This is a genomic window from Ruegeria sp. BE3 (assembly GCF_056538865.1).
The window spans coordinates 111,301-160,066 of the sequence record NZ_JBQFTW010000008.1 but is presented as its reverse complement, the minus strand read 5'-3'; the positions used below and the strand labels follow the sequence as shown (position 1 = coordinate 160,066).

The following is a 48,766-nucleotide window of genomic DNA, read 5'->3' as shown; positions in this document are numbered from 1 at the left end:
CAGCAGTTTGTCCAGTGGGCTGAGGTGGGACCTGACCAGGAACTGCGACTGGTATTTGGTTTGGTGTTGCGGTGGGCACAAGTGGCGGCACCGCTGTTGGGCCGGTGGGTTGAGGCGGAACCTGGCCAGGGACAGCTATCGGCACTTGATTAGGAGTCGCAGTCGGAACTTGCGGCGGCACATTAGCCAATGGCGGAACCTGATTGGGAACGGCTGTCGGAACCCGGTTTGGTGTCGGATTTGGCACTAAGGGCGGAGCTAAGGTCGGCGCTACGACGGGCGTTGGAACTTGACCCGGAACTGCTATTGGCGTTGCGATAGGAACGCGACCCGGAATTGCATTCGGGACCGCGACCGGCGCAAGGACAGGCACAGCAACGGATGTGGGCGTTTGCGGCGTTCCCCTTGGTGGCAACTGATTTGCCACCGGCTGCGTTGGACCGGTAATTTGATTGCCTACCCCTTGCCCACCGGCCTGCCCACATCCTTGGCTCGACTGGTGCGGATTCCCTACGCCACGGCACCACCCGAAATGATGTCCCTGTGCGACGACCTGCGTAGCGGCCAGTTCTGCAAACAAACAAGCTGCGGCAATTAAAGCAATGCGGTTCCGTTTCATAACATCCTCACCAACTTGTTGTTAGAGCAAGATACGCGCCAGGATCGCCAGAGTCAGTCAACGGACCGTCTCTCAAAGGGACACCGACATATCCGGACAGGAATAAGTTTTGCTTAAACTCAATGTCCAAACCCAGACCTGTCGAGGCCAGTGTAGCATTATCAACTTCAAAACTCGCTGGGTCATTGTTCGAGATGTAGCCCACGTCGAAAAAGACAAAAGGCGTTAAGCGATGAATGCTTTGGGAACTTGGAAAGTAAGAGTGAGACACTTCGAAAATCGCGGAAATCCCGGAATCACCATCCACTTCGTCAAACCGATATCCACGCAAAGCATAACGATCACCAAGGAAGTACTCCTCGACCGAGGGCAGCCGGTCGGTTGTGTACTGCCCCCAAATCTCAGTGCGCCAAGCTGTGTTGGGCGACAAGCTCGTTAGCGGGCTTTCGTACCCGATGCCGCCCCGCAGATGCCAGAACGAAGAGTCTCCGTCGTCAAAATTCGCGTCTGTCGTGTCATTGTCATTGTCGCCAAAAGACAAGGTTAGCCCCGCTTCCAGAGCTTGTCCTTTTGGATAGTTTTGCCCGTAAAGATACGTAAGGCCAACGACACTCGCGTCACTGGACAATGGAACGCCACCACTGACTGAGTCCGCTTCGGAAAGGCGATAATCTAACAGAAGATACCCATAGCGGGCCACGTCGCGGATCACGGGGTAACCCAACGCGACGGTGAAGTTCTCGCCATCAACATCTGTTCTTGCAAAATCACCCGAGAGGTCACGTTTTGCGTTTATGTTCCCGTAGAAAATCTCACCGTACAGACCATTGCTGTTCAGCGGCGTGCGATAGGTAACAGCGCCCCACAATGAGTGTTCGTCGTCTTTGTCCCAATTGTAGTTGCCTGACCCCTCAAATCGCAGCAAATCCCCGACGGTCAGCGTCGAATAAAACTCTTGTACGACATAGAAACTGAGCGCTTCTCCAAGCTCACGCGGAGGGTTGTCGAGTGTCGCACTGCCGGCTTGTTTTCGCAAAGGCTCTCCCAATACCCTCAGCCGAGCACCAGCCTGATCCGGGTAATCAAGTTCGGTCGACACGTCCAAGTCGGGTATGTCCTCGGCTAGCATAACCGCCCGCTCAAATCGTTTGAGAGTTATTGGATATGCGGTGGTGAGGGGCTGAAAAATCTTCTCTAGTGTTTTGAACGTGCGAGTATCTACGCCTTCAATTTCGATGGTTTGAATGCGCCCTTCATCAACAACTATGCTCTGCCCATCGGGACCAGGCCACGCCTCAGCCAAGAAGTAGCCGTCTTCTCGGTAGATCTGAGTGATCGTTGATGCGACCTCCACCGCTGTAATGCGCCCTGATCGATCAAAGGCCAACTGACCGGCAAAAGTTAACAGCTCATCCGCATCATACACCGTTACGCCGCTGACCGAGTGCTGGGATGCGATGTCCCAGGTTTGGGCAATGCTACTTCTTGGAACTGATGCAGTGGCCACAAGAGTGCAAATGATCGCAAAAACAACTGATCTGAATACGCGCATTTTTGACAACCTTAAAGTGACTGAGCATGTTGAAGTCCAATGTTATTATGTGGTTCGCATGTGTGAACCTGACGCTACTCGAATGTATTGATGGGTGATGTTTTTAAGAAACACAGTGAACAGAACGCAGATTTACTTATTACGCCGCACATACGACGGCGCTGAATTACACAAACCGGCTTTTCAACAAGTTAGAGTAGAGAACTAGTAGGACAGTCCTCACAATTCCGGTTGCTCAAAAACATAAAGCCGCGATTTCTTGGCATCGTCTGTTAGGACATAGAGAAGCCCTTTGGTCTCATCGAGAGCGATTCCTTCGGGATGTTTAACTTCCTTTTGTTTGCCATCTTCTGTGAACGTCAAACTGATAGACTTTACGGACTTGGACTCTGGATTGTAGACGAAGATTTGACGGCCTTTGTCACTTACAATCCAAAGAGAACGTGAGGACGGGGACCATGCTAGGCCGCTCAAATCCAGTTCATCATCATCTACACGCTCGGAGATAAAACCTGCATCGCGGGCTAAAGGAATGATCTCAACAATTTCGTCTAGCGCTGGTGATACGACCATTAACAACCTTGGTTGTCCTTCAATGCCAATGAAGACCCGCCCCGATTCCGGGTCAACAGCGATACCTTCGGGTCCCTTGTTTAATGGGTTGCCAACGAGTAATTCAGCGGCGGCCGAGTAACCTTTAAGAGATGTGAGAGGTATTGTTGTCAATTGAATGGGTTCGGTTGGGTGAACGACTAGAATTGATCGGTCAGTTTCCTGAAGCACCAAAACAGACCCATCCTTTCGAGGTGCAACACCCTCCAAATCTGATCCTGCCAATGCTGGCAACTTGAAAGAGTTTCCTAATACCCCGTCGACTCTGAGTAGGTGCAGTTTAGGTTCGGCATCACTTACAGACCACAAGAAGCCTTCAGCGTTAGACATTGCCAAACCGGAAGGCTCTGAAAATCCCTCTGATTTGTCTGCCACCTTGAATTTATCGACCAGAACCAAACCAGCACTTTCGGCGTAGGCAAAATTGGTCCAAGGCAAGAAGGCTGCCGCAACCGAGCTGGCCGTAAAAGCGAGTCGTCTAAGTTTGCAGAAACACCGTGAAATTTCAGCTTTTGACGAAAACACTCTGTTTTCTGTCATTGGATTCTCTCGCGCTTGGACCACATCCCTGTATCAGCGTTCGTATCACAGTCCGGATACGATGTCCGAAGAATGCACTGTAATCTCTTTACCTGATCCCGCCTGTTGCGATTGAATTGAATAGGGCACGATGTGCCTTTGGTTAAGCGTAAGCCTTTGGCGTGAGCAGGGAGGAAGACAAGTTGAATACGACCCTCACATTTGTGACCGTGTTGTTGATGCTGCTGTTGCCAGGTGCTGCGGTGTCACAAGTCGACCCTGCGACGATGCTGGCCGGGGCTTCGGGGTCGGAAATCGTTATCGAACGCCGGTGGACGCAGTTTCGTGGCAAACAGGAACTGTATTTCTTTACTCTCGATGTGATCGTCACGATCATTCTGGCTGGCTTGATCGTATATCATCCGGTGAGACGTAAAGCCCGTAGAAGCGTCCGCGACATAGTTATGCCAAGGCTTTTCTTCCTGTATGCGCTTATCGGCATGGCGGTTGGTTTCCTGGTGGTTCAGCACGGGTCAATGATCGGTTTCGTTATCTTTGGTATCGGAGCGTTGCTCAGGTTCCGCTCCAATCTCGATGATCCGGTGGACACTGTCGAAATGATAATCGTGACTGTTCTTGGTCTTGCGGTCGGTTTGGGCTTGCCGCTGATGGCCACACTAGTGGCGGTTGTTTGTTGGTGTTTCATTTGGCTCGGAGGGCGAAACAAGGGTGTGGAAATTTCGCTCAAAGCTTCGGACGAAGAGCACTCATTGAAAGTCACCGGAGCCATTGAAGCCATGGCCACAGAGGCTGGCTGGAAGCTGGTCAGAAAACACCACGTCCCCGGAAAATCTCGGGTTTCATTGCTTTTCATCACCTCGGGTGGACTGACGGAAGCCCGGATCGAAGAGATGATAAATGATCTGGTCCCTGAAAAAGTCGAACTGAAACTCAACCTCTAGTCATTTCACAAGGTCTAAGCGTTTCAACACCGCATTCGGGGATCTGATCTCTTTCGGGAGCGACTTGAAGTTTACCGACCTTTCGAAGTCAGGGCCTCGATATACGGCTATCTCAAACTCTCCGTTCGGCTGGAACGTAACATGAGTGAAGCTGTGAGGTGATCTGGCGCTATCGCCAATAAGCCGCCGCGGACCACCTCCCAAACAAGCTTGAGAGACATAAGCCACACCGTCTTTCCAACCGGGGTAGAAGGCATGATGGTGGCCTGAAAGATGCAGAACAACACCGCTTTCCAGATAGATTTTTTCAAGTGTTGGGTCACCGATGATTTCGCGTTCGCGCTGGATCGCGAACGGCCAAAGTGGGAGGTGACTGAAAGTGACAATCGGGTCTCCGTCTGCACCCAATTCCTGTAACCGGTCCTGCTGGTCACCGGATAGGGGTCCTAGGGTCGTTGCATCCAAAGACGCAAACGTAATGCCCTGCATCTCAAATGCGTAGAAGAACGGGTAGTCATCTGAAACCAGGAAGTCGACGCCTGGTTTTCTCGGCGTCCATTCCTCTGCGTATATTTTCCTTTCACGCTCGAACCCTCGGTAGGCGGAGGCATCATGGTTTCCAGGTGTGACCGCAAATGGAATGCCGGCAGCCTCTAATGGATCTGATACGACCTCGTGAAACGCATTCCACATATCCCTGACCTGTTTGTCGGACAAGTTGGGAATGCGCTGTCCCGCAACCATATCTCCGGTCGAAATAACCAGATCTGGATCAAACTCGATTATGCGCTCAATCGCCTTGTCGACGCGGGCATCGTATCTTACCGAACCATAGCTTCCATTCAGATCCGATATGACGATGACATCCAATGCCGCCGCTTTGCAGGCGAGCAGAGCGGTCCAAATACACACCGCAATAAGAGCAGAACACCTACGGTACATAACAGTCCACAGCCTCTACCTCGGTGCCGTTTCTCAAAAAGAATGCGACAGGATCCAAGTCGAACATCAAATCGCCATTTGAGCAATTGCTCTGGAGAATGGACGTTGCCAGCGCAGTATTTTTGACAACTTGTGCAATCTGACTGTCTGACAAACCAAAGCTTTGCGATAGCCAGTCATAGACTGGGCCTTGGGATTGAAGGTCACTATTCAATGCAACCAAGCGCCGATACGTGCTTGGAGAGAAGTGGCGAATTTTCTCCAGCATTTGAGTAGATTTCGCGAAGTTGGCGTATTCGACACGCCCACCAGCATCGTTGTCGTTTAGATTGCTGCGACGGATCAATAATGCGTCGTCGGGAACGTCTCCATCGTTTGGCTCATGGTGCTTGGCTTTCTTATGCTTCAGCTTTCCGTCTTCGACCCAATACCAATAGGGTGTGAAGTCTATGTTTCCTACGCGGTCCTGCTGGCTAAAGATGAAATCGAGGAGTACAATCTCGGTAAGTTCTTGCATCCAAAATGCCATCTGTTGGTCGCTGACATCGGGACCGAGATCCTTGTTGATCATCCGGTCTCTTCGACCTTCTCCAACGCCCTCTACAATGGCCTCTGGCAAGGGTTTTGAAGAACGCAAAGCCAAGAAAGCAGGAGTTTCCTGAAAATCGCGGTTCTGACCTTTCCCCCAACCAGATTTACGGGTGCCGTTGATTTCCGAGCCGTATCGATGCCCAGGGCTATCAAGCAGCGCACCGTATATTTGCGTTCGATCTGCGGTGAACAGATCGTCGGTTGGCTGGTACGAGTTCGGGTCGGCATCCGCAGCCGCGAAGACCCGCCAGCCTTCGTGGTTCATGCGCCCACCATGAGAGCCGCCAGAAATCGCAAGGCCGGGCTCTGCGACCTCGGAAAAGTGCGCCTGGGCGTCCATGCTACGCCAAACGGCGACTGGAACTTTTACAGTCGTGTCGAAATATCTGGAGAAATGATAGTAAAGCAGCGACGAGGTGGAAAAGGTTCCACTGGTGCCCTTTTGGTTCATGGTGGATTTGAATTTGGCCACCCTGTCCTTGGCCAGATCTTTCGCCGCCTTCCCCTCTTTGCAAGCGTTTCTCTCGAACTCAGTACGGTTCCCTGTGTAGGGTCCTTCCGAAATATCGTACACGGCCATTCCTGGGCTGGTACTCCAGGTTTTTGGGCAAATAGCAATTTCGGAGGCATAGAAATCGATCTCGCAATAGGCCGTTTCTTCCTCAAGATCGCTTTTCTTATACTCGCCCGTTGAAACTTTTTCGATCCGAATACAGCGTTCAGTAACGCCGTTGGGACTATCAAATGTCGTGGCTTCACCGAGGACATCGTCGTTCGCCCACAAGACGGTGGGTGCAATGAAAGCAAGTGACCCCAGAAGAATGAACTTCATTTGGATAGTTCTCCCAATATCATTTGGGGCAAATCGCTGCCTGTTGTTCGGTAGAGATCTTCAAATTGGGGTCGACACTGAAGTTGGAGAACTTTGAGTCAATCCACTGGTCACACCCGCCTGAACATGGGGCCCCGTTTCGGGCCTCATTCCAATATTCCTTGGCCCTTTCTTCTGTCCAACCGCAAAACTGAACGAGCGCCATCGCCGACAATGCACCTGAGGAATGAACGCCCCACATGCAGTGCACCAGAACAGGGCCCTTTCCAGGGTTTTGAATCACCTCGTGTATGGACGCCATGACAGCACTGGGTCGGGAGGATCTGGCGCTTTGATAGTCGAAAGATCCGTTTCCGCAACTTGTGCGGCCGTATTCGGTGTTCTTGCCGAAGTCTGCGTAAAACCCGGTTGAAAACCCTTCATCGCAAAGGGTCTCGCGTTGAACTTTACTCAGACCCGTTCGATCCTTGTCGCCGCCTTTGAAACCAGAGCGATACAATACTCCGCTTAAGACTGGGCGAAAGAAAGCGACGCCATCAACACCTCCGTCGCCACCCTTTGAAAGCATTTGACTGTTGCTTGGGCCACCGTTTCGACTGGTTACGTCAGAATTCGCCGCGGTTGCCAGAGCACCAATGAATATGAGGGACGTCAAAAACCGCATGCCAGCTCCTTTCTATTTTTCAGCCTGTTATGCTCAAACTCTTCCTACTTGGTAATCTATTGGAGCGGCTCATTCTCAACAGCCGTATCAAGTGCGGGATAGACTTTCCGACCTGAAGCTTTAAATCGGCCACACCAGATTGATGATAAAGACGACCACGAAGTAGGCCAGAAAAACTTTCCAGTTCCATTGGTGTTTGCTTTCTTCGTTGATCACGCCGGACGACTTCAATGCCAGGTTTGTGACAATCAGAGCGACAACGATGACCGCCGCATGTGCCAGATCAAAATGCAAACTTAAGCTCCCTTTTGCAGATGTTTGATTTATGAAAAATGTGTCAGCAGTCACCTGATGGCAGCATAGCTACATCTGAGTACCTTCCCTCAGATGTCGTGATCCGAGCACATGCACCAGTATCCGTGTTAAACCAGTACGAGGTGAGCCCTTCGCTTCGGATGAGTTCAAATCCGAGACTCTGGATGCCCATTTCAGCCTGTCCCGCTCTTGCCCCTTCAAATGACGAAAGATCGCTAGAGCTGCCCACAGTTGGTGCACTTGCATCCACTGATCCGCCACTCTCGTCGCATGCTGCAAGCGCAGTAATACACGTCGTGCCGATCACCAATAGGACCTTGGGATTCATCTGTGTTTCCCTCGCTTTTTTGGACTTGCGTTCCAGGGTTTCTGATTGATCACCTATTCAATTCCGAAAATTACGTTGTAGTCGACGGAAGAGTTGCTGCGATTGATAACTTCCACAACATGATCACCGGATTGCCAAAGCTGTCCTCGATACTCCTTGTCCGCCGACATCAATCCCAACAGTTCAGAACCATCGGGGTTACGAATGACGTAGTCCAAGGAGCCATTTCGCGGAGCAACGCGGACGTAAAGGAACTGTTCGTTCTTTGCACCGAGAAGGTATTGCTGCGACGCTCCGGGCGCGAGTTGGCCGACAAGTTCGGCGCCAGTGGAACCGACATCGAATTTGACACGCTGGCTACCGGTAGAACCGGCGACGCCTGCAATGGCTCCACCGCCATCATCCATCGCCTCGACAACCGACATCTCTCCAATGCTTCCATCCTTGTACGCGATGCAGCGCCAAAGTGTTCCACCTGCATCTCGTAGCATGACGAGCGTACCTGCTTCCGAGAACTCTGAGCTTTCTATCGTACCTGATTGACCGTCTGGTCCTCCAACCTGCCGTAATTGGTCGATACACGCGTCATCGGCTTCTGACATTGCAAAAGCAGCAGTGCCCGCGATTGCGAACATGGGAGTGAGGAGTTTGAGTAAAACGAGTTTCATCAGATGGTTCCCTGTTGGCTTGTCCTTACAGTTTTGTTCCGTACTAAGCGGAACCTCACTTTGCATCCCTCAACTTTGATAGAAACTCATCGCATGCCTGTGCGCTGCCGACGACCTCGTCTGTCGTTTCAATTCCTTGCAGTGATGCCATCTCGGAATTTACGCGATTGAGGATCTGATCCGCTTGCTCGGGGGTGATCAGGTTCTCTGCTTGTGCTCCTTTCAATGTGGTGCAGACACCGGCGGACAAGCCTGTCGCAACGCCGACACCCACTGCGGCCCCGCCACCTAAGGTCATCGCCCCAACCACGCCGAGGACGAGCCCGATCACAATACCCAAGATCACTTTTCCCATGTTTTCCTCCCTTTTGGTGAGAATAAGCGCGGCTTTCACTACCGGCGCAAACCATGTGCCCATCTGCAAATCAAGACCAGCGCTAACAGGTTGAGCACCGGTGCGAGCGCCGCGAACCACGGTTTGGCCGACTCTGAGATCGAGTCCGCTACAAGTATCCAAGGTAGTCCCAACGGCAGAAGGAACACCCCGGACAAAGGGTCTCTTTCCTGTCCCAACCAGCCAAATGTGCCCGTCAAGAATGCAATCAACGCCAACAGGTAAAGGATCGCGAATACAATGATAGTGGTTCTACAAACCAAGTCGAGCCTCAGCAAATCAAGCCAGTGCTACGCAGCCGTTTTCGGCTACGCAGCAGACTGGTCACAATGCGCCTTCGTCGCCCAGGAACTCGATACCAGCTGTCGTGCCATCACTGTAAGCAATGCAATTCCAAGGAGCACTATCCTCGCCAACGCCTACAGTGACCTGTGTCCCCGCCTCGCTAAACGCGGATGAGAGCACCACGACTTGCGAATTGTTCGTTGTGCTGGCTACATCTCGCAAACACGCCTGCTGAGCGGGTGTGAGTTCGGCGGACGCACTGGATGTACTCGTATCGTCGCAGGCCGCAAGCAGTGCGAAACAAGTTGCGCCCGCAATCATCACCATCTTTTTAGACATTTTCTTCTCCCTCTGGTTCCGTTGAAATTGGTGAAATTGGATGGCTTGTTTGAAGTTCTCGCGTCAGAGCAGGCTATGAAACATACTTCGGCCCTGTAACTTCCCTTCCCAACAACTTGTCGCGGGGGGTGGCGGGCGGAGCTATATTACTTTGACAACCGAGACCGCCGACAACGTGTGAAGGCTGAATGACGACAATGGCAGAAGCTCGAGCGAATTCTGGAGGTAGGCCGAGTACACTAAGTATAAGCATCGCGTCCTCCCAACGCTCAATCATTGTAAAGTGCCTTCCGACCGCCAGCACTCACTCCAGCGGCCGGTAGGGCCCGACAAGTCGGGCGACAGCGATCACAACGGAGGTAAAATGAAAGTTGTGTCAAATTCACATGTTTGAATCTAATTTTTAATAAATCAACATTTTTTCCGCGCGTAAACTTCGTTACGCTCTCGTACGATAGGCGTCTGCCCTCAAACAAAAAGGTAGGTGGGAGCACCCATGAGGGCGAATGTGTTCTTTTGGGTCGGCGAGGCGTTCTGAGGTCGCGCAGAAACCAAGAAAGGATTGAAAATGGGTTTTGTTGAATCCGTTAAGACGTGTTTCTCGAAATACTTCCAGTTCTCCGGTCGGGCTATGCGCTCAGAATACTGGTGGTTCTTCTTGTTTGTGGTTCTCGTGAGTGCTGCTTTAGCTGTGGTGGATGCGATCATATTCGGGACCAACCCAGAAACAGGGCAAGGATCTCGAGTTCTGTCCTCTGTTTTCCAACTGGCCGTTATCATCCCTATGCTGGCCGCCGGTTGGCGGAGGTTGCATGATACAGGGCGACCTGGCTGGTACTTGCTGCTGCCGATGGCGCTCAGCATTACAACGCTTTTTGTTATGCTGGGTGGCGTGGCGTTCTTCTCGGCATTGGAGCAAGGGGCCGAAAACCCCGATGCATTGCGAGGACCCGCGGCAGTTTTGGGCGTGACCGGTATTGTTGTTGTCTCAATTCTTCAATTGGTTCTGTCCATCCTGATGATCTGGTGGCTGACGCGACCTTCTCAAGAAGGCGCAAACGAATACGGCGCACCTGTTTCCTGACCTGGTTGCGCAGGCAGCGGGTCAGAATCTCTGCTGAATGACAGTTCGATTCTTAATACCAGGGAGAGAGACAATGAGTTTCAAGCTGATTCCCATTGGAACGCTACTGATGGCTATGGCGACCACAGCATCAGCAGAATGGTCGTTCAGTTCCGGGCCTAATCCTAACGCTTTTATTCAAACCGGAAACATGACGCTGGAACTTCAGTGTAATCGTATCCGGTTTGCTCCGGCTGGATATGAGGATAGCCAGGACATCGTGGAAAAGCAGGGGCTCTCCATTCGATTTTTGAAGAACGGCACCACCGAAGTTGGCGCATTTCAGGTTGGCGCAGAAAACGCAGCTGTGCAGATCGTCGACAATTATCCTGTCGAGGTCAATTTCAATAGTCAGGAGGATTATGGTTTTGTACTGGACCAGCTTGCGGCCAATGCATCGGTTAATCTGTCGATGATTGACCAAGATGTCAGCTACGGAATCTTTGACTTGAAGGGTTCCAGCGCGGCAATTCGGTCCCTTCGTTCCGCCTGCGATTCAGGTGCTAGCCAAGGGGCCTCCTACGAACCCCCAGAAGGTATCGTCTATTGTGGAGGCGGAGCGGTAGAGCGAGTCATCGAACCCGTAATTTTGGATAACCCGGAGGGAGAATGGGACGCGCGAGTAACGGTCAACGGCGAGTCGATCAGAGCCATGACGGCCTACAGTTACTTCGGAAACTATGAGCCGCCGGCCGGATTTGTCGTCGCCCTGCTTGGGGAAGACAGGTCCGAGTTTCTGATTTTTAGCGAAGACTCGTCAAACTGGCTGGAATACGGGGACTACAGGTATGATCAGTGCAATTGATGCCACCCTCCAACCGGCTTCCCAATTAGTGGGCCTGTTGAAAGGGTTGGTTTCCGGGATTGTGCTGGTTTCGAGCCCAGTATGGACCTCACCAGCTGTCGCGGCTGATGTTTCGCAACTTCCAACTGGTTTGCGGGCTAAGGTTGATCTGGCAGAACAAGCCTGCGCAGAGTTCAACGACGGTCAGTTTGACTTAGATTGGGGTGCGGTTGAGAGGGTCGATCTCGACGGAGATCTACAACCCGACTGGGTTCTGAATGAATCTGGATTCGCGTGTTCGAGTGCTGCATCTCTTTATTGCGGAACTGGTGGATGCATGTCGCACTTCTTGATTGAAGAGGAAGTTCACTCCTTGCTCAATCGAGGCTGGACGGTCGTCGAATTCGGGCGTCAACGCATTGTCCTTGCAGATGTCCACGGAACTAATTGTGACGGAATAAACCCGACGCCTTGCGCAACAGCCAGTGTTTGGGATGCGGAAGCAAAGACGTGGCGCTCGTCTGCTGGTGATTGGGAGTAAACTGTAATTGGGCACCGCATATAAGCCTGAGAGCCTGTATGTTCGGGTTCCTCAGTGGCATGCAAACCTGTTGGCAAACTTCCAAGCTTTTCTTTTATGAAATCAATGTCAGAAACGCAGCGTTATGAGCGTACCCACATCCGGTCTCGGAAATTGCAACGTCTTGTTACGAAGGTCCGCTTTGGGCTGCGAGCCGGCACTGCTGAACGTTGCAGAAAACGTCGGCAGCGGGCCCAAGCGGAATAGAATGGATTGTGGTTAAACACTCCGGACAGCTTGCGCTGCGCGTCGGAATAGAACTGCGCGGCATAGTCTTCGAGCGCAGTCAGCTCCTTTTCACCAGCCGCGTCCAGAGCCTCAGCCTCATTTAGTTCGGCAAGTTCGTCATACCGCTCGGCCTGTTCTTCGGTGAACTCCCGGCTCACCATCTCCAGACGGCGCATGCCTTCACTTCCCGAAAGCCCCTGCCCCGGCTCGCAAGAGACGGTTCAGGGGCTATTGGGACAGGGAGATCATGCCGGGGTGTTCTGGGTGGAAGCCGGCATGCCGGCTGAAACCTAGAGCCCGGTCACGAGACGACAGGCTCGGGATTTGCTATGGAAACAAAGAACACACTATCTCCCGGCAGTGATTTTTAACAGGAGACGGAACACTTCCATGGACTTTAAAAAACTGCGTTTCCAGCTGCGCCATTAGGGCGCGCGGCCCTCGGCAACATTCTTACCAACCTGATAGCAGTGCAGAGAGCATGGAAAGTGCCTGATCAACACTCCGTCGATCTCGCTTTCAGCTGTGATCGTCTTCGTTGTCGCGCCAGCAGGGATGCTGGTATCAAAGTTGCGTTTGGCAAATTCGATAAGCCCACGCAGCTCACCTGGTTGATCTGTTGCAAACCTATCGGACCATTTGATTTCATATGCCCATGTGGGTTTGAGGCGCGCCGGGTCTACGCGAACAAGGTCGACTTCCAAGTCTGCCCTGCCCTTTTTCCAGCGCGCATAGTGCAGGTTCCTCATAAGGTCTGAATGGAACCACTGCGAGAAAATCGCCGTTTCAGCCATCGCGCCCATGGCATCGTCTCCGTCTGAGATTTGTGCAAATAAGGCCGAGCGCATTGATGGGTTCGTAAGGTAGACCTTGAAATTGCGCATCCGTTGGAAGGTTTTGCCGGTGTCGTCGACGCGACGGACACGCACGATCAAAAAGGCGGCCTCAAGGTAGTCGAGGTATTTTGTGATCGTGTTCTTGGCGACGCCCGAGCTTTGCGCCAAACCATCGAGACTAACTTCCTGACCAGTATGATAGGCCAAGGTCGTGAAAAGCCGGTTCAACTCCTGAATATCCTGAATGCCATATAGGCTGGGCAGATCGCGCAGAAGAACTTTATCGATGATATCACGCCCAAGGAAGCGCTGCACATCGGCCTGAATTGTTTCGTTCAGAACTGCCTCTGGGTAGCCCCCAAAGTTTAGGTAGTGGATGAATTCCTCGTTCAACCGCACAATGTTCGGCGTGGAAAACCGCAGGGTCGACCCCAGCGGAGCCGCATTGACCAGATCGTCTTCTAATTCCCTAAACGCCAAGAATTCCGCGAAAGTCAGTGGAGGGAGAAAAAAATCTGTAAAACGTCCAGCGCCCGACTCCTCGCTTTTTAACCGCAACGCTGCCGCTGCAGATCCGGACGCGATGAATCTAGTGTTCGGATATTGATCGGTGAGCACCTTTAGGTGAATTTCCCAATCCTTCAGGTACTGAATCTCATCAAAAACAACGATCCGCCGATCTTGCTCCTTGTGGTCGGTTTCCTCTTCGAACAGTTCGATCAGACGAGATAGCGGCATACCGCTGTAAAGCGGCGTATCAATGGAAACAAACAGGATATTTTGACCATCAAAGCCTTCGATGGTCGCCTGCTCAATCAGCTGGCGCAGCATCACTGTCTTGCCAACCCTACGTGGCCCCATCAGGATGGTCGAGCGGCGCACGGACCAATCCAGGGCGAGCGCGGAGAAGGGGCCGAAATAGGCGCGTTTCTTCTCCGTCGGGCTTTGAGAAACCTTGTAAGTAGCGTCCCACCACGGGTTGTCCCGGCGGAGGCTTTTGAGAACGTCTGGTTTTGCAATTTCAAGCATGTCGCGCTAATATCAATCCATTGATACTAAGTCAACGAGGCTGTATATAGTACTGATTAATATATATTTTTCTCGTATCAACAACGACTCAGAGAATGCAAATAGCTGGCTCATTTTGCTTAGAAACGCGTCTTCTCCTTATAAAGTAGACGTACCACATTATAGGTCAGCGTTTGGTTTCGCATCGACATCTACTCTAGCGTTGGATGCTTTCAAGATAGAACAGCAGTCCGGCGAATTCTCATGGCGTCTTGAGCCGACAGGCTCAGGATTTGCCAATGATGCAGAACGTCATAAGCGAGCCCAAGACCGGTAAGTGTACTGTCAGGGTTCGGGTCTCCTGTTGCAGATTATGATTTCAGCTGGATGTGGGACGAGCTCGGTCTGTCAGACTACCGAAAATGAACCAGCTAGCCAATCAAATCAGGTTGCCCAGCGGTCATACAATCTTGCCCTCAGGCATGCCCTACTGCCCGCCCGTGATATTGACCTTGCCCACAACCCTGGCGCCGCTTTCGGTTGCCATCGTCTTGGCCGATACATCAGCCTGAATCTGTGCGCTCGATGCAATCTTCAGATCGTCGCATTTCAGACGACCTTGATGCTTGCCTTCAATAACGATCTTCTTGGCCGACAATGCACCGTCAACCGACCCACCAACCTGAACAGTGATTGTATCAGCGCTGATGTCCCCGACCACCTGGCCTTTGATTTCGACGCCTCCCTCACTTGCGTTGAGATTGCCTTCAATTGTCAGATCTTCTTCGACTATTGAGTTCGCCACATTGAAACCCTCTGGATGAGATGTTGGCGACCTTAGAAGGAAAGTCGCTCCTTGAACACCTTCCAATCCTAACTATCGTCGTGGTGCTCAAGTGTTCATTTGATTGGCGAGTCCCATCTAAAAGTCGAAGGTTTCGGAACGGACGTCGCGACACATGCGATCTTTACCGATCGGCCAATTCTGCCATTCATCAATTGGTCTTACGCTGCGTGCGGCTTCCTCAGAACGGGCTTTCGCGCTCAGCGTATCAATTGGTTAGGTTTTCAGAATGAAACCTGCAATTTGGATACTTTCAGTGGAGCTGAGCGTGAACCAGAAATCCTTCGACTTCATCTTCACCAATAGCGCGCAAAGCCTCAAGCCGGTGATATCCTTCGACAAGAATGTAACCGCCGCCTTTGTCGGCGCGCAGGCGTATGGGCGTGGTTTGGCCGTTTTCCATTATATCGTACGCGATGCGTTCGACTTTGGCGGGATCCAGAGTTTTTCTCCGTTTGACCGGAATGCGAACGTCGGCAATGGCAAATTTTTCTTTTATAGGCATGATCTCAACTTGCGCGAGAGGGCAGCATGTAAGCAAGCATTTCGGCCACGATATCCACCAATTTCTGAATTTGCCTCATGGAGCCGCTAGATAACAGCCTGTGTATAAGCGGCCATGAATTCGTAAATTACCGAGCAATTAGCCAAATCGAGGGCATCTTGGTGAACGGCCGAAGGAGACATTCATCGTAAGTACCGCTGCCGCTATGCGGCTTCACCAAACCGGCCTTTCGCCGCGCTCGCAAGATCGTTCGCCATGCGAATTCACAGATAGCGGGACAAAACCGCCATTGGATCCTAAACAATCAATGACCGCTATCAGCTTAAACCGGACCTTCAAAACTGGACATTGCAACTTCCGGCATGCGGGACAAAGCTGACGTTTGCGGTATGGCTGCCAAAGTCTGCTACTGTTCCGGGCAATCAACAAACGATAACTTTGGATGGTGTTACATTAGTCAAGAAATAGCATTCTCTGAGTTTTAGAGACGTTTTTCAGTAGGCTTGGCTACATTCTCTGACAAATGAAATCCTTTCGCTTGAAAATAAGCGAGCGCGCAGCGCCACCACCACTTGTTGATACAACATCCAAAATCTGCCAGCATATATTTTGAATTCCTGCTTCGAACCTTAAGCATAAGTTTTTGCGAGTTTGATGTGTACAAAAATTCAAAGCGACTTTTGACAATATTGGCAGCAGATGTTGCCGGGTTTACGAAGCTCGTTTCTGAGGATGAAGAGGCCACTCTACATCGTCTCGCAGAGCTTCGTTCGATTATGGATCCGATTATCGAGTCTTACGGAGGCAGGATCGCAAACACGGCTGGCGATAGTGTTCTGGCGTGTTTTGACAATCCCACCGGCGCGGTGGAAGCCGCTATTTCTATTCAAGAACAACATAATGCCAACAACGCTCAGCTAAGAACAAGCGACCGCATGAGGTACCGGATCGGTATCAATATTGGTGAGGTCGTTCAGCAACCCAACGGTGATTTGTTGGGTCACGGAGTGAATATTGCATCCAGGCTTGAGACGATTTCGGAACCTGGCGGTATTTGCTTGGCCGAAAACGTAATTGAGCAAGTCAAAGGAAGCTTAGACTATCGGTTCACAAAGATCGGGGAGCATTTTGTCAAAAACCTTGATCAACCGTTAAAGGTGTACAAGGTGGGTGAGGCTGCCCTTCCAACCTACGAGAAGGCCGCGCGAAAAATTCAGGCATGGGTTCGTGGGCAGTACTTCTTGCCACTCTTGTTCGCGGTTGTCTTAGTATCTATTGGCTTCTCAGCATTTGCCCTTCTGTCAAACAAATCCGACGAAACCAAAAGTTTTGACCCTGAATACCTCGAGGATTTTCTGACCTTAGATCCATCTCCCGAAGAGTTGCTCGAATTTTTTGATTTGGTAACCGCCGGCGAATACGGGGATTCGACTTATTACGTAATCAGAACGTGGGGCGCAGAATTTGAGATTCTTGAAAAGGTTTCCGAAGCCTTGGGTGGACACCTCGTTGCCATCACTGATGAACAAGAAAATGACTTTGTGTATCAACTGACGCTGAAAGATGATGGGCACTGGGCGTTTGAGGGAAACCTCGCTCTGGGGCCATTAATTGGCTTGGTGCAGGACCCTGAAGGCACGGAGCCTAGTGGTGGCTGGAGATGGGCAAATAATGAGCCAATGAAATTCTCCAATTGGAAGCGGGGTAGTCCTGACAATAGCAGCGGCAATCAGGATTTTGGGAATTTTCAAGGCCCTAATGTTCCCAAAACCAGCCCTCTTTGGAACGACACAACAATATGGAAGCGTTCGTTCATAGTTGAGGTTCCCAAACCCTAATTCCGAGATGTACCAGTCACAGTTTTGCGGGAGGTTCATAATTCAAGCGTGGTGCTTGACTGAATCCAGAACACCTCACTAGCATCAGTGAAAAGATATCTAGTGGAGTATTGGTGATATGCGGTCCTTTTTCGTTTTAATTTTAATATTTTGTGTTGGGTTTTTGAACGCAAAACTCGTAATGGCCGATTTCGCAAACGCCCAAAAAAGACTAGAATTCTTCTCCGCGAATAGTTCCTACCGAAATGCCTGGTGCCCGGAACGTAAGCCTTCCAAATTCACAACCGCACCAATCACTCAACCCTTCAAAACAGCATCCGGAAAAGACCGACCTCCCGCTGTTTTCATGAATGAACTCGGCGCGGCAAATTCCCATCTACTCCGCACCGGTTCCAAGGCGGACGCCAGCCAGATCGCCGATCAGCTTGCGGCAGCCGCTCAGGCCAGATCATTCGAAAAACAAGGTTTGTACGATGGCGTGAAGATAGACGCAGCCTGGTGGCAAGCGAACATCCTGCTCAATTTGTCGATGGTGCACAGTTCACTAAGCGCAATTCTGGGGAAAAATGACCCAAGAGTTGTCGCAATTGGGGATTGGGGAGATAGACTGGCAGCAAGTGCAGGCTCAGTTGGCGGTTTCGAGCAGATGTACGGTAAAGAAGGCCATGCCGCCCGTGCGGCTGGACTTTTGGCATGGGGTGCAGAAACAGGTAACCGAAAGGCGTTCAAAAAAGGTGAAAGAGATCTAGCATATCTGGCGCGGCAAATGCGCCCTAACGCCCCTTTGGCCGGTACATTTGACCAAGCTCGCAACAAACGTCCGGCCAAACGGCAACTACACTACACGTTCATCACGTACGGGTACCTCGTGATTGCGATGGATGCGTCGCAGCGTGGCGGTGGAAAAGGCTTTCGACATAAGAGCCGTCAGACAGATATCCATGGAGCATTGGTTTGGCTTGTTCAGGCATCCGCAGCGCCGAATAACCCAGTTGGCTTAAGCGGTCCCCAAGATACATTTTTCTGGACCACGCGAAGCGATAGGTACCACAACCTTGCTTGGGCGGAGGCTTATCTTCGCAACTATCCCAACACCCAAGCAGGATTGCTTCTGAAAAGAAAACTCAAAGGCCAACGTTCGCGCGGCGTGTTTGCCGGGTGGTATGGTGGCAACCTGACCTGTTCTCTTGGCCCGGGCAGTTAGGGCCAACCAAATATCGTGAGTACCGCTTGTTTACTCTTGAATATGGCCGCGACAAAGCGGGGAACCTATCATCACGTGCTATGTTCATTAAATTCATGGTGTAGCGTAGTGTGCAGGAAACACCGCCACCAGTGAGCTTGTGGTGCCAACATCTCGGACAACGCGGTACAATGTTGATTGGTTTATTAGTCGTGGCTGGAAACAAAGCCGACGTTCGTGCACCATGCAGTATCAGGCACTATGGGCTCAGTACTGACCTTGGAGCAGTGGCAGCATAAGCCCCTGCCCCGGTTACCATGACATGCCGAACGGCCCATTCCGGACATTCACCAACTGGTCGACCTGCTGCGGCGCGGCCCGTGGAACCTGCCATTCGCTGCAAATGCAAAATCTCGACGTCTGCGAACCACAGGATGCGGACGAAGTTGACGTTCATACGGAATACTTCAAAGTCCGCTTTAGAATTAGATCAAAGAATAATTTGTCCTCAGTTTTGCCCTCTGCTGCCGATTTCACAGGGTATGCAGGCAAGCAAGGTTATTTCCGTTGCTCAGCTGCGCACGGCAAAGCCGGCTCCGCCAATACCCACTCTAGGTGATATGCAACTCAGAATCTAAGTGACACCCTTTCTCATCCAGAACGAAGCGTGGAGAGAAAACGTGGGCGCCACATCGTCGATAGAAACGGATCATCGCAATGGGCGCTGTGGTAGCGAATCTTCGACCGCGGCTCGATTGTGGGACGTTTCCAAGACGTATTTTGATGCGGCGGGCGATCCTCATGTCGCTTTGGATGGAATCGAGCTTGAGATTCACGAGAACGAGTTTTTCACGCTGCTCGGTCCGTCGGGTTGTGGCAAGACGACGCTCTTGCGTCTGATCGGTGGCTTCGAACAATCCACAACAGGAAGTATTTCGATCTTTGATCAGGAGATGGCTGGCCATCCGCCCGAAGCGCGTCCGGTCAACACTGTCTTTCAGCATTACGCCTTGTTTCCTCACCTCAATGTACGACGCAATGTCGGGTTCAGCCTCGAAATGCTAGGGCGCGATCGGGCCGAAATTGCCGATGTAACCGACCGTATGCTCGGCCTAGTCGGGCTGGATGCAATGGCGGACAGAATGCCGGACCAGCTGTCTGGTGGCCAAAGGCAGCGTGTGGCACTGGCGCGCGCCCTGGCGCCGCAACCCAAGATCCTGTTGCTCGATGAACCCCTGTCTGCACTGGACCTGAAGCTGCGGCAGAAAATGCGGCTGGAGCTCAAGGCGCTACAACGCGAGACAGGTATCACCTTTGTCTTTGTCACCCATGATCAGGAAGAAGCCCTGGCCATGAGCGACCGTATTGCCGTGTTGGCCGATGGCCGCGTTCAGCAATTGGGAACGCCAGAGGACATCTATGATACTCCGGCCAATCGTTTCGTTGCAGATTTCATTGGGGGGTCAAACCTGCTGGAAGCTCGGGTCAGCGCGACAGGCCGCGTCAGAGTTTCAGATCTGGGGGAACTCGATGCTGAGACCGGTCAGCTTGCAAGCGGAAACGCGGTGACGCTATGTATCCGGCCAGAACAGCTGGTGCTCAACCCGTCAGGCGCGGGAGGCATCGGCCCATTCCAGGTGGTCGACCGCACCTATCTGGGGAACGCGGTTGCCTTTCATCTGAAAGCCGAGGACCAATTGGTCACCGCGCATATGCCGCGGGGCGGGGCGCGCGGTCAACTGGATTTCCAGCCCGGCGATCAGGTCTATGCAGATTTCGAACCTGGTGCCCTGCGGGTTTTGACCCGATGAAGGCGCGGGGGCAAAACAGACTCGCGGCGCTGCTTTTGTCACCCACACTGGCGATCATTGCCGTATTCATGATCGTGCCGATCGGCATCACCACGCTCTATTCGTTTCTGGAACCCGCCCGATATGGCGGTGTAATCTGGGAATTCTCGACCGACGCCTATGTCCGCCTGTTGTTCGAACGCGATATTTTCGATGACACGCTCAGTTTCTCTACCGACTACATCCGCATTTTCGTCCGCTCGCTGGTGCAGGCGGGTGTGGCAACAGTTTTGTGTCTGCTCATCGGCATCCCGACAGCCTGGTTCATCGCCACACGCCCGGATCGGCAAAAAACGTTCTGGTTGATGCTGGTCACGGTGCCTTACTGGGTCAACCTTCTGGTGCGCACCATCGCTTTGCTTCTGATTTTGCGCGACGAAGGGCCGATCAACGACAGCTTGCAGGCTATTGGCCTGACTGCTGGCCCGTTGCCGCTGTCATACAACAACTTCGCCGTTGGCGTGGGGCTGGCCTACAGCTTTCTGCCCTTCATGATCCTGCCCCTCTATGCCGCCATCGAACGGTTCGACTTCAGCCTGCTCGAGGCTGCCTATGACCTGCATGCCAACCGATGGAAGGCCTTTGTGGGCGTGGTTCTGCCCATCCTGCGCCCGGGTGTTGTTGCGGGCAGCCTTCTGGTCTTCATCCCCGGCATCGGTGCCTTTCTGGCTCCGGACATCCTGGGCGGTGGCAAGACCATCATGATTGGCAACCTGATTGGCCAGCAATTTCAAGGATCGCGCAACTGGCCCTTTGGGGCAGCACTCTCAACCGTTCTGATGACGCTGACATTGATCGCGCTCATGTGGTCTGCCCGTCGCGCGGCCAAAGCCGGTGCGGAGGTGGTGTAATGGCGCTTCTGGATCGACGCGACAAGGATATCCGCAACCTGCCCGGCTTTGGCACAATGGCGGTTGTTGCGGTGGTGTTTCTCTACGCTCCGATCGCATTTTTGACCCTCTATTCCTTCAATTCGGGCCGCTCGATCAGCCAGCTCGACGGGTTTTCCCTGCGTTGGTACAAAGCCGTTTTTGCCAATGAAGGCATTCAGAATGCCGCTCTGAATTCACTGACCGTGGCCGTCATCGCATCGAGCGTTGCGACCGTGCTGGCAACCGCGGCGGCCGTGGCCACCGTGCGCCTGCGGTTTCGTGGCAAGGAAGTGGCCTATGGCATCATCAACTTCCCCCTGATGGTCCCCGAGATCGTCACGGCCATCGCCACGCTGATCTTCTTCGCGACAATCGGTTTCCGGCTGGGGCTGATGACGGTGATCGTGGCCCATATCGTCTTTTGCATCCCCTTCGCCTATCTGCCGATCCGGGCGCGGTTGGCGTCAATGGATGCCGGGCTGGAACAGGCGGCGCGCGATCTCTTTGCCCGTCCCATGATGGCGTTTCGCCGGATCACATTGCCGATCCTCATGCCCGGTATCATCTCGGGCTGGCTGCTTGCTTTCATCATCTCGCTGGATGACTTCATCATCTCGGCCATGGTTGCCGGGCCCGGGGCGACCACCTTGCCGGTTCACATTTATTCCATGCTGCGCCTCGGCATCACGCCCGAGGTCAACGCCGTATCCAGCCTGATGATCGCTGCCTCATCGATCCTTGTCCTGCTGTCCGCGGTACTCAGCCGCAAAACCAAAACCTAATCTATCGAGGGAGACTAACTATGACTTTGAAAAACCTGACCCGCATGGCCGTTCTGGCTCTGGGAACATCGACACTGGCCTCTGCTGCCACCGCCGAGGGCGATCTCTACATCTACAGCTGGGGTGAATACACGCCGCCTGATCTGGTCGAGAAGTTCGAGGCGGAATTTGGCGTCGATGTGCATATCGACACCTATGACAGCATGGAAACCATGATCTCGAAGCTGCGCGCAGGGGCCGGCGGATATGACATCATCGTGCCGGGAGATGGCACAATGCAGATCCTGATCGCCGAAAACATTGTCGAGCAGATCGACGTGCACGCGATGTCGAACTTTGAACATGTCGATGAGCGGTGGCGTGAAGTCTATTGGGATCCTGCGCGTGAGTTCTCTGCGCCCTGGGCCTGGGGTTCCACGGCGTTTGTTGTTGACACGGATATCGTGAAAGGGGACGTCGATACGCTGGCGGTGTTGTTTGACCCTGCCGATGAGGTGAAGGGCAAGATCAACATGCTGCGCGACATAAATGACGTCATCAACATGGCGTTGCGCTATCTTGATCTGCCGCGATGTAATGACAACCCCGCGGACATGAAGAAAGTGCTGGCACTGCTGGAAAGCCAGAAAGAATGGGTCAAAAGCTTCGATTCCGAGACCAAAGAACCGCTTGTCTCTGGCGAGGCTGTCGTTTCGATGAGCTGGAATGGCTATGCCATGCGGGCCCGCGATGAAAAACCATCGCTGCGCTATGTTTATCCGAAAGAAGGGTTCACGGGATGGATGGACAATCTTGCCGTTCCGAAAGGCGCCCAGAACCTCGAAAACGCCAAGAATTTCATCAACTTCGTGATGGCCCCGGAAAATGCAGCGATGATCACCAATTACGCGCGCTATTCCAATGGCATCAAGGGGTCGGAGGCGTTTGTGGACGTTGATCTGTCCGGCGCGCCGGAAATGACCCCACCTGCAGATGCCCCGGCACCCGAGTTCATCCCGACCTGCAGCCCGGAGTCGACCGAGCTTTATGACCGGGTCTGGACGAAGCTGATGAACTGACCCGATCGCGCGGCGCCTTTTGTGCCGCGCACCCGCTTTCAAATTGAACGACCGGCCGCTTACCAAGGCCAAATGGAGATTGTCATGTCTAATGTCACCATCGCGGCCACCCAGATGGCCTGTTCCTGGGACCAGGACGAAAATATCCAGAAAGCCGAGGATATTGTCACCGCAGCTGCCGAGGATGGCGCGCAAATCATCCTGCTGCAGGAATTGTTCCAGACGCCATATTTTTGTCTCGAGATCTCGGCCAGGCATCTGGCCTTGGCCAGCACGCTGGAGGAAAGCCGGTTGGTGCAGCATTTTCGCGATTTGGCCAGGCGGCTGAACGTGGTTTTGCCGATCTCCTATTTCGAGCGTGCAGGCCTGGCGCACTACAATTCACTGGCCGTAATCGACGCGGATGGCGAAATACTGACCAATTACCGCAAGACCCACATCCCGCAGGCGGCGGGCTATGAAGAGAAATTCTATTTCACGCCGGGTGATACCGGGTTCCAGGTGGTCGCTACGCGCTATGCCAAGCTGGGATGCGGGGTGTGTTGGGATCAGTGGTTTCCGGAAACAGCACGATCTCTGGCGCTGATGGGGGCTGAGGTTCTGATGTTCCCGACTGCCATAGGATCTGAGCCGCACTATCCCGATCTGGACAGCGCCGCTCATTGGCAACGCACGATGCAAGGTCACGCCGCAGCGAATATCATGCCGCTGGTTGCTTCAAATCGTGTTGGATTGGAAAAGGATGGTGAAACCGAAATGACCTTCTATGGCTCGACCTTCATCGCGGATCACACCGGCGCCAAGGTGGCCGAGGCAAACCGCACGGATGAGACTTACATGACCGCCACATTCGATCTTGAAGCGGTGCGCGACTATCGCCTTTCATGGGGTGTGTTTCGGGATCGCCGCCCCGACATGTACACCGCGCTTGGTACGATCGATGGCGTGAATCTTGCTGTCGGCTGAAGGGGGTCACCGGACAAAGGAAAAGGGCGCCGGATGGAATTCCGGCGACCTTCTTCTTTTGCGTGTCAGACTTTCGGCTGCTCGTGGGTTGCACAATGGATGCCGCCACCGACTTCGCCAACCGGGTCGGTGTTGAGCATCACGATTTCACGGCCCGGATAGAGATCCGACAGGATCGCATATGCCTCTTCATCTGCGGGTTTATCGCCGAATTCGGATGCGATGACCGCGCCGTTACAGACATAGTAATTCACGTAAGACGCAACAAAATCATAGCTTTGCACACGAATATCCCAGGGCTCGGGCAGTTTCACCAGCTCTAGCTTTCGCCCCCTCGCATCCTCAGCGTTGCGCAGGATGTCATGGGTTTCAAAGGCCGCGCGGCTCCACGGGTCGTCGGGATCAACCTCGTCACCGATTTGGATCAGCACGGTTCCGGGCTCGGTGAACCGCGCGAGCGCATCGATGTGGTAATCGGTGATATCCGCCCCCTTGATACCCGGTGCCCAGATTACCTTGTCGGCGCCGTAGGTCTCCAGCAGGAGTTCTTCGACCTCCTGTTTCGCGCCCTTGTTGCGATTGGGATTGATCCACGAACTGGCATGCGCGATCAGGGTACCTTCGCCGTCAAATTCTGCCCCGCCGGCCTCACCAACCAGACCTACATCGAGCATCTCTAGGCCTAATCGCTCGGCCACGCGGATGGCGACCATACCGTCTTTGCGGTGCAGCTGCTTGCCGCCCCAGCCATTGAAATTGAAATGGGTCATGGCCAGATCGCCCTGGCTATTGACGACAAAAGACGGCCCGCTGTCGCGCGCCCAAAGGTCTTCGGTCGGGATGTCCCAAATCTCAACCTGCTCGCTCAGCAGACCACGGGCAGATTTGATGTGCTTGGCGGCCATCAGCATAACGACCGGTTCAAACCCGGCAATGGTGTTGGCAATTTCCGCAATCGTTGCCTGCAATTCCTTCAGAAACGCCCCATCGGAATAGACATACCGGCTAGCCGGCCACTGCATGAAGGTACGCTCATGTGGTTGTGCTTCTTCCGGATAGCGGAACCCATAGCTCCGCGCACCGGTCAGAGCGGCGTTTGCGGGCAACGTTCCAGCAGCCGTTAGGGCAGCTGCAGACTTTATGATGTCGCGGCGTGTCATCATTGTTCTTTCCTTTGGTGTCAATAGGCGGGACAGAAATCAGGTGGCAGAAAGTCCAGCGGATCGGTTTCCGCGCCGGGTGGCGTGGCAGATAAGGCCGCCATGAACACGGAAAAGAAACCACCCTGCGAATTCACCCCCAGCTTGGTATAAATACGCTTGCGGTGTACTTTGACCGTTTCCGGACTGTTTCCCAATCGCCGTGCAATGGATTTGTTCGAATGTCCTTTGGCAATCAGATGCGCCACCTCGGCCTCACGTTCGCTCAGAATGGATGTGCCAAAAAGGGCAAAGGCCTGCTCGACATGACCGCCGATACGGCCGATGCCGGATGTTGACGCAGGCGACAGCCCCGGCCAATGACGCCGCGCCAGTGCACCCAGCAGGGGCAGTATGTCAAGCAGATGCACCCGCGCATTTGCGCGCCCGGCACGACCGTGCCGAATGCCAAGCGACAGGACAATGGCCGCGTCACCCCCACACCGCAGGATCACGGCACATTCGTCAGCCAACCCCGTGGCGGCATAAAAGCGATTGAAATAGTCGCTTTGGCGAAAATCATCCGGAGCGAAATCCGACAGCATTTCAACAAGATCGCTGTCGCCTTCGCGATATAGCTCATGCAGCGGATCCAGCAGATATGCCCAATTCAGATAGGGCGTCAGCACCGCGGCACCGTCGGTGCTTGCGAGGTCATCGAAAACCACGATGGGGGCGTGGTCGGGGAAAAACGCACAGGCAAAGACCGATTCAAACCCTGATGCCTCTTTGCAAATCTCTGCAAGCACCTCCGGAAACCTTGGCGTTCCGACGGCAAGAACCGCCTGCGCCAAAAGATCAATGGTGCCTGGGAACGTCGCCCGATTGTCATGCGGATGATCCATCCCCGTCACAAGGCGCAACGCCGGTTCAGAGCGCGCCGAGGTAGCCTGCTGCTGCATCAGGCCGGCTCCTGCTGGGTGATGCAATGAATGCCGCCGCCGCCGACAGCAATGTCCGCGATATCGACCATCGTCACCTCCGAGTTGGGAAACAGATCCTGAAAAGTTTCCCGTGCCTCACCGTCAGTGCTCGTGCCATATCGCGGCATGACCACGCCATCATTGCACAGATAGGCGTTAACGTAGGATCGACAGAAGCGGTCCCCAATCACGCAGCTTTCATCGGCTTCCGGTATTTTCACCAGGCGGATCGGACGTCCCTTGGCATCTGCTACTCCTTCAAGCGCATCAATATTTGCCTGTTTGATCTTCCGCCACGGATCAGACGGGTCATCCGCCCCTTCGATAAGCACAACGCCCGGTGCTGCAAATACCGCGATTCCGTCGACATGACCGTCGGTTTCCGTCTCCTCGACATTTCCGGGCAACCAGATGACCTTGTCGCCGCCCAGCATGGCCATCAATTCGGCTTCGATCTCGTTCAGGCTCCAGCTGGGATTGCGATTTGAATTTGGAAAGCATGATTTCGTCGTCAAAATGGTACCATCACCATCCACGCTCAGACCGCCGCCTTCGGCAATCAGGTGGCTGGTGAAAGTCTGCACGCCAGCATCCTTGGCCATGGCGCGTCCGACCGCGGCATCCTGATCGAACGGTGTGTATTTTTCGCCCCAGGCGTTGAATCCAAACAGTGCCGCGGCCTTGGCACCATCCGCGTCCAAAAGGAAATTCGGGCCGGCGTCCCGCGCCCAGGAATCGTCAATTAGCACCTCGAGCAAGTCAATGTCCGACCCCAGCATATCGGTGGCCTCGGCCCTGTCATCGGGGTGCACGACCATGGTCACCGGCTCAAAACGCCGGATCGCATGGGCCACCGCTTTGAAACTTTTGCGCGTGGCCGCGATGTCCGGCCAGACAACCTGCCGGCACGGCCACATCATCCACGTCCGCGCATGCCGGGTGAATTCACCGGGCATTCGATAGCCAAGATCGCGGGGTGTTGGGGGCCTGTGCAACATGGCGTCATCTTCTACAAAAGGGTTCTACGCCATCTTTTCATGAGACAATAATTATGCAAAATTCCAATTTGTCATAGAATTGGCAAATATTGCTCATGAATAACCCGTATCGATCTCTCCCACCTCTCCCAATGCTCGTGGGATTTGAGGCTGCCGCTCGCCACAGCAGCTTTTCCCGTGCGGCCGGGGAACTGAACATTACGCAATCCGCGATCAGCCATCAGATCCGAACGCTGGAGGACCATCTGGGTCAGCCGCTTTTTCGGCGCATAGGCCGCCGGATCGAACTGAATGACGCCGGCCACGATCTGCTGAGCACCGCGCAGGAGGCACTTGAAACCGTTCGGCATGGCGTGCGCCGCCTGAATGCCTACACCAAACCGGGTTCGGTCATCTTGATGATGTCACCGGCTTTGGCCCAGGGCTGGTTCCTGCCGCGCTTGGCAAAACTGCGCGAAGATCTGCCAGAGGTCGAACCGTGGCTTCATACGACCGATGAAACCTGGGTGCCCGAAGAGGCCGAGATCGACATCGTGATATCAACGACACCATGGCACGACGAAGGCACGGTTACTGTGCCATTGTTGCGCGATCGCCTCTGGCCGATGGCGTCTCCTGAGACCTCTATGGATTTACCCGAACGGACGGACCATAACCGACTGGATTTGGCCCCGCTCTTGCATGACGAAGGCATGGACGACTGGCACAAATGGTTTACCAAAGTGCAGTCGACGCGGCAGGAAACTTCCAGCGGGCTGAACTTCTCTGACCCGGGTATGATGCTGCAGGCGGCAACACTGAACCACGGTGTCTGTCTGGGGTCGGAGATCTTGGCGGAACCCTTACTTGAGCGGGGCGCTCTTGTTCGCGTCGCATCTACCCCCCTGGAATGCTCACACGAATTTCACATGTCAGCTTGGAAACGCACATTTTCCCGCCCAGCAGTTCAAGCGACCTGGCAATGGCTGAGCGAATTTTCATCACTACAGTAGCGGAGAAGTCGTAAGCCGACCTTGGTGCGCCGCGCAGCATGGGTCACGTTGGGCTCGATGCCGACATCGGAGCAGGTGCGGCAAGTCCCTTGCCCCATGTCATACTGCCACCGAGGACGGCCCTTAGCCGACCTTCGCCCATACAGATACTCGCTGCGGTGAAGCCCGTACTGCCGCCGTTCGCTGCGGGTGCAAAGTCGAGAGCTTGATGGGTTAGAAGCGGACCACTGGTCTAAGCTGCACCGCATATGCTCAGAACGAATTCAACGCGTTGTTGCACTGATACCCTTGGCAGCTCCGTTCTCAAGTAGCCAAGGGTATCTAGTGCGCACAAAATACGGTGATACTCCTGAACTGCTGCGCAGAAGTCGTGTCTGCGCTCACCATCCTGCGTGAAAAGCTCTTTCCATGGCGGAGCCACAAAAACTTGCTTCGCATATTGCCGCGTTTTTCCGAGTGTTTCTGATAAGTCCTGTCCGCCGGAACTCGCTAAAGCAACAGCTGCATCGACCAACCCGCGATCAAAAAAGACAGAACCTTCTAACTCACGCGCTGCGTGCAAGTCGCTCATTGCAACCTCAATGGCACGCAATGCGAATGCGTGCATGTTGACCCACGGCAAAGCGTGACCCGATCGGGCCAATTCATCCGCAACAATCCGTCGACCGGGCTCTGTCACCGTGGCGTGTCCGCGCTCGCCGAGGGCCTGAAGTAACGTTGACTTCCCGCCACCAGAACAGCCTGTCAGCAAAATCAACTTTTGTCTCATCTCTGTTTCCGAAAACCAATTCTGCTTCGCGCTAACGTTCGTTTTGAGGGAGTCCGTCTGCGAACTCGTAATAGTCCCCTTTCTCGGACACGAAGATATGCATCGCGAGGGACGTATGCGTTGGACCATCGAATACGCCCATGGCGACAGCCGTCCAGTCATGGTGGATCGGATCCCAGAACAGTGTTGATCCACAGGTGCCGCAAAAGCCCCGTCGCGCCTTTTCAGAAGATTGGTACCAGCGCACTGCATCCTCGCCTTCGATCCGAAGTGCCGTACGGGGAATATCTATGGAGGCCTCAAAATGACCGGAATGCTTGCGACATTGCTGGCAGTGGCACGCGGTGGGGCGCGGCAGGTCACTTTCGACGACGATCTTTACGGCGCCGCAAAGGCAAGATCCTCTATGCATGGCCGACCTCCTCTGCTTTTGGCGTACGGTTTCGGCGCCGCACGTTCAGTGCTTGAATGAGAGCTTTCGCCTCGACTGGCGGCTCCTGTTCGATGCGTCGGTAGTCGGTACCATCGTTTTGACGCGTCAGAAGCCCGGCAGAAATCATTGTTCGCCGCAGGGTTGCTGGATCTTTGAACGCGTGTTCGAGATTCAGACGCTCGTTGACTTCCTGCTCCATCATCAACTGTGCCGGTGGGAGCCTTGCCCAGAGCGCCCAGAGAGCAAGAGTTTGTACGCTGCGTCTTGACGGCCAGCGAAGGAGACATCCGCTGGCGTCGAATTGATGCAAGGCGCGCTCAACGGCTCTCGCATCAACAGTTTGCCCGTTGGTTGCGCGTGCAAGCCTTTGACCAGCGGCATGGACCGAGCGCATGTGTTGGACGTTTTGAAAACCTGCGGCACGCGCAGCCATATTCATGAGCACGAGGTGCGGCGGGCTTGCGTCACCGAGTTGCTTGGCGAGGGATCGCACAAACACGGTCAAGTCGTCCGCGTGTAACGGCAGAGAGATTTTAGGCATGGGGCTTCCACATCAAGCGCCAATGCTGGATCGTCGGTCGCTGGCTTAACGAAGCGGCGCTCTCAACTGTGTTAGTGAATGCATTGCCGTTCGATCTGTTTGGCAGGTTTAGCTCTCCCAGAGGAGCAGCGACGCCTCGGTTTCTGCCGACCGTGCAAAGTAGATAGCAAACGATGCGACCGAGGCCAAGCCCATCGTTGTATTGCCTGCCCAACCAGACAGTTTCCTTCATCCGTCTCTTCCTGGTTCGCTCTGATCGCTGGAGAATAACGCGATCTTGTTGCCTTGAGGATCGCGCAGGTAGCCGACAAAAAAGTTCGGTCCGTAGGCCTCTCTGAAGCCCGGCGCTCCATCGTCTCTTCCACCCGCCTCAAGTGCAGCGGCATGAAGATCACGAACCTGTTGTTGGCTGCGCGCCTCGAACGCGACCATCGTGCCATTTCCTGTTGATGCGGGCTGCCTGTCAAAAGGAGATTTGACATAGAACTCAGGGAGGTTTGGCGCCTGCCCCGGCTTTGTAGGAAGCGCATAGCTCAGGTCACCGTGATAGTGTTCCAGCTGATATCCGAGATCTGGCAGAAACGCGGAGTAGAAGCGTTCAGCGCTCTTCATGTCATCGGCACCTATTGTGATGTAGGCAATCATAGTTAAGCATCCTTGTGATTTGTTCCCATTCGTCGCTTGGCGCGTTTAGTCGCGGCGGTTCGCGCATTTGATCATATAAACCAGTATCGCCGCGCATGTTCGGCCTTAGCCTCTTCGATGGTCATGCGATTTCTACCAAGCGGATCAATTGATGGAAGATCATTGGGTCGTGCTGAAGCGGGCAGAGTGCCGATGGCAAGAACGGCCGCACCGCCGGCAAGCGCCGCAGAAAGGCCAAACATGGCACCCCAGGATATGCCAGCGACGATCCCGGCCAAAACCGCTCCAAACGCGCCTACCCCGTCCAGCAAAGTGAACGCGAAACCCAGCGTCGTACTTTCGTTGCGATCCGAGTGATCAACTGCGGCTGCCAGCATTGTCGCTCGAACTGCGTCCAGCGAGGCAACCCCAAAGGCCATGATTGCAATCATGACCAAGAACGGGGGCTCGAACACCAGTAAACCGATAGCCAGGGCAGCAAACCCGTTTCCAGTCGCGAGTACCGGAAAGCGGCCGAGCTTGTCGGAAATTGATCCAACCAACGGCTGGGCGAGCGCCCCGGCCACAAGCATAGCTGCAAAGATAACCCCAATCTTTCCGGGTGCAAGTGCGTGAACCGTCGCCAAGTAGAGCGGGATCATGCTCATCAGACCAATCAGTGCCATGTTATTGAATGAGACCATGGCAACGAGGCGAACCCCATTTAGACTGCGCCATGTATTCAGAAGCAGCAATAGCTCCTTTCTACTGATACGCGAAGCTTCGGATAAAGGAACCGCCCGCGCGACCCACAAAAAGCAAACGCCAACACAGGCGGTTGGAAGTACCGAAAGCGCCAGAGCAACGCGCCAATCCACAACCGATAACAGCAACCCGATCAACAGTGGCGCGAACACCTCCGCAAAAGACCCTCCAACCGCATGTATTCCCAAAGCGCGGGCGCGCGTTGTCTTGTTGTCGTCGGTCAGTACTCCGGTTGCAATCGGATGCCAGGCCGCGTTGCCCATCCCAGCGAGTGCCAGAAGGATCGCAAGGCTCCAAAATCCTAGCGCCTTTGCTGCGAGCGCATATCCCACGACGACCCAGAAAAAGGTACCGACAAGAAGACGACCCCGGCTCGACACCCGATCTGCGATGAGGCCCGCAGGCAGATAGGCCAAAGCACCACCAACGCTGAGCAGCGTGAACAGTAGACCGACCTCAGCGGGGGAAAGGTCCATGTGGAGGCCAGCGGCCGGCACGATCAACCATAGCGCTGCGATTGGCCAGTCGATGGCGAAGTGTCCTGCGGCAAACCAGGCCATCAGAGATCGTTCTGTCATAGTGCCTAACCCATTGAGTGCGAAACTTCAGGCACGGTGCCCGACTGATTGGCGATTGTTAGCGAAGGGTGATATGTCTGTCTGTCGACAGGGAGACGATTGTTATCGAGGATTCGTCAATGAAGGACAGCAAGCTGACAACATCTGATCGACCCCGCTATCTCGGGGAAACGATTGAGCCAGCGTCAGGCGAATGCTACGACTGGCATTCCCACGATTTTGGTCAACTCATCTCCGCGGCCTCAGGGTCGATGTATGTCGGAACCCCGGACCGGGTCCTGCTGCTCAGTCCGGCTATGGCGATCTGGATTCCCCCGGACAAAGAACATTGGATGCGCTATGGGGCGAACAACGTCATGCACTATGTCGATGTCAATCGCGAAGAGGCAGAGTGGCTTGGGCCAGATTGCCGGGTCGTGGCCATGACACCACTTCTGGATGCATTGTTTGTTGCGGCGATGCCAGAAGCTACAAGTACACGAACAGTTAAGCACAACACAGCGCTGCAGACCTTGCTTCGACACGAGCTACTCGCAGCGAAGGACGTGTCGCTCTCACTTGTTTTGCCGAAAGATGCGCGGCTACTCGGCGTCGCGCGTGATGCCCTCAACGACCCAGGCAGCATTCGCTCAGTCGAAGCTTGGTTGTCAGGCGTCTCCGCGAGCAGAAAGACCGTCGAACGACTGTTCATCGCAGAAACAGGCATGCCACCGTCGAAATGGTTGCGCCATGCACGGGTCTTGCATGCCGTATCACTGCTCGCGGCGGGTAAGAGCGTAACCTCGGTTGCCTTCGATATGGGATACGAATCTATGAGCGCGTTCAGCTATATGTTCCGACAAACTCTAGGCGTTAGTCCGAGGGAGGTTTTAAGGAGCCGGTAGGTTGTACCAGAAGGGTCAGATGTTTTCTGCGGCCCGTAGCGGTCATTGGAATTCGCTCCGATGCTGTGGCACGGCGCGTCAAACACGACATTGGCTACGAGCGCTAAATCGTAGTTATCCCGGACAGAATATGGTCCCAAAAAACCCGCTCTTGCGACACAGCCTTAGATCTGGTGGGGTTTGAATTGGCTAACGTATACGGCGGTGATCTACCTTTCTGCGGTTGTCATCAAATTGAATCCGAACCGTCACAAAACCGCAATGAATCGCGGCCATGCCACTCTCATCAAGTGAGAGAGGATACCAAACGATGTCATTGCGCTTTGCCTGCCTGACATCTGCCCTTGCCCTGACAGCCGGTCAGGCCGTGGCAGAAATGAATTTTAACCGAATTGCGTCTTTCCCCGTCGTCAAGAACATGGCCGAGGGCGCGGACACCGCACGCGAAACCTCGCCCGAGATCATCGCGGCAACCGCAGATGGCATGACACTGGTTTACACCGATAGCCCGCTGGGCGTGATCGGCATGGTCGACATTACCGATCCTGCGAACCCGGCTCCTTTGGGTGCGATGGAGGTGAGTGGCGAGCCGACCTCGGTCGGGATCGTTGGCGCGACCGCCTTTGTGGGTGTCAACACTTCAGAAAGCTATACCGCGCCATCGGGCAAGCTGATTTCAGTCGATATCGCGGGCAAGGCCGAAACCGGTGCCTGTGATCTGGGCGGTCAGCCCGACAGCGTCGCCATCTCGCCCGATGCCAGCTTTGTCGCCGTCGCGATCGAGAATGAGCGGGACGAAGACCTGAACGACGGTATCATCCCGCAGCTGCCCGCCGGGTCGCTGGCGCTGGTGCCGCTAAAAGATGGCGCGCTGGATTGTTCGGGTATGACCATGGCCTCTCTGACCGGTTTGGCCGATGTCGCCCCGACCGACCCCGAGCCTGAATTCGTTGACATAAACGCTCTGGGCGAAACCGTCGTCACTCTGCAGGAAAACAACCACATCGCTGTTGTTGGCAAGGACGGCACCGTCATCAGCCATTTCTCGGCCGGTAGCGTGGATCTGGAAGGCATCGACGCCACCGATGAGCGCGGTGCGCTGATCTTCACCGAAAACCAGCCGGGCCGCTTGCGTGAACCCGACGCGGTGAAATGGATCGACAATAACCACTTCGCCACCGCCAATGAAGGCGATTATAAGGGCGGCTCGCGCGGTTGGACGATCTTCCACAAAGACGGCACCGTTGTTTACGAAAACGGCGCCGATTTCGAGAAAGCTATCATCCAGATCGGCCACTACCCCGACAAACGCTCGGACAGCAAAGGGGTCGAGCCCGAGAGCGTGACCGCGGCCATCTTCAGCGGCGCACCGATGATCTTTGTGGGTGCCGAACGTGCCTCGGTCGTGGGGGTCTATGACGCCACCGATCCGGCACACCCTGTGCTGAAACAACTGCTGCCCTCGGGTGTTGGCCCGGAAGGCTATGTGGCGATCCCCGAGCGTAACCTGCTGATCTCGGCCAACGAAAAAGACCTGATCGAAGATGGTGGCCCCCGCGCGCATGTGTCCATTTTTGAGTATCAGGATGCCCCCGCAGCTTACCCTCACCTGACCTCGGAAGGTGCAGATGAACTGATTGGGTGGGGAGCTCTGTCCGGTCTGGTCGCGGATGAGGACGGCATGATCTATGCGGTCAACGACAGCTTCTACGGCTTCCAGCCCTCGATCTTCAAGATCGACCCCAGCCAGCAACCCGCCCGTATCGTGGACGTGATCCGCATCCACCGTCAGGACGGAAACCCGGCGCAGAAGCTGGATCTTGAGGGCATCACGCTGGACGGCAACGGTGGCTTCTACGTCGTCTCCGAAGGCCGCACCGACCGGGTCATCCCGCACGGGATCTATCATGTCTCGGCGAACGGCCTCATCAAAGACCGCAAGGGTGAAATCGGCCTGCCGCCGGAACTGATGGCAGTCGAAAAACGCTTTGGCTTCGAAGGCATCACCCGTGTCGGTGACACCTTGTGGATGGCCGTTCAGCGGGAATGGAAGGACGACCCTGAGAACCATGTGAAACTGGTGGCCTATAACCTTGAGAACAAGGAATGGGGTGCCGTGCACTATCCCAAAGCACAGCCCGAAACCGGATGGGTCGGCCTGTCGGAAATCGTGGCCTTCGGTGCTCATGTCTATGTCATCGAGCGCGACAACCAGCACGACCACCGTGCCGTGACCAAGAAGGTCTACCGCATCCCGCTGTCCGAAATGACCCCAGCCCCGCTGGGTGGCCCCCTGCCCGTAGTCAGCAAGCAAGAGGTCCGCGACCTGCTACCCGACCTGACCTCGACCGGCGGCTATGTTCTGGACAAGATCGAAGGTCTGGCCATCCTGCCCTCGGGTGAGGCGTTTGTGATGACCGACAATGACGGCGTCGACGACGCCTCGGGCGAGACGATGTTCTGGTCGATCGGGTCGGTGACGGCTGGGAACTAGGTCAAACAACAGAGATTGGAGAGCCCCGCGTAGAGACTACGCGGGACTTCTTCATTCAATGGCCTCACCACGCTCCGGCCCTGAGCTGCCGTTGGCCTACATATTTCAATGCTGCGGTCGCAGCCCGCTTTGCAGCCATTCGCTGTAGTTGCGAAAGCCAGCCGAGGTGAATTCTCACTCTGCGGTTGAAAGTGGCATCGCGACTTAGACTTGCTTCATTCATCGCTTGATTTCTAGAGTGAGAACAAACCCCAACCAGCTATCGATGCTGGGGTTCAAGAACTGGTGCCAGACACGAAGACAAATCTGAGGACACAGCGAATATGATTCTCTAGAACTTTCTGCAGTCTACTCGCGCCAATCAAACGATGTTCGTAACATCACAACCCAGTCTCGAGTTCACCAATAAAGAATTCTAGAAACGATAAGTCGCGCCTAACACTGGCCCTGACTGATCAAATGTAAAATCGCTACCGTCGATCTCATGGTCAAACGAGATATAGCGATAGCCGCCGCGGATCAGCCATCTGTTGTTGATGGCATATTCGGCGGTCAACAGAACCTGCCATGTTTCACTGCCGCTGCGGAATCCTCCGTAGTCGACGAAACCGGTGCCGGACCATTTGTCCGAGAACCGGACGCGTGCTCTGGCGGCGATGACAGGGTCGGTCCAGCTGTCGTCGGCGGTTGTTGTCCTCCCCGGTGCCGCGCCAGGGAGAAGGGTGAACTCTGTATCAGTGCTGAACCACCGGAACCCTCCGGCGACATCCACCGAGATAGTTGGTGCTTCATACACTCGGTAGCCGACATAACCGCTTAGGTATTGCGTGGTAAATGATGTCTCGAGGCCCGAACTGGCGGGGCCGGGAGTGCTGTTGCTGAACGACAAATCTGTGTAGTTGTAATCTGCAAGTATAAGCCATCGTCCGTCGGTGGCCGAGAACGCTCCCATAAAGGCGAAATCTAGGTTTTCCAATGCATCAGAAAAACTGAGTGTACCGTCCAGTGTCCCCATGGGGGTGCTTAAGGATGTTTCTGTTTCCGGCATGAACAGATAAATCGTGGCCTCGTAGGACCAATCGGATTGTTGTGCCGCAGCCGTTGTGGCTGCCGATGCCGATAGCGTTGCCGCGCATAAGCAACTTTTCACCCATAGTGACGAAAACATTCTGTTCCTCCCGACAAACATACAAGTTTCAATAAATTGTCGTTGGTTTGAAATTGTGTGGTCCTGATTTTCATTCCGCAGCTTCTTCCGTCGCCATCGAACTGTTGCCGACGCGATTGATATCTGTGTTCGGGAAAAACTCGGACCAAACGTGCCAGAATACGCCTGCGCGCAGGGTTTCTACACGTTTTAGCTGACCCTGATCCGAGTGACCCCAGAAATCGCATTTGGCCACCGGTTGACCCGAGTCGTTATACCAAACGCCCAGGCTTTCATATTTCGGATCCAGGCTGACCACGACATCCCGTCCTCCGACTTTGGCGGTCACGATCCAGTTGTTCTCGATGATGAAATCGTCGGTCCAGCAAGCGACATCTTGACCAATCGTAATTCCCCAGACGTAGGTTTTGTTCGGCAACCGGTGGTCTGAACGATCCATGTTGTCCATCACAGGAGCGTCTTCCTGATGTTGGCGTCCGATGCCCCAGCCAAAGGTGATCTCGGTCATCATGTCCAGCAGACGCAGCAAAGGGTTCGTGGATGGTTTGTTCAGAAACACCTCACCTTCTGGATAGGCTTTCTGAAACCCGCGGAATGTCATTCGAAAGGTGGGCCAAGGCCTCATTTGCGCTTCGGGCCGGAGAGGGCAAGCAGGACCCTCGGAGTTGGGGTCGCGATCCGCCTCGCGAAAACCGTAGATATGCTGGATCGGATCGCCCGTGTCGTTGTCACGCAGTATCAAGTTGTTGCCATGCTGGGCCAGAACCTCAAGGTTCAGGCGCCGTCCTTCTATTCGCGGTGTGTACCCCTGACCCAGATTGGCCATCGCGCAGTAAGTCATGACCACATCCTCGCCCCCCAGCCCATCTACATCGCCCGCCAAATGAGGGCGCATGATCTGCGCATCCGGGTGCGCGCGCGCGTGACCATTGTGTTCGATGACGATGACTGGCGCTGTTGGACCGACATATTTTCGCGCTTCCTCGATAGAAAAATACTGGGCGTCGTTGAGCTGGTTTCTCAGGCCCAAATGCACCCACACATAGGGAAACCCATAAAGAAGCAAGGTCAGCGCAGCCGTTACAAGCCAAAGCCAGAAAGGGCCGCCCCCCAAAAGGAAATGTGCAAGGGTTGCCACTACAAATCCGCCCAGGCCAATGCCAATCAGGCGGTATTCATGCCGGATAAAGCGCACCATATTCTCGCGCTTTACTTTCAGCAGCATTTGCGAGACATCGCCAAGGTCGCGGAAATAGACAAACCCGATTCCGAGTGACACGATCAATCCCAGTGCGAAAATTATGCTACCAACCATGCTGAGATCCTCGATTTTGGTGATTACAGTCCTTCGCGGTTCATTACGAAAGAACAGGCCTACTTCTGGGGCGACGCGCGCTTGATCATGAAAGCTTCAACGGCTTGCTGTGTCTCGGGACGAATGTTCTCAATCCCCTCATAAGGCATGCCGTAGGCGGGCGGAGTATCGGGGTATTTCTCTTTCCGCGCCTTGTGGCGGCCCAGTATACGTACGAATTCCTGCCCACCCCAAGACCCGACTTCGGTTGAGACCGAGTATTCTTCGCGGGTGTCGCGGTAAAGATCGAAGAATTTTGCTAAAATTGCGCTCTCGCCGGGTCCCGGCAGTTTGAGCTTAAGCTGATCCTTAACGATCGCCTCGGGTTTCGCGACCGAATAGATGATCACGTGATCGCGTCGCGCTTTCGATTCATCCGCGAACAGTAGCGCCGCCGACTGATCGACACCATCGACCAGACGATCCCTTGGGATGAATCCATCCGCCCCGGCAAAGCGCGAGATCGTGGTATACAGGTCCGAAACATGAATGATGCTGTTTAACAACCCGTCAGCTTCAATCATGCCCGGCCAGCGGATGAAGGCGTCCACGCGCACGCCACCTTCAGTCGTGTCGCCTTTACCGCCCGCGTAAATCAGTGGGGTAAACCCGGATTGCGGCGCGTATTTGGTAAAATGCCCATTGTCGCCCATAACCACAACGATGGTGTTTTCGCTGAGCCCTAGATCATCCATGCGCGCGAACAGATCACCCAGCCACTGATCCAGTAGCTGCATCTTGTCGACATACAAGCCGCCATTCGCGCTTTCCGGCCCGTCACGGCCGGCGCGGGTATTGTCCAGCGGGATCATCGGCCAATATTGCAGGAAGAAGGGCGCGTCCCCAGTTGCAAGGCGTTCCAGTTCCTGAAGTGTTTTATCCTGAAACGCCTGGTTCATTTCGTCGTATTTTTCGGCGTTCCAGCGTTCTCCGGCTTCCATGCGGATTTCGCGAATGGCGCCGCCGGTCTCGCCCTCGATGACGGTCATCATCGCCGAGGCATCCGGTCGGAACCAGCCGTCCAGTGTGTATTTATCCTCATAGTCCCGGATCGCGACCGAGACCTGTTCTTTGATCGCATCATCATTAAAGATTGTCAGCTGGCCCTGCTGGTGGATGGCGTGCTGGGCATAGTCAAAACCCTGATTCATTGCCCAGCTTTCGGCAATATCGCCCATATGCCACTTGCCGACGTGGCTGGTTGCATATCCTGCCTGTTTCAAGACTTCGGCCAGCGTCACTTCATTATCGGGCAATCCAAAGCCAGCGATATCGACGGTCGTATCACCCATTCCCATACGCACGGGCAAGCGGCCGGTCATTTGTGCCACGCGAGTCGGGGTGCAGGACGGTTCAGTATACATCCGAACCATACGCAACGCTTCGTCCGAAAAGTCGTTGATGTTCGGAGTGTCGTACCCACGGACAGCGTTGAGCTCGGGTATACCCATATCGCCAAAGCCCATATCGTCAATCAGAACGCTGACGATGTTTGGGGGTTGCCCATTGTTACCGTCACGAAAAGCGGCCAAAGCCTGATCAACGGCAGCGTCATCCTGCACCCATTGTTCCGCGCGTTGGGCTTGCAGAATATAAAACTCAGCATCGTGTTGAATAGGGTCGTCCTGAGCCTGCAAAGGTGGGGCGGCAATGCCTGCACACAAAACCATAAGCCATTGTAGTTTCATTCCATCTCCCCCAGGGTTCGAAGCCGAGCTTCGGTTTTTGACTTCGATGTGATTACCATCAGTAACATCGATATATTCGAATAATTACTAAATTTGTGATCTCACTGCCAACTCGTGAATACGTCGCGGGTCAGTTCGGATTCCGGGCGCAGGTTTTCAATGCCTTCATAAGGTGTACCTTTGCCAATCTCTGAATGCGGATACTTGGCGATCATCTTCTGGTGACGCTTGATCATATCTTGAAAAGATGCCCCGGCCCAAAGCGAGTAGCCCACCAAAGGGTGTTCCTCTCGGGGGTCCCTATAAATATTATAAGTCGGAGCAGCCGCGCCGGGTTGACCGGGGGCAGGAAGATGCATCTTGAACTCCTGCTTGACGACCGAGCGCAAGACAGGTCCTTCGTAGATATAGACATAGTCGCGCCGCCCATTTCCCTCGCCGTTCAACAGCAAGGCCGTCTGGTCGATGCCGTCTATTACGCGGTCCCTTGGGATAAAGTCTGTGGCTCCGGCAATTCGCGCCATCGTGGTGAAGATATCTGAGACGTGAAAGATGTCACCGGCTGCGCTGTTGGCTTCGATCACACCGGGCCAGCGAATGAACGCATCGGTTCTTACGCCGCCTTCAAGATGCTGGGTTTTGCCACCGCGATAGATCAGCTGGTTCAGACCGGATGAGCCTTCGTAGTGATACATCAGGCCATTATCCGCCATCAAAACAACAATTGTGTTGTCCGCTTTGCCAGATTCTTCAAGCTTGGCCAAAAGATCTCCGATCCAACCATCAAGCAGTTGCAGCTTGTCGGCATGAAAACCGCCATTTCGTGAAATTGCCTGATCCGGGTAGACGAAGTTCAACGGGTAAAGCGGCCAGTATTGTAAGAAGAATGGCGCATCCTCGGAAGCGACGCGTTCAAGTTGCTCCAACGCCTGCCGTTGATATCGTTCGTTCATCTCTTCATATTTGGTCTGCGTCCACACTTCACCGGCTGACATTTCTACTTCCTGGGCGGGTCCACCGGCTTCGGCCTCGACACCGGTGACAAGGCCGTATGGCTTGAACCGTTCATCCAGCAGGAACTGATTGTTCTGCCCCTCGGGCACATAGCCGAGCATGGTGTTGGACCGCATTGCCTCGGGGGTCATGAGGCTCAGCTGTACTTGCTGGTGGAGTGGAAATGCGGCCCAATCAAACCCCTGATTGTGGGGGTACGATTGTTCGATGTCGCCTTGGTGCCATTTGCCGACATGCGCCGTATTATAGCCGACCTGTTTCAGAATCTCCGGCAGTGTCACTTCACTGGCCGGAAGGCCCTCGCCAACCAAAGCCACCTTGACCTCTTCCACACCTGCGCGAATTGGGTGGCGCCCTGTCAACATGGCTGTGCGGGTCGGAGTGCAGGAGGGTTCGGTATACATGCGCATCAGCGACATACCTTCGGTGGCCAAATGATTGATGCTGGGTGTCTCAATCCCCATGACGTAGTTCATCTTGCGGTCGCCCATCTGACCGAAGCTGACGTCGTCGATTAGGACGTAGAGAAAATTCGGAGGCTTGCCACCATTGGTCGCACGAATATCGGCCAGCTTGGCGTTGATTTCAACGTCTTGCGCATCCCATGCCTCACCAAACTGCGCGCGGAGGAATTCAAACTCACCGTCATGAACAATGGGGGTTTCCTGTGCAAGCACGGAGCCGACACCAATCAACGACGCCGGCAAGATGTATCTAAGTCTCATGTCAAACCTCCAAATCTTTATCCCGTACCGATTCCGCACCCGCGCCTTGAGCCTGCAGCTGTCCTTCTATACTGCCGCGCAGGTCCGAAATGCTTTCTGCCAGATCGGCAAGGTATCGCAACTGCAGAACTGACTCCGAATTTGGCGGCATCGCCAATTCCGCGAAAACCTCTTTGTAGTCGCGACACATCCGATCAAACTCTTGGTCTTTTTCTCGTAGGTCCCGTAGCAGACGACCCGCTTCGGGAAATTGGGATTCAAAGAATTCATCATCCGTCATTGGCAGCGCCCTATAGGCATTCATTCTCTATGCATGCATCCAACAGAATATGTATTGCACGTTTCAAATCGCATGCTACGGTAACATCATGACGTCAAACCCTTATTGTGAAAGGATAGTTTTTGAACGTCAGCGTGGGAAATCAGGATCAGACTGGTACTCAACACTTCTCGAGCGAGCAGGTGCGTGTCGCTTTAAATAAGGTTCTGGGGTCGGATGAATTTAAAGGATCCGCCCGCATGCGATCATTCCTGTCTTACGTTGTGACAGAAACACTGGAGGGTCGTTCCGACGAGATACGCGCTAAGACCATTGCAATGGATATTTATGGCTACGAGGCGGATGAGCTATTGAAACGCGAAGGTGTCGTGCGTGTGGATGCCGGACGTGTTCGGCGAAAGCTCCAAGCTTATTATGAAAGTAAAGGGGCCGCTGACGAACTGGTAATCTCATTGCCTGTCGGAAGTTACGCACCACAATTTTTGTCGGGCTCCGATCGAAGCAGACAAAGCTTACGCGTAAGGCAACGGGTTACCTTGGTCGTTATCTCGCTTTCAATTCTAGTAGCCGGTATTCTAACCGGCGTTCTGATCGGCCGCAGTTTGCAATCTGTTGCTCCAAAAACTGGCAAAACTGCGATCTACGACGTGTCTCCAGCCCGCGTCGAAGCAATGAACCTAAGCAACGCAGGCCGGGATCTAATTTTCCCGGTTACAGATTTGGCACGCCTTCAACCTGCGTTGTTGATATTTCAAACAGCAATTGAACGAGACCCGTTGTTCTACGGGGGGTACGCAGGCGCTTCTCAGGTCGAAACCATGTTCGCCATCATGAAATCCGGCAGTCCAAGTTCAAATGAGTTTTTGCGCGCGGCCGACAAGAATAGTGCTTATGCTTTGGAAATGGCTCCGGATGCAGCATGGTCGCTTTCAGCTCGGGCCTGGTTTGAATTTGGGGTGGGCAATTATGAAAGCGCGGTTGGATTATCCCAAAGGGCCGTAGACTTGGCACCCGATGATTCACATGTTGCTGAATTCGACGCCCTGATCTCCCTTTACACGTCCGATTTTGATCGGGTTCTGTCGCAATCAGTGAGATATAGAGCACTGGCCCAAAACGGTGGAGGGCTAGTTTTTGACAACGCATTGGGTGCGGCTCAGTTCCACACGGGAGACTATGCTGCCGCAATCCGAACGTTTGATAAAACAATATCTCGCGGTGGGCCGTTCGGACCAATTTCCGCAGCTTACCTTATGGCAGCCCACTGGAGGAACGAAGAACAAGCTGAGGCACAGCGGCTTGCAAGAGTATTTTCGGACACTTGGCCAAGCTTCCCCCTCGAAAAACTAAAGGCTCGGGTGTTTGTAGACCCACAGCCAGTTCAAGAGCTGATCAGTGCAATGATAGCTGCAGGTTGGTCAGGACCCGCCAAGCCCTGACGATTTTCTATAGGGTTTGTAATAATTCGTTCAGAGGCATGCGCTTCCAAGAAGGAGGTGCGTTGGTTGTGAAGTGGACGAACCTCCAGACGAGATCAAAACAAAGTTCATCGATACCGAATGGGTGTGTGACGGACAGACAAAGGTCTGCTCTTGGCTCCCGATGAGATAATCTTTGCACTCGCAGCGAACTTCTGCTTCCCGCCCGACTTACACATCACCTCAGCTTTCTCCTAACTTGAATGTCAGAAAAAAGTACTATATTTTCTGACAAGGAGAAAACTATGATCACTTCATCGATTAAACAACGCATCATCGGAAAAGGCCGGGGGGCAATCTTTGCGCCACTGGACTTTTTGGATATCGGCTCCCGCGCAAGCGTGGATCAGGCATTGTCGCGTTTGGCGGATCAAGGGATGATCCGACGGTTAACGCGTGGGCTTTATGACTATCCGAGAAAGAGCGCCCGATTAGGGCTGTTGTCTCCGTCAGCCGATGACATTGCCAAAGCGATTGCACGCAAAGACAATCAGGTTCTACAGCCCTCCCCTGCCATGGCAGCCAACCAGTTGGGGCTGTCGACCCAAGTGCCGTCCAAGCCGACTTATATGACCGACGGCCCGACCCGCACCAAGACAGTTGGTCGACAAGTCATCCAGTTTCGAAATGCATCATCCAAAACGCTAGTTGGTGCAGGCCAGAAAACCGGCGCCATATTTCAGGCGTTACGCTATGTTGGCAAAAACCAGGTGGATAGCCGTGTTGTCGACACGCTGGCCCGCAATCTGGATGTTAAGGACCGCGCATTGCTCGCAAAACAAAGTAGATATGTACCGGCCTGGATGCACCCGGTAGTGCAGCAAATCGTGGCACGGGTCTGATCTTGGACCAGTTTGCCAACGATACTCCAAAGAACCGTGAAGAAGCGTTTCAGGAAACGGCCGCAAAGCTTGGTATGTCCAAGGCAATCGTTGAGAAGGATTTCTGGGTCTGCTGGTCGCTGAAACATCTATTCGCCCTGCCCTCTTTTGGCACTCACATGATCTTCAAGGGTGGGACATCGCTATCCAAGGCCTATGACATCATCCATCGGTTCTCGGAAGACGTGGATCTGTCACTCGACCGAGCGCAGCTTGGATTCGAGGGCGAACGTGACCCCGAGCACCCTGCCCTTTCCGGCAAAAAACAAAAGCAACTATTGCAGGAACTTCAGGATACGGCCACCAAAGTAGTCTCAGGACCGCTTCTGAAAGAAACCAAGATCAAGTTTGGCGCCGCGCTGGATCAGCACTTTTTCCTGTCGGTCGATCCTAATGATGCACAAACCTTGCTTTTCGCCTATCCATCCGAGACAAGTGCGGCCAGCGGCTACATCCAGCCGGTAGTGCGGTTCGAATTTGGCGCCCGTGGGGTTCACCTACCAGCCGAGTCCCGCAGGATATCACCTTATGTGCATCAGGCCTTTCCAGACCTTTTGGGGGAGGGCGACGTCGATGTGAAGGTCTTGGGTGTTGAACGCACATTCTGGGAAAAAGCCACGATCCTGCATATGCTCTTTCATCAGAACATCACCAAACCTCTGGCTGACCGTATGTCGCGCCATTATTACGACATGGCTCAGTTGATCAGACACGAGTCCCATTCTCGTGCTATCGAACAGATCGACTTGCTGGATCAGGTTGCACACCATAAGTCCGTCTTCTTCAAAGCGGCTTGGGCTAACTACGAGAATGCCAGGCCTGGATCTCTAAGATTGCTACCAAACCCTGAGCTGAAAGCAGCGCTGCGCCGGGACTATGTGGGGATGCAAGAAATGATCATCGGGGATACCCCCTTGTTCGATGACATCCTGAAAACCATTGGGGTGTTCGAGGCCGAACTCAACGGTTGAAATCAGCAATTTTGGTGGTCTCAAGGCACAGCGCGCGAGCTTCAAAACTGGATTGTTAGCCGAGCAGACACACTTTATGAATTCGCCCAAACTCGAGCTGGATCGCTCCAAGCAAAGGTTTCAAATGGTGAGACTGAATATATTGCGCGATGAACTTGCTGGGTGCGCGCAAGGTGATCGTTTGATCATGCGTTTCAACAAATTTGAGTTCGCGATACCAGCTTTCAAACAATAATGCTTCAGATTCTGATAGGCGCCGAAGCGCCCTGCCCCACGGGTCCTGCAGGTCTTGTCCTTCATGTTCAACAGCTGCTGGTCTTTCTTGGCCAAACTGAACATGAACAACCTTTTCGGTTGATTTTGGGCTTTGTGTCTCCATGCGCGATACAAAATCAGAACCAACATTTTGCCAAACCGGTTCGCTCAGGCGGTAAATTTCTGCGTAGTTGAGTCGATACGCTGCAACGCGGCCTCTAACCCCAGGCCTAAGCTGGAGAAGAATATTAGAATCCGTCAATCGCTTAATCTCTCGCTTGACGGTTCGTTCGTCCACGGACCAGAGGCGGGCCATTTCTTTTTGCCCGACCGTCAGCTCATCAGTGCGCCAGTTGTATCGGGCCGTTATCAACGCAATGAGCCGCATCATCGAACATTGAAAGCCGGGTGTGCCATTCAATCCTGCTACAGAGATTGCAGTCAAAAGATCGTACTTCTGAGAACCGGCCTGATATCCTGTAAATCGTTTTATTTCCATTTTGATACTGCCACTGAGCCTCGAGCGGATCGGTTTCGCTGACCGATTCCATCAATTGGGTTCAGTGTGATGAAATCCCGTAGTTTGTCAACGGGCTTTGAAAAACAGGATGTCCGCCTCTTTCTTCAAAATCAAAAGAAAATTCGGTTAATAGGATATGGGTGACACTATGCTGTCACCTTATTGGGGGTCGAATGTCACCATATATCTGGTAATTGATCGCTGCCTGTCACCAAAACATAGCTTCGCTTTCGAAATACCTCCCGTTTTTACAGAGTCGGAGGCGAAAAAGCGGAAATTCCATTCTTTACGTTTTGCAGTTTTCGAAAATCGCGTTATTAGAAGGTATTCGTGATATAACAAGAGCAGCACCATGCGTGACCACACCGACCTTCAAGCTATGAACGAACGAAGCCTGGCTCAACAGGCTGCCGTCCGCCGCGCTACTTTCTCTCCCGCTGACGAGAAAGTGCTTCGACCATTCTCGATCTGGGAAATTAGCCAGTTCATGTTTGATGTCCCGGCGGACACCTTGAGAAAGAAGTTGGCAGAAGACCCGTCTCTTCCGCAAGGGGCGACTGAAGATGATGGGCGGCAAAGATGGTTTTCTCTGGCTGAGATAAATGAGTTGAGACGGCGCCTGAGATTTAGAGGTAAAAGCCTTCTGCCTCAAAGGCCGGCAGGCCGGGCTATGAGGGTAGCGGTTTCGAACTTTAAGGGTGGTGTCGGCAAAACTGTCGTTGCCCAGCACTTGGCGAATGCGGCCGCGCTTGATGGTTACCGTGTTCTGGTGGTGGATTTCGACCCCCAGGCGACACTCACGCATTCAATGGGTCTGGCTGATGTTAGAGAGTGGAATACTGTCTGGGGCATTATGTGCCGCGATCTCTGCCGTGAGGCGAACCGGATCGCGGACGAATATGATGATCCCGCAGATTGCCCCTACCCTACTGCCGACGAATTGCCTGAAGATGTTCAGTCGATTGGCGCGCAACGTGTACAAGACTTCATTCAAAGAACTTCATGGTCGACGATCGACATCATCCCGAGCTGTGCGAACGCGGCCTTCGTTGAATTTGCGTCCGCTCAGTACAGGTCCATTCATAAGGCGTGGAGTTTTTTTGGATGCGTAGCAAGATATCTCGATGAGTTGCCTGACGACCAATATGATTTGATTGTTTTCGATTGCCCGCCGGCAATTGGATACCAGTCTTTGAATGCGGCCTTTGCTGCTGACATTCTCTATATTCCGTCTGGTCCTGGCTATTGGGAGTATGACAGTACAACGAGTTATCTTGGTCAGCTTGGCGATGCCTTGGAAGACATAACCAGCGGGTTCGAACGTATTGCAAAGGATGCCGGTATTACTCTTCCTAAACGGTTCGATGATATACGCGTTCTCATGACTCGCTTCGAGGCTAGCAACTCTTTGCATGTCGCGATGATGGACGCTTTTAAAAATGTCTTCGGAGCCGACGTCTGTCAAAATCCTATCGAAATGACGCGTGCCGTCGAGCAGTCAGGCAGATTCCAGATGTCTGTTTACGAGCAAGACTACAGACAGATGACTCGAGACACATGGAAACGGGCGCGTCAGTCCTTTGATAGTGCATACAGCGAATTTAAGGATGTTGTCCTACGGGCCTGGGAGGCACGTACTAAAGTTGAGGAGCGGGTAGAATGAGCGGTAATAAGTTTGGCTTCACTCCGATTGATGAAGATGACCTCAAGAAAACACGCCGCCGCGAAGTGGGTCCGATGGGGGCTGCGGTGCGCGAGACAGCAAACAGCTTAAATGAAAGCACTGAGAACCGTGTCGAACAGCGACGGCAAAATGCCTCCGATGCCAAGGAGTATCGTAGAGCTCGTGACGAAGGGCGAGTCTTGGTTGCGGTAGGCATCAATGAAATCCATACGACAGATCTGCCAAGAGATCGCTTGGATCTCTCGGCCGTCGCAAGTTCCGATGAGATGGATGAACTCAAGGCTTCAATTCAGGAACGTGGCCAGAAGGAGCCCATAGAACTTTACAAAGATTCAGATGGTCGCTTCCAGCTCAAAAAAGGTTGGAGACGAGTAACTGCTCTTAAGCAGCTTTATGAAGAGACCGGTGATGAACAGTTTGCCAGTGTTACAGCGCGAGTTGCCGAATCCCAGAGCGATCGCATCGACCTCTACATTGACATGGTTGAGGAGAACGTTGTTCGGGAGGACCTGACTTTTGCTGAGATGGCGCAAGTCGCAATTCTTGCTTCCAAAGATTCAGAGTTGGAGGCAGGGGATGCAGAAGCTTTGGTCGGAAGGCTGTACTCATCTTTGCACAAGATGAAACGCTCTTACATTCGCAGCTTTGTTTATCTGCTCAATGAACTTGAGGGTGCGTTGCCGTTTCCAAAGAGTGTCTCCAGAAACCTTGGCGTTGAGGTTGCGCGTAAACTTCGAGCGTCATCGGGTTCAGCTGCTGGGTTAAGAGATGTGTTGGTGCGCGCATCCACAGCCGGTGAGCAAAATGAGGCGCTGGATGCCTTCTTGGCAGATACTGATGCTGAACCGGGTAGTGGCAAGCGACGTGAGAAAGCCGAGAGCGTGAAGTATGAGTTCCACGTGGGAGGCTCAAAAGTCACTGCGCGAAAAGGAGAGTGCAGGATATTGTCTGGTCAGGACTTTAGTTCGATTGACCGGTCGAAGCTTCAGAGAGCGGTTGAAGCTTTCGAAGCTGTTTTGAACGAGTAGTAACCCGCGGGTTACCCATGCTCAGATTTCTTGATTTCAAAGGCGGTAACCCTTGGGTTACCGCCTTCTTCGTTTAGCGCCAGTTCACCCCAACAAGTCCGTCGCCGGGTTGTCGGCGATATCGACGTCGTCATAGTACTTTTGTGCCTGGGCCATGGAGCGGTGCAGCGAGAGGCGCATGGCAGCCTGGATTGGGGCGCCATCCAGCGCGGCTTGAGTGAGGAACCCAGAACGCAGACCGTGCGGCGACGCGAAGTCCTCCGGCAACCCTGCCAACTGGAGGCGGTGTTTGACGATCTGATAGATAGCGTCTGGCGAAAGCCGACGTTTCAGCACACGATCTGCTTTTGAGACTGGTCTGAACAGTGGCCCGTTCTTAATCTGTCCAACCTCGATCCAATGGACCAGCGCCTGGGCGGCGCGGCCTTTCAGCACCAGCCG

General features: G+C 53.8%; 47 protein-coding genes (1 of these 47 cut by a window edge). 20 read left to right on the top strand and 27 right to left on the bottom strand.

Going from position 1 to position 48,766, the window contains the following annotated elements; all coding sequences use genetic code 11:
* Nucleotides 1-626 precede the first annotated feature (626 nt).
* Nucleotides 627-2,171 carry a ShlB/FhaC/HecB family hemolysin secretion/activation protein gene (locus ACR0AZ_RS17160; protein ID WP_480473272.1) on the bottom strand — a complete coding sequence of 515 codons (1,545 nt, stop codon included), beginning with the start codon at nt 2,169-2,171 and terminating at the stop codon, nt 627-629.
* Between the two features lie 219 nt (nt 2,172-2,390).
* Nucleotides 2,391-3,323, bottom strand: coding sequence for an SdiA-regulated domain-containing protein (locus ACR0AZ_RS17155; RefSeq protein ID WP_170790473.1), 933 nt, complete (start codon nt 3,321-3,323; stop codon nt 2,391-2,393).
* 212 nt (nt 3,324-3,535) lie between these two features.
* On the opposite strand from ACR0AZ_RS17155, the gene ACR0AZ_RS17150 reads away from it, so the two are divergent.
* The gene (locus ACR0AZ_RS17150; RefSeq protein ID WP_480473274.1) at nt 3,536-4,264 is read left to right on the top strand and encodes a DUF4956 domain-containing protein; all 729 of its coding nucleotides are present in this window, start codon (nt 3,536-3,538) and stop codon (nt 4,262-4,264) included.
* Here the strand turns inward: ACR0AZ_RS17150 and ACR0AZ_RS17145 are convergent, their stop codons facing one another.
* The 7 genes from ACR0AZ_RS17145 to ACR0AZ_RS17115 form a co-directional block, all read right to left on the bottom strand.
* Entirely contained in the window at nt 4,265-5,134 is an 870-nt protein-coding gene (locus ACR0AZ_RS17145; RefSeq protein ID WP_170790474.1) for a metallophosphoesterase family protein, read from the bottom strand.
* Nucleotides 5,135-5,195: 61 nt separating this feature from the next.
* Nucleotides 5,196-6,629 carry a hypothetical protein gene (locus tag ACR0AZ_RS17140; protein ID WP_171728199.1) on the bottom strand — a complete coding sequence of 478 codons (1,434 nt, stop codon included), beginning with the start codon at nt 6,627-6,629 and terminating at the stop codon, nt 5,196-5,198.
* Between the two features lie 19 nt (nt 6,630-6,648).
* Complete coding sequence (locus tag ACR0AZ_RS17135; RefSeq protein ID WP_170493941.1) at nt 6,649-7,293, bottom strand: protein-tyrosine phosphatase family protein; 645 nt, start codon at nt 7,291-7,293, stop codon at nt 6,649-6,651.
* 120 nt (nt 7,294-7,413) lie between these two features.
* Nucleotides 7,414-7,587 carry a hypothetical protein gene (locus tag ACR0AZ_RS17130; protein ID WP_170493938.1) on the bottom strand — a complete coding sequence of 58 codons (174 nt, stop codon included), beginning with the start codon at nt 7,585-7,587 and terminating at the stop codon, nt 7,414-7,416.
* A gap of 402 nt (nt 7,588-7,989) precedes the next feature.
* On the bottom strand, nt 7,990-8,604 hold the full coding sequence (locus tag ACR0AZ_RS17125; protein WP_171728198.1) for a hypothetical protein: 615 nt from the start codon (nt 8,602-8,604) through the stop codon (nt 7,990-7,992).
* A 55-nt stretch (nt 8,605-8,659) separates the two neighbouring features.
* Nucleotides 8,660-9,022 carry a hypothetical protein gene (locus ACR0AZ_RS17120; protein ID WP_170790053.1) on the bottom strand — a complete coding sequence of 121 codons (363 nt, stop codon included), beginning with the start codon at nt 9,020-9,022 and terminating at the stop codon, nt 8,660-8,662.
* A 300-nt stretch (nt 9,023-9,322) separates the two neighbouring features.
* Nucleotides 9,323-9,622: a hypothetical protein gene (locus ACR0AZ_RS17115; protein WP_480473278.1), complete on the bottom strand. Its 300-nt coding sequence runs from the start codon at nt 9,620-9,622 to the stop codon at nt 9,323-9,325.
* Nucleotides 9,623-10,190: 568 nt separating this feature from the next.
* Between ACR0AZ_RS17115 and ACR0AZ_RS17110 the strand changes: the two genes are divergently transcribed.
* The 3 genes from ACR0AZ_RS17110 (at nt 10,191) to ACR0AZ_RS17100 (ending at nt 12,070) form a co-directional block, all read left to right on the top strand.
* Nucleotides 10,191-10,706 (top strand): DUF805 domain-containing protein, encoded by a 516-nt coding sequence (locus ACR0AZ_RS17110; protein ID WP_281996016.1) that lies wholly within the window; start codon nt 10,191-10,193, stop codon nt 10,704-10,706.
* A 73-nt stretch (nt 10,707-10,779) separates the two neighbouring features.
* A complete protein-coding gene (locus tag ACR0AZ_RS17105; RefSeq protein ID WP_480473280.1) occupies nt 10,780-11,550 on the top strand; it encodes a hypothetical protein in 771 nt (256 codons plus the stop codon).
* Nucleotides 11,534-12,070 (top strand): hypothetical protein, encoded by a 537-nt coding sequence (locus ACR0AZ_RS17100; protein WP_281996014.1) that lies wholly within the window; start codon nt 11,534-11,536, stop codon nt 12,068-12,070. Before ACR0AZ_RS17105 ends, ACR0AZ_RS17100 begins: the two co-directional genes overlap by 17 nt.
* A 122-nt stretch (nt 12,071-12,192) precedes the next feature.
* Here ACR0AZ_RS17100 and ACR0AZ_RS17095 read toward each other — a convergent pair whose 3' ends face one another.
* From ACR0AZ_RS17095 to ACR0AZ_RS17085, 3 genes are all read right to left on the bottom strand, one after another.
* A complete protein-coding gene (locus tag ACR0AZ_RS17095) occupies nt 12,193-12,513 on the bottom strand; it encodes a hypothetical protein (protein ID WP_480667941.1) in 321 nt (106 codons plus the stop codon).
* A 249-nt stretch (nt 12,514-12,762) separates the two neighbouring features.
* Nucleotides 12,763-14,202: an ATP-binding protein gene (locus ACR0AZ_RS17090; RefSeq protein ID WP_480473282.1), complete on the bottom strand. Its 1,440-nt coding sequence runs from the start codon at nt 14,200-14,202 to the stop codon at nt 12,763-12,765.
* Between the two features lie 466 nt (nt 14,203-14,668).
* The gene (locus ACR0AZ_RS17085) at nt 14,669-14,986 is read right to left on the bottom strand and encodes a bactofilin family protein (protein WP_480473284.1); all 318 of its coding nucleotides are present in this window, start codon (nt 14,984-14,986) and stop codon (nt 14,669-14,671) included.
* 268 nt (nt 14,987-15,254) lie between these two features.
* Here ACR0AZ_RS17085 and ACR0AZ_RS17080 point away from each other — a divergent pair, with 268 nt between their 5' ends.
* The 8 genes from ACR0AZ_RS17080 to aguB all read left to right on the top strand — a co-directional run bounded on the left by ACR0AZ_RS17080 (nt 15,255) and on the right by aguB (nt 24,079).
* Entirely contained in the window at nt 15,255-15,620 is a 366-nt protein-coding gene (locus ACR0AZ_RS17080; protein ID WP_480485032.1) for a hypothetical protein, read from the top strand.
* 482 nt (nt 15,621-16,102) lie between these two features.
* Complete coding sequence (locus ACR0AZ_RS17075) at nt 16,103-17,368, top strand: adenylate/guanylate cyclase domain-containing protein (protein WP_480667940.1); 1,266 nt, start codon at nt 16,103-16,105, stop codon at nt 17,366-17,368.
* A 181-nt stretch (nt 17,369-17,549) separates the two neighbouring features.
* On the top strand, nt 17,550-18,572 hold the full coding sequence (locus tag ACR0AZ_RS17070) for a hypothetical protein (RefSeq protein ID WP_480489140.1): 1,023 nt from the start codon (nt 17,550-17,552) through the stop codon (nt 18,570-18,572).
* A gap of 734 nt (nt 18,573-19,306) precedes the next feature.
* Nucleotides 19,307-20,362: an ABC transporter ATP-binding protein gene (locus tag ACR0AZ_RS17065; protein WP_480667946.1), complete on the top strand. Its 1,056-nt coding sequence runs from the start codon at nt 19,307-19,309 to the stop codon at nt 20,360-20,362.
* A 35-nt stretch (nt 20,363-20,397) separates the two neighbouring features.
* Entirely contained in the window at nt 20,398-21,252 is an 855-nt protein-coding gene (locus ACR0AZ_RS17060; protein WP_480667939.1) for an ABC transporter permease, read from the top strand.
* On the top strand, nt 21,252-22,055 hold the full coding sequence (locus tag ACR0AZ_RS17055; RefSeq protein ID WP_480667938.1) for an ABC transporter permease: 804 nt from the start codon (nt 21,252-21,254) through the stop codon (nt 22,053-22,055). Before ACR0AZ_RS17060 ends, ACR0AZ_RS17055 begins: the two co-directional genes overlap by 1 nt.
* 20 nt (nt 22,056-22,075) lie before the next feature.
* The gene (locus ACR0AZ_RS17050; protein WP_480667937.1) at nt 22,076-23,113 is read left to right on the top strand and encodes an extracellular solute-binding protein; all 1,038 of its coding nucleotides are present in this window, start codon (nt 22,076-22,078) and stop codon (nt 23,111-23,113) included.
* 84 nt (nt 23,114-23,197) lie between these two features.
* Entirely contained in the window at nt 23,198-24,079 is an 882-nt protein-coding gene (gene aguB / locus ACR0AZ_RS17045) for an N-carbamoylputrescine amidase (protein WP_480667936.1), read from the top strand.
* Between the two features lie 65 nt (nt 24,080-24,144).
* Here the strand turns inward: aguB and ACR0AZ_RS17040 are convergent, their stop codons facing one another.
* Genes ACR0AZ_RS17040 through ACR0AZ_RS17030 form a run of 3 tightly spaced genes read right to left on the bottom strand, consistent with a single transcriptional unit; the run spans nt 24,145 to nt 27,199 of the window.
* A complete protein-coding gene (locus ACR0AZ_RS17040; RefSeq protein ID WP_480667935.1) occupies nt 24,145-25,242 on the bottom strand; it encodes an agmatine deiminase family protein in 1,098 nt (365 codons plus the stop codon).
* 17 nt (nt 25,243-25,259) lie between these two features.
* Nucleotides 25,260-26,180: a helix-turn-helix transcriptional regulator gene (locus ACR0AZ_RS17035; RefSeq protein WP_480667934.1), complete on the bottom strand. Its 921-nt coding sequence runs from the start codon at nt 26,178-26,180 to the stop codon at nt 25,260-25,262.
* Nucleotides 26,180-27,199, bottom strand: coding sequence for an agmatine deiminase family protein (locus ACR0AZ_RS17030; protein WP_480667933.1), 1,020 nt, complete (start codon nt 27,197-27,199; stop codon nt 26,180-26,182). Before ACR0AZ_RS17030 ends, ACR0AZ_RS17035 begins: the two co-directional genes overlap by 1 nt.
* Nucleotides 27,200-27,330: 131 nt before the next feature.
* Here ACR0AZ_RS17030 and ACR0AZ_RS17025 point away from each other — a divergent pair, with 131 nt between their 5' ends.
* Nucleotides 27,331-28,191, top strand: coding sequence for a LysR substrate-binding domain-containing protein (locus tag ACR0AZ_RS17025; RefSeq protein ID WP_480667932.1), 861 nt, complete (start codon nt 27,331-27,333; stop codon nt 28,189-28,191).
* A 232-nt stretch (nt 28,192-28,423) separates the two neighbouring features.
* On the opposite strand, the gene ACR0AZ_RS17020 is transcribed toward ACR0AZ_RS17025, so the two are convergent.
* From ACR0AZ_RS17020 to ACR0AZ_RS17000, 5 genes are all read right to left on the bottom strand, one after another.
* On the bottom strand, nt 28,424-28,960 hold the full coding sequence (locus ACR0AZ_RS17020) for an AAA family ATPase (protein WP_480667931.1): 537 nt from the start codon (nt 28,958-28,960) through the stop codon (nt 28,424-28,426).
* A gap of 31 nt (nt 28,961-28,991) precedes the next feature.
* Entirely contained in the window at nt 28,992-29,372 is a 381-nt protein-coding gene (locus ACR0AZ_RS17015) for a GFA family protein (protein WP_480473202.1), read from the bottom strand.
* On the bottom strand, nt 29,365-29,934 hold the full coding sequence (locus ACR0AZ_RS17010; RefSeq protein ID WP_480667930.1) for a DUF2087 domain-containing protein: 570 nt from the start codon (nt 29,932-29,934) through the stop codon (nt 29,365-29,367). Before ACR0AZ_RS17010 ends, ACR0AZ_RS17015 begins: the two co-directional genes overlap by 8 nt.
* Nucleotides 29,935-30,162: 228 nt before the next feature.
* Entirely contained in the window at nt 30,163-30,579 is a 417-nt protein-coding gene (locus ACR0AZ_RS17005) for a VOC family protein (RefSeq protein WP_480473206.1), read from the bottom strand.
* 71 nt (nt 30,580-30,650) lie between these two features.
* Nucleotides 30,651-31,901 carry an MFS transporter gene (locus ACR0AZ_RS17000; RefSeq protein ID WP_480667929.1) on the bottom strand — a complete coding sequence of 417 codons (1,251 nt, stop codon included), beginning with the start codon at nt 31,899-31,901 and terminating at the stop codon, nt 30,651-30,653.
* Between the two features lie 119 nt (nt 31,902-32,020).
* Here ACR0AZ_RS17000 and ACR0AZ_RS16995 point away from each other — a divergent pair, with 119 nt between their 5' ends.
* Nucleotides 32,021-32,785 carry an AraC family transcriptional regulator gene (locus ACR0AZ_RS16995; protein ID WP_480473210.1) on the top strand — a complete coding sequence of 255 codons (765 nt, stop codon included), beginning with the start codon at nt 32,021-32,023 and terminating at the stop codon, nt 32,783-32,785.
* A 310-nt stretch (nt 32,786-33,095) separates the two neighbouring features.
* Nucleotides 33,096-35,279, top strand: a complete 2,184-nt coding sequence (locus ACR0AZ_RS16990; protein WP_480667928.1) for an esterase-like activity of phytase family protein — start codon at nt 33,096-33,098, stop codon at nt 35,277-35,279.
* Nucleotides 35,280-35,694: 415 nt separating this feature from the next.
* On the opposite strand, the gene ACR0AZ_RS16985 is transcribed toward ACR0AZ_RS16990, so the two are convergent.
* The 5 genes from ACR0AZ_RS16985 to ACR0AZ_RS16965 all read right to left on the bottom strand — a co-directional run bounded on the left by ACR0AZ_RS16985 (nt 35,695) and on the right by ACR0AZ_RS16965 (nt 41,508).
* The gene (locus tag ACR0AZ_RS16985; RefSeq protein ID WP_171724058.1) at nt 35,695-36,447 is read right to left on the bottom strand and encodes an outer membrane protein; all 753 of its coding nucleotides are present in this window, start codon (nt 36,445-36,447) and stop codon (nt 35,695-35,697) included.
* Between the two features lie 70 nt (nt 36,448-36,517).
* Entirely contained in the window at nt 36,518-37,762 is a 1,245-nt protein-coding gene (locus ACR0AZ_RS16980; protein WP_171724059.1) for a DUF3179 domain-containing (seleno)protein, read from the bottom strand.
* Nucleotides 37,763-37,821: 59 nt separating this feature from the next.
* On the bottom strand, nt 37,822-39,489 hold the full coding sequence (locus tag ACR0AZ_RS16975) for a sulfatase-like hydrolase/transferase (RefSeq protein WP_171724060.1): 1,668 nt from the start codon (nt 39,487-39,489) through the stop codon (nt 37,822-37,824).
* A gap of 101 nt (nt 39,490-39,590) precedes the next feature.
* Nucleotides 39,591-41,228 (bottom strand): sulfatase-like hydrolase/transferase, encoded by a 1,638-nt coding sequence (locus ACR0AZ_RS16970; RefSeq protein WP_480667927.1) that lies wholly within the window; start codon nt 41,226-41,228, stop codon nt 39,591-39,593.
* A gap of 1 nt (nt 41,229) precedes the next feature.
* Nucleotides 41,230-41,508: a hypothetical protein gene (locus ACR0AZ_RS16965; RefSeq protein WP_480473218.1), complete on the bottom strand. Its 279-nt coding sequence runs from the start codon at nt 41,506-41,508 to the stop codon at nt 41,230-41,232.
* 122 nt (nt 41,509-41,630) lie between these two features.
* Here ACR0AZ_RS16965 and ACR0AZ_RS16960 point away from each other — a divergent pair, with 122 nt between their 5' ends.
* From ACR0AZ_RS16960 to ACR0AZ_RS16950, 3 genes are all read left to right on the top strand, one after another.
* The gene (locus ACR0AZ_RS16960; protein WP_480667926.1) at nt 41,631-42,947 is read left to right on the top strand and encodes a tetratricopeptide repeat protein; all 1,317 of its coding nucleotides are present in this window, start codon (nt 41,631-41,633) and stop codon (nt 42,945-42,947) included.
* 284 nt (nt 42,948-43,231) lie between these two features.
* A complete protein-coding gene (locus ACR0AZ_RS16955; RefSeq protein WP_480473222.1) occupies nt 43,232-43,828 on the top strand; it encodes a DUF6088 family protein in 597 nt (198 codons plus the stop codon).
* 2 nt (nt 43,829-43,830) lie between these two features.
* Entirely contained in the window at nt 43,831-44,838 is a 1,008-nt protein-coding gene (locus ACR0AZ_RS16950) for a nucleotidyl transferase AbiEii/AbiGii toxin family protein (RefSeq protein WP_480667925.1), read from the top strand.
* A 55-nt stretch (nt 44,839-44,893) separates the two neighbouring features.
* Here ACR0AZ_RS16950 and ACR0AZ_RS16945 read toward each other — a convergent pair whose 3' ends face one another.
* A complete protein-coding gene (locus ACR0AZ_RS16945) occupies nt 44,894-45,592 on the bottom strand; it encodes a DnaA N-terminal domain-containing protein (protein ID WP_480667924.1) in 699 nt (232 codons plus the stop codon).
* Nucleotides 45,593-45,965: 373 nt separating this feature from the next.
* On the opposite strand from ACR0AZ_RS16945, the gene ACR0AZ_RS16940 reads away from it, so the two are divergent.
* Both ACR0AZ_RS16940 and ACR0AZ_RS16935 read left to right on the top strand, forming a co-directional pair.
* Nucleotides 45,966-47,276 carry an AAA family ATPase gene (locus tag ACR0AZ_RS16940; RefSeq protein ID WP_480667923.1) on the top strand — a complete coding sequence of 437 codons (1,311 nt, stop codon included), beginning with the start codon at nt 45,966-45,968 and terminating at the stop codon, nt 47,274-47,276.
* Complete coding sequence (locus ACR0AZ_RS16935) at nt 47,273-48,325, top strand: ParB N-terminal domain-containing protein (RefSeq protein ID WP_480667922.1); 1,053 nt, start codon at nt 47,273-47,275, stop codon at nt 48,323-48,325. Before ACR0AZ_RS16940 ends, ACR0AZ_RS16935 begins: the two co-directional genes overlap by 4 nt.
* 84 nt (nt 48,326-48,409) lie before the next feature.
* On the opposite strand, the gene ACR0AZ_RS16930 is transcribed toward ACR0AZ_RS16935, so the two are convergent.
* Nucleotides 48,410-48,766 carry the 3' portion of a tyrosine-type recombinase/integrase gene (locus ACR0AZ_RS16930; protein WP_480667921.1) on the bottom strand. 699 nt of this gene lie beyond the right edge of the window, so 357 of the gene's 1,056 nt are visible here — the last part of the coding sequence; its start codon lies beyond the right edge, outside the window; it ends in the stop codon at nt 48,410-48,412.

Excerpts from the sequence above, each read along its gene's own strand:
- ACR0AZ_RS17160 (WP_480473272.1), bottom strand. The coding sequence starts at position 2,171 with ATGCGCGTATTCAGATCAGTTGTTTTTGCGATCATTTGCACTCTTGTG.
- ACR0AZ_RS17155 (WP_170790473.1), bottom strand. The coding sequence starts at position 3,323 with ATGACAGAAAACAGAGTGTTTTCGTCAAAAGCTGAAATTTCACGGTGT.
- ACR0AZ_RS17140 (WP_171728199.1), bottom strand. The coding sequence starts at position 6,629 with ATGAAGTTCATTCTTCTGGGGTCACTTGCTTTCATTGCACCCACCGTC.
- ACR0AZ_RS17135 (WP_170493941.1), bottom strand. The coding sequence starts at position 7,293 with ATGCGGTTTTTGACGTCCCTCATATTCATTGGTGCTCTGGCAACCGCG.
- ACR0AZ_RS17125 (WP_171728198.1), bottom strand. The coding sequence starts at position 8,604 with ATGAAACTCGTTTTACTCAAACTCCTCACTCCCATGTTCGCAATCGCG.
- ACR0AZ_RS17120 (WP_170790053.1), bottom strand. The coding sequence starts at position 9,022 with ATGGGCACATGGTTTGCGCCGGTAGTGAAAGCCGCGCTTATTCTCACC.
- ACR0AZ_RS17115 (WP_480473278.1), bottom strand. The coding sequence starts at position 9,622 with ATGTCTAAAAAGATGGTGATGATTGCGGGCGCAACTTGTTTCGCACTG.
- ACR0AZ_RS17110 (WP_281996016.1), top strand. The coding sequence starts at position 10,191 with ATGGGTTTTGTTGAATCCGTTAAGACGTGTTTCTCGAAATACTTCCAG.
- ACR0AZ_RS17105 (WP_480473280.1), top strand. The coding sequence starts at position 10,780 with ATGAGTTTCAAGCTGATTCCCATTGGAACGCTACTGATGGCTATGGCG.
- ACR0AZ_RS17100 (WP_281996014.1), top strand. The coding sequence starts at position 11,534 with ATGATCAGTGCAATTGATGCCACCCTCCAACCGGCTTCCCAATTAGTG.
- ACR0AZ_RS17095 (WP_480667941.1), bottom strand. The coding sequence starts at position 12,513 with ATGCGCCGTCTGGAGATGGTGAGCCGGGAGTTCACCGAAGAACAGGCC.
- ACR0AZ_RS17090 (WP_480473282.1), bottom strand. The coding sequence starts at position 14,202 with ATGCTTGAAATTGCAAAACCAGACGTTCTCAAAAGCCTCCGCCGGGAC.
- ACR0AZ_RS17080 (WP_480485032.1), top strand. The coding sequence starts at position 15,255 with ATGAAACCTGCAATTTGGATACTTTCAGTGGAGCTGAGCGTGAACCAG.
- ACR0AZ_RS17070 (WP_480489140.1), top strand. The coding sequence starts at position 17,550 with ATGGCCGATTTCGCAAACGCCCAAAAAAGACTAGAATTCTTCTCCGCG.
- ACR0AZ_RS17055 (WP_480667938.1), top strand. The coding sequence starts at position 21,252 with ATGGCGCTTCTGGATCGACGCGACAAGGATATCCGCAACCTGCCCGGC.
- ACR0AZ_RS17050 (WP_480667937.1), top strand. The coding sequence starts at position 22,076 with ATGACTTTGAAAAACCTGACCCGCATGGCCGTTCTGGCTCTGGGAACA.
- aguB (WP_480667936.1), top strand. The coding sequence starts at position 23,198 with ATGTCTAATGTCACCATCGCGGCCACCCAGATGGCCTGTTCCTGGGAC.
- ACR0AZ_RS17040 (WP_480667935.1), bottom strand. The coding sequence starts at position 25,242 with ATGATGACACGCCGCGACATCATAAAGTCTGCAGCTGCCCTAACGGCT.
- ACR0AZ_RS17035 (WP_480667934.1), bottom strand. The coding sequence starts at position 26,180 with ATGCAGCAGCAGGCTACCTCGGCGCGCTCTGAACCGGCGTTGCGCCTT.
- ACR0AZ_RS17030 (WP_480667933.1), bottom strand. The coding sequence starts at position 27,199 with ATGTTGCACAGGCCCCCAACACCCCGCGATCTTGGCTATCGAATGCCC.
- ACR0AZ_RS17025 (WP_480667932.1), top strand. The coding sequence starts at position 27,331 with ATGCTCGTGGGATTTGAGGCTGCCGCTCGCCACAGCAGCTTTTCCCGT.
- ACR0AZ_RS17020 (WP_480667931.1), bottom strand. The coding sequence starts at position 28,960 with ATGAGACAAAAGTTGATTTTGCTGACAGGCTGTTCTGGTGGCGGGAAG.
- ACR0AZ_RS17015 (WP_480473202.1), bottom strand. The coding sequence starts at position 29,372 with ATGCATAGAGGATCTTGCCTTTGCGGCGCCGTAAAGATCGTCGTCGAA.
- ACR0AZ_RS17010 (WP_480667930.1), bottom strand. The coding sequence starts at position 29,934 with ATGCCTAAAATCTCTCTGCCGTTACACGCGGACGACTTGACCGTGTTT.
- ACR0AZ_RS17005 (WP_480473206.1), bottom strand. The coding sequence starts at position 30,579 with ATGATTGCCTACATCACAATAGGTGCCGATGACATGAAGAGCGCTGAA.
- ACR0AZ_RS17000 (WP_480667929.1), bottom strand. The coding sequence starts at position 31,901 with ATGACAGAACGATCTCTGATGGCCTGGTTTGCCGCAGGACACTTCGCC.
- ACR0AZ_RS16995 (WP_480473210.1), top strand. The coding sequence starts at position 32,021 with ATGAAGGACAGCAAGCTGACAACATCTGATCGACCCCGCTATCTCGGG.
- ACR0AZ_RS16990 (WP_480667928.1), top strand. The coding sequence starts at position 33,096 with ATGTCATTGCGCTTTGCCTGCCTGACATCTGCCCTTGCCCTGACAGCC.
- ACR0AZ_RS16985 (WP_171724058.1), bottom strand. The coding sequence starts at position 36,447 with ATGTTTTCGTCACTATGGGTGAAAAGTTGCTTATGCGCGGCAACGCTA.
- ACR0AZ_RS16980 (WP_171724059.1), bottom strand. The coding sequence starts at position 37,762 with ATGGTTGGTAGCATAATTTTCGCACTGGGATTGATCGTGTCACTCGGA.
- ACR0AZ_RS16975 (WP_171724060.1), bottom strand. The coding sequence starts at position 39,489 with ATGAAACTACAATGGCTTATGGTTTTGTGTGCAGGCATTGCCGCCCCA.
- ACR0AZ_RS16970 (WP_480667927.1), bottom strand. The coding sequence starts at position 41,228 with ATGAGACTTAGATACATCTTGCCGGCGTCGTTGATTGGTGTCGGCTCC.
- ACR0AZ_RS16965 (WP_480473218.1), bottom strand. The coding sequence starts at position 41,508 with ATGACGGATGATGAATTCTTTGAATCCCAATTTCCCGAAGCGGGTCGT.
- ACR0AZ_RS16955 (WP_480473222.1), top strand. The coding sequence starts at position 43,232 with ATGATCACTTCATCGATTAAACAACGCATCATCGGAAAAGGCCGGGGG.
- ACR0AZ_RS16945 (WP_480667924.1), bottom strand. The coding sequence starts at position 45,592 with ATGGAAATAAAACGATTTACAGGATATCAGGCCGGTTCTCAGAAGTAC.
- ACR0AZ_RS16940 (WP_480667923.1), top strand. The coding sequence starts at position 45,966 with ATGCGTGACCACACCGACCTTCAAGCTATGAACGAACGAAGCCTGGCT.
- ACR0AZ_RS16935 (WP_480667922.1), top strand. The coding sequence starts at position 47,273 with ATGAGCGGTAATAAGTTTGGCTTCACTCCGATTGATGAAGATGACCTC.